Here is a 57671-nt window from a genome sequence, read left to right on the forward strand (position 1 = left end):
CGTGGTGTGGGTCGGTGCCGAGCGGCAGAGTCTGCGGGACCACCTGCCCCGGTGGTTCGGGTCGGCACGGTGACAGCCTGCCGCGCGGAGGCCCTCGACACCGTCGAGCAGGATCGCCACGGGACGGATCAGGCGGCGCGGCGTCGGCGGAACGGGAACCAGGACCACCGGGGTGCGGACGGCGGGGCGGCCAGGGGGACCGCTGGGTCGGCGGCGGCGCGACGCGCGGCCCGCCACGTCGACACCACGGTGTCGGCGTCGACCGGGCGCACCACGACGCGAGGGCCGGACGGGTTGCGCAGCCAGGCCATCACCTCGGCGTTCAGGTCGGCGACGCAGGAGCGTACGGCCTGCTCGGTGGGGAGGTCGCGGACCTCGTCGGGCAGGCGCTCGATGCGGCGGCGCAGCAGCAGCGGGGTGGGTAGCAGCAGGTCGGTGGGGAGCTTCTCGCGTTCCATGAAGCTCTTGATCCACCAGGACTCGTCGTAGGGCATCCCCCGGCCCGGGACCGGGCGGCCCGCGCCGGGCAGGTCGTCGAACTCCCCGCGTTCCTGCGCCGAGCGGATCTGCGCCTCGACCGACGCCTCCCACATCCTGTCCACGCGTTCCACCTCCCCGTTCCCCCAGGGTACCGGGGCGGTGGAAGCGTTCTTCCTGCTCGACGACTTGCTTCCCGCGTCACCACCTCGGCAAGCTTCCCGGATGCCCGCAGCCCACGCGTACCACGACCAGGCCGGTGACGTCTTCGCGGCGCACGCCGCTGACAGTCCGCACAATGCCTACACGGACCGGCCGGCCATGCTCACGCTCGCCGGTGACGTGGCCGGTCTGCGGGTCCTGGACGCCGGCTGTGGTGGCGGCCACTACGCGGCCGAGTTTGTCGCCCGGGGAGCCGAGGTGGTGGCGGTCGACGGCAGCGCCACGCTGGTCGAGCACGCCCGGGCCGTGCTCGGCGATCGCGCCGACGTCCGCCAGCACGACTTGGACTCCCCGCTGGAATTCGCGGCCGACGCGTCGTTCGACGGGGCCGTCTGCGCGCTGGTCCTGCACCACCTGACCGACCGCGTCCGGTTCCTCGGCGAGGTGCGGCGAGTGCTGCGGCCGGGCGGTTGGTTCCTGCTGTCGACGACACATCCGGCGTCGGACTGGCGGTACTACGGCGGATCGTACTTCGACGAGAGCTGGGTCGAGTTCCCGATGGCGGACGGGATCACCATGCGCTTGCAGCGGATGACCCTTGAGTCCCTGATAACCGAGGTGCTCGACGCGGGGTTCGTGCTGGAGCGGCTGGTCGAGCCGAGGGCGGTCGAGACGCTGCGCACCACCGACCCGGAGCGCTACGCGCGACTGACCGAGCGCCCGAGCTTCGTGGCCCTGCGGCTGCGCCGCCCCTGACGACGCTCACCGCGACTCGTACGCAGGCCCACGACTGCCGCCAGTGCGCTCAGCACCATGAGGACTGCGGCGACGGCGTAGCTACTGCCGACCGCTCCGGCAAGCTGGGGTTCGAGCTCGGCACGGGCGGACAGGTCGAGGGCGAGCATCGCCGCGAGCCCACCGGTGTCGGTGGTGGCCAGTTCGGGCACCCGGGCGGACACCACCACGGTGAGGGTGGTGGCCACGAGGGCGACACCGACCGCGCTGGCCATCTGCTGGACAAGCGCGAGCAGCGTCGTACCGCGTGGGGTGTCCTCGTGTTCCAGGTCGCGTACGGCCACGGTCATGGTCGGCATCAGGGTGGCGCCGGATCCGACGCCGAGAACGGCCGCCGCGGCGGCGATCATCGGGTACGACGCGCCGCTCGTCGTCGTGATCAGGAGTGCGATGCTGCCGAGCAGGCCCAACGTGACGCCGGTGAACACGATGCGTGCAGGTCGCACTCGGTCGACCAGTCGGGTGGCGATCTGCAGGGTCACTCCGACGGCGAGAGCCATCGGGATGGTGATGGTGCCGGCCAGGGCGGCGGGGTCGCCACGGACACCTTGGACGTAGATCGGCAGGATCGACATCGCTCCGAAGTAGGCGGCACCGAAACACACCAGCACCGCCAGGCCGGCGGCGAGGGGGCGGTGTCGCAGCAGCCGCAGGTCCACCAGCAGGGCATCCGTCCGCAGGGCGCGGACGACGAACGCGGCCAGGAGCGACATCCCCGCGCCGAGCGCGGCGGCTACCTCGATGGTCATCTCGCCGGTCTCTCCGATGAGGGTGCACCCCAGCACGAGCAGCACGGCGCCGCCGGACACCTGCGCCAGGCCGGTCCAGTCCATCCGCGCGGGCGGGGCCGGGTCGGCGGGTTGGGGTGGCAGCAGCCGCGTGCACAGCAGCACGGCGGCGGCGCCGATCGGCACGTTGAGAAGGAAGATCCAGCGCCAGGAGGCGGCGTCGACGAGCCAGCCGGCAAGTGGTGGGCCGAGGACGGGACCGATGACGACGGGCAGGCCCAGCAGGCTCATCAATCGACCGCGGAATTCGCGGGGCACGGCGCGCAGGCCGATGGCCGTACCCACGGGGTTGAGCAGGCCGCCGCCGAGCCCTTGCAGGATCCGGAACACGGTGAGCGACCCGGCGTCCCAGGCCAGGCCGGCCAGAGCCGAGGAGACGGTGAAGATCACCAGCGCGGTCACGTACACGCGGCGGGCACCGTAGCGGTTCGCCGCCCAGCCAGCGAGCGGTGTCACCGCGACGACGCCGAGCAGGTAGCCGCTGGTGACCCACTGCACCGCAGGCAGGGTCGAATCGAGGTCCGCGACGATCGCGGGGACCGCCACCAGAGTGACGGTGGTGTCGACGGTGACCATCAGCCCACCGAGGGCGAGCACCAGGCCGATGACACGTGCGCGACGATCCATGTCGGCCATGCTCGACCTTCAACCTCAGGTGAAGTCAAGCCTCCGGGTGAGCACCGCAGTACGCCCAGATCCAGCAGGTTTGAGACCGCCTCGCCCACGGCGAAGTGTGTTACCGCTTCGGGCTGGACGCCACGCTTGCTGGGACCGATCAGGTCGTAGTCTCCGCCTGGGCAGTTCCGGTCAGCTCCTCGCGCAGCACGGCCACCCCGCCGGGCGACAGGGTCACCGCCCCGTCGACCTCGGTGTCGGTGAGCAGGTCGCGCCCGCGTGCCGGTACGCGGTGGGCGCGGTCGGTGTGGTTGAGCAGGAACAGCCAGCTCACCCCGTCACCGAGGCGACGGACCGCCTCGACCCCGGCGGGTGCGCCCGGACAGACCGGGGTGACACCGGCGGCGCGGGCGGCGGTGTCCAGCAACCGGCGGTAGGTGGCGTCGTCGGGGCGGGTGGAGACGTACCAGGCGGTGCCGGCGCCGTGCCGGTGCCGCGTGATCGCCGGTGACCCGTCGAGCACCCCGCCGACGTACGCGGTGATGGTCTCCGCGCCGGTCAGGTGGACCGTCTCGGCCCAGATCCGGCCGGTGCCGCCGTCGCCGAGTCGGACGTGGTCGCCGTCGGCGAGCGGGTGGAACTCCTCCACCCGTACGCCGAGCACGTCGCGCAGGGCGCCCGGGTAACCGCCGAGCCGGACCCGGGCGTACCCGTCGGCGGTGCCGCTGAGGTACGTGGCCAGCAGGTGACCGCCGTGGTGGACGTACTCGCCGATCCACTCGGCGGTGGTGTCGTCGGTGAGGTAGAGCGCGGGCAGGACGAGCAGCCTGTACCCGTCGAGGGGGTCGCCGGGGGCGACCGTGTCGCAGCCGTGGCCGGTGTGCCACAGGGCCCGGTGGGCGGCGGCGAGTTCCTGCCGGTGGTCGAGTCGGGTCGAGGGCATGCCCGGGTGGCGTAGCGCCCAGCCACTCGGGGCGTCGACGGCCAGCGCCACGGACGCCTCGACCCGGCCGCGTACCTCGGTGAGCCGTTCCAGCGCCGCGCCGAGCTCGACCGCCTCGCGGAACGCCCGACTGTCCGGGCCGGCGTGCGGCACCAGGGCGGAGTGGAAGCGTTCGGCGCCACCGGCGGGTGCCCGCCACTGGAAGAACATCGCACCGTGCGAGCCGCGGGCCACGTGCGCCAGACTGTGGCGCAGCATCCGTCCCGGCTCCTTGGTGTGTGACCGGCCGGTGGTGTGGATCTGCTGGGCGGCGCTCTCCATCAGCAACCAGGCCGGGTCGGCGGTGGTGTGCCGGGCCCAGCCCCGGGCCAGGTCGCCGACGAGCGCGGTCTGTTCCTCGGCGCCGCCGTCGACGGCCGACGGGTAGTGGTCGACGGCGACCAGGTCCACCTCGCGGGCCCAGCGGGCGTGGTCGACCGGCACCCAGTCGCCGAGCACGTAGTTGGTGGTGACCGGGGTCTGCGGTGCGGCGAGGCGCAGCAGGTCCCGCTGTTCGGCGTACGCGGCGAGCAGCGTGTCGGACCAGAAGCGGCGGAAGTCCAGGAGTTGGCCGGGGTTGCCGAGGTACTGCGTGGCGCGGGGGGTGCTGATCTGCGCCCAGTCGGAGTAGTGCTGGCTCCAGAAGCTGGTGACCCAGGCGTCGTTGAGGGCGGCCAGGTCGCCGTAGCGTCCGGCCAGCCACCGTCGGAAGGCGCGGGCGGTGTGCTCGCAGTGGCAGGTGGTGCCGTACTCGTTGTGCACCCGCCACAGCGCCACGGCCGGGTGGTGGGCGTACCGGTCGGCGAGGGCGGCGGTGATGCGGCGGGCGGCGGAGCGGTAGGCGGGGGCGGCGGCGCAGTAGGTGTCGCGGCTGCCGTGGTGCAGGCGGACGCCGTCGGCGGTGACCGGCAGTGCGCCCGGGTGGGCGAGGGAGAACCAGGGTGGCGGGGAGGCGGTGGGGGTGGCCAGGGCGACCCGGATGCCGCCGTCGTGCAGCAGGTCGAGGACCTGGTCGAGCCAGTCGAAGGTGTACCGGCCGGGGGCCGGTTCGAGGCGGGACCAGGCGAACACGCCGACGGTGACCAGGGTGATCCCGGCCCGACGCATCAGCGCGACGTCCTCGGCCCAGACCTCCGCCGGCCACTGCTCCGGGTTGTAGTCACCGCCGTAGCAGAGCCGACCGTCGTGCCACATCGTCCACCATCCGTCGGATTAGTTGATGATCTGTCCAAACTATGGAGGCGGTTTGCCCATGTCAACGGCGCCGATAGTTTCGGCATCGATGATCCTCGTTGACAGTTCGTTGGGTAATTAAAGAAACTATCCGCACCGCCGTACCGTCGCTGAGGAGAGCCGATGCCGTACCGACCGCCGTTGGTGCCGTACGAGACGTTCGTGGCCGACCCACCCGACCTGCCCGCCCGCTCCCCCGGTGAGGGTGGGACTGCGGTGGTGGGTCGGGCCGAGTTCGTCGGCGGCGACACGTCCGGGGCCACCTTCAAGGCGGCGCTGGCCGACGGGGTGACGGCGGTGGTCCGGGTGGAGGCGGCCGGTGACGGCGTGATCCGGGTCCGGCTCGCCGAGGACCCCCAGGCCCGGACCCGCTCCGCGCGCGCGGTGACGCTGGTCCGCCCGGAGGTGCGGCCGGCCACCGTGACCGGCGACGACCGGTGGGTACGCGTCGACGCCGGGGCGGTGGTCGCCGAGATCAGCCTCGACCCGTGGCGGATCCGGTTCCTGCGCCCCGACGGCACCGTCCTGCTGGAACAGGACCCCGGCACGGTCGACATCAGCGGCCGGCGGCGCACCCTGCCCTTCGGCCGCTCCACCGTCGACGGGGTCCGCGTCGCCTGGCACGAGAGCTTCGTCGCGCCCGGTGACGAACGGTTCGTCGGCTTCGGGGAGAAGTTCACCCCGCTGGACAAGCGCGGCCAGCGGGCGTTGATGTGGAACTTCGACGCCTTCGGCAGCGAGTCCGACCGGTCGCACAAGAACGTGCCGTTCTATCTGTCCAACCGGGGCTACGGGCTGCTGGTCGACAGCGGCCTGCCGGTGCAGTTCGACGTCTGCCAGTCCACCCACAGCACGGTCCAGATCCTGGTCCCCGACGACCTGCTGGACTACTACGTGCTGGCCGGACCGACCCCCGCCGAGGTGCTGGACCGGTTCGACCGGCTCACCGGTCGGCCGTACCTGCCGCCCCGCTGGGCGTTCGGCGCCTGGATCTCCTCCGGCTTCTATCCGGACAGTCAGGACCAGGTGCTGGAACGGGCCCGTCGCATCCGCGAGCGCGACATCCCCTGCGACGTGCTGCACCTGGACTGCTACTGGCAGGTCGCCGGGAACTGGTCGGACCTGCGGTGGGACGCCGAGGCGTTCCCCGACCCGGCCGGGATGCTGCGGACCCTCGGCGAGCAGGGCTTCCGGGTCTGCCTCTGGATGAACCCGTACCTGATGACCGGCAGCCCGCTGTACGCCGAGGCGGACCGGGCCGGCTACTTCCTGCGCCGCCCCGACGGCAGCACGTACGTCGCCGACGTGTGGCACGGCAGCTACCCGGTCAGCGCCATCGTGGACCTGACCAACCCGGCCGCCGTCGACTGGTTCACCGGCCTGCTGCGGCCCCTGCTGGAACAGGGCGTGGCCGTGTTCAAGACGGACTTCGCCGAGGGGGTGCCGGCCGACGCGGTGGCCCACAACGGGATGACCGGCGTCGAACTGCACAACGTCTACAGCCTGCTCTTCAACGACGTGGTCGCCCAGGTCACCCAGGAGGTGGCCGGTCACCGGGCGGTGTGGGCGCGCTCGTCGTACCTCGGCGGGCAGCGGCACAGCGCACAGTGGAGCGGCGACGTCAACGCCACCTGGCCGGCGCTGGCCAGCACGCTGCGCGGCGGGCTGTCGCACGGCCTGTCCGGGGTGCCGTTCTGGAGCCACGACACCGGCGGTTTCCACGGCACCCCGGAACCCGACCTGTACGTCCGCTGGTCGCAGTTCGGGGCGTTGTCGCCGCTGCTGCGGCTGCACGGCACCACCAGCCGGCTGCCCTGGGACTTCCCCGCCGAGACCGAACGACACGCGGTCGCCGCGCTGCGGCTGCGGTACCGGCTCATGCCGTACCTGTGGTCGGCGGCGGTGCAGGCGGCCCGTACCGGCGCGCCGATGATGCGTGCCCTGCTGGTCGACACCCCGCAGGACCCGACGGCCTGGACCACCGACCTGCAGTACCGCCTCGGCACCGACCTGCTGGTGGCTCCGGTGCTGGACCCGACCGGGCAGCGGGACGTCTATCTCCCCGTCGGGGACGACTGGATCGACGCGGCCACCGGCGAGCGGCACCCGGGCGGGCGGCACCTGCGGGTCACCGTGCCGCTGTCGCGCACCCCGCTGTACGTGCGTCACGGCACGCTGTTGCCGCTGGTCGCGCCGCACCCGACCGTCGGTGACCGGCCCTTCCGCGACGTCACGCTGGTCAGCTGGGGTGCCGTCGAGGGGCGCACGGTGGTGCACGACGTCGACGGCGACACCGTCATCGAGGCGTTCCGCGACGGCGACGAGTTGCGGATCAGGACGCGAGGGCCACTGCTGGTGGGGCAGTTGGCCTTCGCCGGGGTCGGCGAGTCCGACCTGCCGGCCCGGCCACTGCTCAACGGTGCGGCGGTGACCGTCGTGCCCTTCGCGGGTCTGTTCCCCGCGTAGGGCCGGCCGTCGCGCGGGGGGCCCGGCTGGACGGAGTCGGGCCCCCCGCGTGACGGGGCCGGACCCACCGAGGTGGGTCCGGCCCCTGCCGGGCGGCCGCACCGCGCCCGGTCAGCCCTTCACCGCGCCGGTGATCACACCCTTGGTGAAGTGCCGTTGCACGAACGGATAGATGATCACGGCGGGGATGACCGTCACGATCACCACGGCCATCTTGACCGCGAGCGTCGGCGGGTACGCGGTCACGCCGGGCAGGCTCACCGACGCGCCGGAGACGTTCGGTGACTGTCCGGCCAGGATGTAGCTCTGCAGCACCCGCTGGATCGGGAACTTGTCGTTGGAGTCGATGTAGAGCACCGCGTTGAAGTACGCGTTCCAGTAGCCGACCGCGTAGAAGAGGCCGACCACGGCGATCACCGCCTTGGACAGCGGCAGCACGATCCGGGTGAGGATGCGCACTTCGCCCGCGCCGTCGATGCGGGCGCTGTCGAGCAGTTCGGCCGGCACGTTCATGAAGAACGCGCGGATCACCACCAGGTTGAACACGCTGATCGCGCTGGGCAGGATCAGTGACCAGATGCTGTCCTTGAGACCCAGGCCGGTCACCACCAGATAGCTCGGCACCAGCCCCGGGAAGATCAGGAACGTCAGCAGGAAGTAGAACAGCAGTCCACGGTGGCCGACCGAACCGGGCCGGGACAGCCCGTACGCGGCCAGCACGGTGAGCAGCAGGCTGACCGTGGTGCCGAGCACGGTCACCAGGGTGCTGATCCACACCGCTCGGGTGACGTCACCGCCGCTGAAGATGGTGATGTACGCCGACGGGTCGATCTCCCGGGGGATGACGACCATGCCGCCCGCGTCGTCGATGGTGCCGCGCGAGGCGAGACTGGTGACCAGCACCGCCCAGAGCGGCACCAGCACCGCCGCGACCAGCAGGGTGAGCACGACGCCCTTGCCGATGGTCAGGGACGTCGAGGGGCGGCCCGCCCACACCGGACGACCGGGGTGGCGTCGCCGGGGCGGCGGTCCGGGTGGCCCCGCCGTCGTCGGTGCCACGGGCACCGGTCCGGCACCACTGAGCTGCGCGGTCATGATTTCGCGTACACCCCCTGCTCGCCGAGCCGGTGCGCGACCTTGTTCGCGGTGATGATCAGCGCCAGGCCGACCACCGCCTTGAACAGGCCCGCCGCGGCGCCGAGTCCCCACTGCTGGGTACTGATCGCCTGGTAGTAGACGAAGGTGTCGAGCACTTCCGCGGCCTCCCGGCCGACCGCCTCACGTTGCAGGATGAACTGCTCGAAGCCGACCGAGAGCGCGTCGCCGAGCCGCATGATGAGCAGCAGCACGATCACCGGACGCAGACCGGGCAGGGTGATGTGCCACAGTCGCCGCCACCGCCCGGCGCCGTCGGCCGCCGCCGCCTCGTACAGGTTCTGGTCGATCGCGGAGAGCGCGGCCAGGAAGACGATCGCGCCCCAGCCCAGGTCCTTCCAGACCGCCTCGGCGGTGACCAGCACGATGAACGTGTCCGGGTTGGTCATGATCTCCCAGGGCTGCATACCGGCCTGGCGCATCTCCTGGGCCAGCAGCCCGGCCCCGCCGAACATCTGCACGAAGAACGTCACCACCAGCACCCAGCTGAAGAAGTGCGGCAGGTAGACGACGCTCTGCACGAATCCGCGCAGCCGCCCGGAGACCACGCTGTTGAGGATGAGCGCCAGCAGGATCGGCAGCGGGAAGAAGAACACCAACTGGAAGGCGGTGATGCTCAGCGTGTTGCGGACCGCGTCCCAGAACAGCGGGTCGCGGAAGAGTGCCTCGAAGTTGCCGAAGCCGATCCACTCGCTGTTGAGGAACGCGTCCAGCGGGTCGTCGCCGACGAACGGGTTGTAGTCCTGGAAGGCGATGACGTTGCCCAGCGTGGGCAGGTAGTGGAAGACCAGCAGCAGCAGCGCCGCCGGGGCGGCCATCGCCAGCAGCGGCCAGTCGCGGCGCAGCCGGGCCCGCAGGCTGCGCCGCCCACCGCGCCGGGGACGCCGCGGTGGCGGCGTACGTCCGGCGGGTGGTCGCTCCTCGACGGTGCCGGGGGCGCTCACGCCGGTCCCCCGGCACCGCTCGCGCGCACGGTTGTCCGCCCGCTCATCGGCCGTTGTCGGCGAGCGCCTTCTCGTGGAACGCGCGGCCCTCCTCGCCGCCGGTGTCGAGGAACTCCTTGCGTACCTGGGCCAGGTCGCTGACCGGGCGACGGCCGCGCAGGATGTCGCGGATCTTGTCGTCGGTCGGCTGGATGATCTTCGACCAGTTCGCCGGCAGTTCCAGCTTGATCCCGGCGAACAGGTCCTTCTCGATCGAGGCGATGTTGGTGCGGTAGTAGCCGAGGTAGTCCTGCACGAAGTTGGGCGTGTCGCCACTGCGCACCTTGACCGGCACCCGGCCGCCGATGTGGGTGTACTGCGCGCCCAGCTCGGTCCGTCCCCGCTCGGTCAGCGTCGGCGTGCCGTCGGCGCCCCGGCTGAAGTGCTGTCCCTCCACGCCGTACTCGCGCAGCTCGAACTCCCGGCTGCCGAACGGGGCGGCACACCAGTTGAGCACCCGCAGCACCTCGTCGACCCGCTCGGCGGACAGGTCCTTCTTGAGGAAGGTGTAGAAGATCGGCTTCTCGCTGCCCCAGATGACCGGCTGGGCACCCTGCGCGCCGAAGACCGGCAGCGGCTGCATATTGAAGGTGGGCAGCTCCTTGGCCCGTTCGCTCTGCATGCCCTGCCAGGCGCCGAGGCCGTCGCGGTACATCAGGATCTTGCCGGAGTTGAACAGCTGCTTCTCGTCGGCGCCCTTGCTGGCCACCGTGTCCGGGTGCACCAGACCCTCGGCGAACAGTCGGGCGGTGAACGCCAGCGCCGCCTCGAAGGCCGGGTCCTCGAACTTGTGCTGCAGGCCGCCGTCGGGCTTCTTGCGCCAGGTCTGGTGGCAGCCGAAGTACTGCTGCACCATCTCGAAGACGCTGCCGAAGGCCCACACGCCCTTGGCCGGGTCGGTGGCCTTCTTGCCGAACTCGTACAGCTCGTCGGGGCTGGCGGGGGCGGCCAGGCCGGCGGCGTCGAGCAGGTCCTTGCGATAGAACATGGCCCACGCGAACGGGCCGTCGGTGGGGAACGGCACGGCGTAGAGCCGGCCGGCCCAGACCGAGTACTCCCAGGCGCCGCTGGGCAGCGCCGCCAGGTACGGGTACTTCGCCGCGTTGTCGCCCTGGAGGTGGTCGGTCAGGTCGGTGAACAACGCCTTGACCGCGTCGGAGAAGCGGGCGACCTTGTCCACCTCCCAGTTCGGCGCGGACAGCAGCTCCGGCACGTCGCGGGCGCCGAGCATCGCGTTGAGTTTGTCGGCGTAGGTCAGGCCGTCCTGCAGGCTCGGGTTGACCTCCACGCCGAGCTTGCCGTTGACCGCGGCGAGGTAGGAGTTGCGGCCCAGCGGCGGTGGCGTCGGGCCCCACCACGGGCTCATCGTCTGGATCGGCGGGCCGCCCCGGCCGGGCTGCTCGGTGACCGCGTCGACGAGCTCGCGCGGGTAGCTGAGGTAGCCGTCCGGGATCGGGCCCTCGCCGGGGATGTCCGGCTTGAGCAGCTCGGCCCGCTGGTAGGTGGGCAGCACCGCCTTGATGGCGTCGGCGCTGGTGGCGCTGCCCTGGCTCCCGGCTTCCTTGCTGCATCCGGCCAGGGCGCCGCCGCCCACGGTCGCGGCGGCACCGAGGCCGACCAACCGCAGCATGGTCCGGCGGTCGGTGGATGTGCGCGCAAGAGGCGTCACGGCGCACTCCCTTCGTCGTCGTCGATAACGGTTTGCGGAGCGAGGGACTCCGGCTAGGATTAGTTGGGGTTCTAGCCGAACAAACTAATCGACGGCTATCCCGTCCCACAAGACAGGGCGTGCCGGCGGCCCGGACGGCGTGGTCGGTCCCGCCACGGCGGTACGCGATGATGGACGCGCGCGCCACGACACCGGCGCAGGGAGCGGGCAGATCGTGATCAGCATCCAGAACGAGCCGCAGCCGACCGACCTCGGTGACGTGCGGGTCGCCAACCGCGCGGTGGTCCTGCGGCACGTCCGACTGCACGCCCCCTGCTCGCGCGCCGACATCGCCGCCCGCACCGGCCTGAACAAGGCCACCGTCTCCAGCCTCGTCACCGAACTCATCGACCAGCGGCTGGTCCGCGAGACCGGCCTCACCGAGAACCGGGTCGGTCGCCCGGCGACGATGCTGGTGCTCGACGGCGAACCGTACGCCGCCCTCGGTCTGCAACTGGGCGCCGGCGAACTGGTGGCGGTCGCCATCGACCTCGGCGGCAACCGGCTGCTCACCTGGCGACGGGCCTTCGCCGCCGACACGGTCTCCCCCGCCGAGACCCTGCGTGCCCTGACCGCCCTGGCCCGCCGCGCGATCGGCCGGGTCACCGCACAGGGCCGCACCATGCTCGGCCTCACCCTCGGGGTGCCCGGGCTGGTCGACCCCGCCGGGGCGGTCCCGCTGTCCGACGCTCTCGGCTGGCGGGACGTGCCGGTCGCCGCCGACCTGCGCGCGGCCCTCCGGGAACCGGCCTTCACCGTCACCGTGGACAGCGTCGCCAACCTCGCGGCCCTGGCCGAGCAGCGCCACGGCGCGTATGCGGGCACCGCCGACCTGGTGCACCTCAGTGGCGGCATCACCGTCGGCGCCGGGATCATCGCCGCAGGCCGGCTGTTGCGCGGCGGACGCGGCTTCGCCGGCGGCATCGGCCACCTGCCCGTGGACCCGGCCGGGCCGCCCTGCGACTGCGGCGGCCGGGGCTGCCTGACCGCGCTGGTCGGCCTGCCCGCCGTGGTACGCCGGCTGCTGCCCGACGCGGAGGCCGACGGCCCGGTCACCGACTACCTGCCCGAGCTGACCCGGATCGTGGCGCTGGCCCGCCAGGACGACCCGACCGTGTGCAGCGGCCTGGCCGAGACCGGCCGGCACCTCGGTCGTGGCGTGGCCGTCCTGGCCGACCTGCTCAACCCGGAGGCGGTGGTCCTCGGCGACCACTTCGCGACGCTGGCGCCCTGGCTGCTGCCGGCGGCCCGCTCCGAACTCGCCGCGCGGGCCCACGCCCCCGGCGCCGGGGGCGTCCGACTCGACGCCTCCACCCTGGACACCGCCGCGGCGCTCGGCGGCGCCACCGCGGCCCTGGCCGTCATCGAGGCGGGACGCCTGCCGACCCGCTGACCTGGGCGCCGCGTCCCGAGTCTTGACCGGACCGGTCGATGGTGCCAACCTCGAAGCGAGCCGCTCCGCTCGGGCACCCGGGGCGGCTTGCTTTCCGCGGTTCGTCGAAGCGCTTCACCTGCGTCCGGGACGGCGACCGTCACCCCACCGTCACCTGCGATGCCGCTCGGCCATCCGCCGTCGAAGCGCTTCGACCTCCGGCGCGCCGGGCACTGGAAGGCGATCCACCATGACCGACCGCACCCTGCCCGCACCCCGGGACCGGATCGATGACCTGCTGGCCCGGCTCACCATGCCCGAGAAGATCGGCCTGCTGCACCAGTGGCAGGCCCCGGTCCCCCGGCTCGGCCTGCGCCCCTTCAAGACCGGCACCGAAGCGCTGCACGGCGTCGCCTGGCTCGGCCAGGCCACCGTGTTCCCCCAGGTCATCGGCCTGGCCAGCAGTTGGAACCCCGACCTGATCCGGGCCGTCGGCGCGGCCACCGGCACCGAGGTACGCGCCAAGAACCACGCCGACCCCGACCTCGTCGGCCTCAACGTGTGGGCCCCCGTGGTCAACCCGCTGCGCGACCCCCGCTGGGGCCGCAACGAGGAAGGCTGGTCGGAGGACCCGTGGCTGACCGGGCGGCTCGCCACCGCGTACGCGCGAGGACTGAGCGGCGACCATCCCGACCGGCTGCGGACCGCCCCCACGGTCAAGCACTTCCTCGCCTACAACAACGAGACCGACCGGGCCACCACCTCCAGCGACCTGCCGCCCCGGGTGCTGCACGAATACGAGCTGCCCGCCTTCCGCGCCCCGATCGCCGCCGGTGCCGCCCTCGGCGCGATGGCGTCGTACAACCTGGTCGACGGCGTGCCCGCGCACCTGAGCCCGCTGATCGACGACGAGTTGCGCAGCTGGTCACCGGACGAACTGCTGGTGGTCGGCGACGCCGGCGCGATCGGCAACCTCACCGACCTGCAGGGCCAGACACCCGACCACGTGCACGGGTTCGCCGCCGCGCTGCGCGCCGGCATCGACAGCTTCACCGAGAACCACACCGACAGCGCCCCCACCCGGCGGCGGCTGACCGAGGCACTCGACCGGGGCCTGATCACCGCCTCCGACGTGGACCGGGCGGTACGGCGCATCCTGTCCGTACGGCTGCGCCTGGGTGACCTGGATCCCCCGCACGACGACCCGTACGCCGCGACACCCGCCGACGTCGTCGACTGCCCGGCGCACCGCGACCTGGCCCGGCAGGCCGCCCGCGACTCCGTGGTGCTGCTGCACAACACGGGTCTGCTGCCCCTGCACGCCGGTACGCGGGTCGCCGTGCTCGGTCCGCTGGCCGACACCGTCCACGAGGACTGGTACAGCGGCACCCTGCCGTACGCGGTCACCACCTACCAGGGTCTGGCCGGGCGGCTGCCGCAGGTCACCACGCACCCGGGCACCGACCGGGTGGCGCTGCGGGTCGGCGACCGGTACGTGGGCTGCCCGGACACCGCCGACGGCGGCCCGTTGACCCTCGGCGCCGACGCCGCCCGGTTCGACGTGTTCGACTGGGGACGCGACACGGTGGCGCTGCGGGCCGTCGGCAACGGCCGGCACGTCGGCGTCGACGACGACGGCGCCCTGCGCAACGACCGGCCCGGCCCGGGCGGCTGGGTGGTACGCGAGACGTTCCAGTTCGACCCGCTGCCCGCCGGCACCGTGCTGCTGCGGCACCTGGCCTCCGACCGGTACGTCACCGTCGACGACCAGGGGCGGCTGCGGGTCGACGGCGACGACCGGCAGACCGCCACCGCCTTCGGCATCGACCTGGTGATCGACGGCGCCGCCGAGGCCGCCGCGTTGGCCGCCGACGCCGACGTCGCGGTGGTGACGGTGGGCAACCACCCGATGGTCAACGGCCGTGAGACCGAGGACCGGGTGGACCTGGCCCTGCCCGCCCGGCAGGAGGCCATGCTGCGTGCCGTACACGCCGCCAACCCGCGCACGGTGCTGGTGCTGACCAGCAGTTACCCGTACGCCATCGGGTGGGCGCAGCAGCACCTGCCGGCGGTGCTCTGGTCCGCCCACGGCGGGCAGGAACACGGTCGGGCTCTGGCCGACGTGCTGCTCGGCGACGCCGACCCGGCCGGCCGGCTCACCCAGACCTGGTACGCCGACACCGCCGACCTGCCCGACCTGCTCGACTACGACGTGATCGGCGCCGACTCCACCTACCTGTACTTCCGGGGTGATCCGCTGTACCCGTTCGGGCACGGCCTGTCCTACGCCCACTTCGACTATGCCGACCTGCGGTTGAGCGTCGACACCGCGACGGTCGGTGAGACGGTCGAGGTGAGCGTGGACGTCACCAACAGCGGCTCCCGGCCCGGCGTGGAGGTGGTGCAGCTCTACACCCGGCAACGCCGCTCCCGGGTCAAGCAGCCGCTGCGGCAACTGCGCGACTTCGACCGGATCACCCTGGCCCCCGGGGAACACCGCACCGTCACGCTGCGGCTGCACACCGCCGAGCTGGGCTGGTGGGACGCCGACCGGGGCGCGCTCGTGGTGGAGGACGCCACGCACAGCGTGCTGGTCGGACGCTCCGCCACCGACGTGCGGCTGGTCGGCGCGCTGGCGGTACGCGGCGACGCGGCGCCCCGGTCGACGCGGCTGCACAGCGCGAGCGGGGCCCGGTGAGCCGGCGCGCGTCGGGTCAACCCACCATCGCCGACGTGGCCCGGCACGCGGGTGTCGCGGTGAGCACCGTGTCGTACGTGCTCAGCGGTAAACGGGCCATCTCGGAGCTGACCCGCAACCGGGTCCTGGCCAGCATCCGGGTGCTCGGCTACCACCCGAACGCCGGGGCACGGGCGTTGGCCAGCCGTCGCTCCAACGTGATCGCCCTGGTGCTGCCGCTGCGCTCGGGCATCCAGGTGCCGGTGGTGATGCAGTTCGCCACGGCGGTGGTGACCTCGGCCCGCCGCCACGACCACGACGTGCTGCTGGTGACCTCCGACGAGGGCCCGGAGGGGCTGCGTCGGGTCGCCGCCGGGGCGCTGGTCGACGGGGTGCTGGTGATGGACGTGGAGCTGCACGACGCGCGGGTGCCGCTGCTGCGGGGCCTGGGCCGACCCAGTGTCCTGATCGGTGTACCCGCCGACACCGTCGGCCTGACCTGCGTGGACCTGGACTTCCACCGGGCCGGTCAGGTGTGCGTGGAGCACCTGGCCGGTCTCGGGCACCGGCGGGTGGCGCTGCTGGGCGCGCCGGCCGCCGTCTACGACCGGGGCACCGGGTTCGCCCACCGGACCCGCGCCGGGGTGGTGGAGGCGGCGGCCCGGCACGGCGTCGAGGCGGTGACGATGCCGTGCGAGGAGAACGCGACCGACGTCCGCCGCCGGGTGGTGGAGCTGTTCGCCCGGCACCCCGACCTGTCCGGCCTGGTGGTGCAGAACGAGGCGGCCGTCTCTGCGGTGCAGGCGGCGCTGGCCGGATTGGGGCGGCGGGTGCCGCACGACGTGTCGATTGTGGCGGTCTGCCCGGACCAGTTCGCCGAGCACGCCGGTCCCCGGCTCACGTCGGTGCCGGTGCCCGCCGAGGAGATCGGCCGGCAGGCGGTGGCGTTGCTGATGCGCAAGCTGGCCGAGGAACCGGTGCCGGAGACGACGCTGCTGGCTCCCCGCCTGACGGTGCGGGACAGCACGGCCCCTCCGGTGGTCGACACGGCGTCGTACGGCGGTCCGGCGCCGGTGCGGTGACGGGCCGGCGGGGCGGCCCCGGGCGGCTCACTAGACTGCCCGTTCGATGGACGTCCAGCCCGCCCCCACCGCCGACACCCGCCCCTGCGCCCACTGCGGCCGCGACGTGCCGCAGCGCGTCGGCGCGGGCCGTCCGTTCCGGTACTGCCGCGACAACGACGGTGCCTGCCAGCGGGCCTCCCGCAACAACCGGATGCGCCACCGCAACGCCCCCGGTCTGCCCGGCCAGGTGGCCCGCACGTGGGAGGCGGTGGACCGTCTCGACCAGATCGTCGAGACGCTGACCGAGTCCCTGCACGCCGAACTGTCCCCGTCCGGGGTGCAGCGTCAGGTGGCGCAGGTCCGCGCCGAGACCGCCGGTGAGGTCGCGGCGGCGCAGGCCGAGCGGGACGAGGCGCTGCGGGCCGCCGAGGACGCCGCCGCCCGCGCCGAACGGGAGCGCCGGGCGGCCGAGTCCGCCGCCGTCGACCGGGACGCCGCCCGCGCCGAGTCCGCCGAGTCCACCGCCCGGGCCGCCGCCGCCGACCAGCGGGCCGAGTCCGCCGAGTCGGCCCGCGACGAGGCACGGCGCGCGGCGGTGGCCGCCGAGGCGCTGCGAGCGCAGGCCGAGGCCGACCGGGACGCGGCCCGCGCGCAGGCCACCACCCTGCGGGCCGACCTGGACGCCGCCGCGCGGCGGGTCGCCGACCTCACCGCCGAGCGGGACACCGCCCGCGCCGAGGCCGAGCGGAGCACCCGTGCTCTCGTCGAGGCCGGCGTCGAGGCCGAGCGGCTGCGGACCGAGGCGGATCGGGCACGGGCCGCCGCCGACCAGGCCCAGACCCACCTGGCCCAGGCCCGGTCCGACGTGGAGCAGGCCCGCGCGGACCTGGAACAGGCCCGGTCCGAGGCCGCGCAGGCGCGGGCCGCCGCCGACGCCGACCGCGCCCAGGTCGCGGCGGCCCAGGCGGAGGTGGCGGCGGTGCGGGCCGAGATCGAGCGGACCCGTACCCAGGCCACCGCCGACCGGGACCGCGCCCAGGCGGTGGCCCGGCAGGCCGCCGGGGACCTGGCCGCCGCGCTCGCCGACGTCAGCACGCTGCGCGCCGACCTGGCCGCCGCCCGCGCCGCCGCGAGCACCGCCGAGCGGGGGCTCGACGACGTGACGGTACGCCTGCGCGCCACCGAGGCCGACCGGGACGACGCCCGCCAGCGGGTGGCCCAGTTGGCCGCCCAGGTGGCAGACCTGGCCACCGCCCTGACCCGCCGCACCCCCTTCTGACCCTCGCCCCGCCCCGTCCCCGACCTCCCGCCCCCTGTCCCCCGCCCCCCTGTCCCTGTCCCCCGCCCTCCTGCGCTCGCCGGACGACCTCGACGCCCGCACACCCTTGTTGATCAAGAGGTTTCGGCGGAATCTGGCCACCATTCGCGCGCAAACTTCTTGATCAACGCGGCGGTCCCGGGGTCGGTGGGGACCGGTGGGAGGGGTAGGTCGGTGGGGGGTGGGGCTTCTGGGGGTGGGGCCTGTCGAGCTGAGTCGTTCGTGCTGTCGCGCGTCGGGGGGTGTCGAGGGCTGGGATGGGGGCAGCGGGGTGGGTGGGAGCTCGCCGATGATGGGCGGATGGGGAAGACGTACGCGCGCATCGAGGGTCGACTGCGGGACTTCATCGAGGCCCAGCCGATGTTCTTCACCGCGACCGCGCCGCTGGCCGGCGACGGCACGGTCAACCTGTCGCCGAAGGGGCTGCGCGGGTGCCTGGCGGTGCTCGACGAGCAGACGGTGGCCTACCTGGACTTCGCCGGCAGCAACGCCGAGACCATCGCCCACCTGCGGGAGAACGGCCGGATCACGCTGATGTGGTGCGCCTTCTCCGGTCCGCCGACGATCGTGCGGGTGCACGGGCGGGGTGAGCCGGTGTTCCGCGACGATCCGCGTTTCCCGGAGTTGCTGGCCCGTTTCCCGGACATCGACAGCGCCGACCACGGGCTGCGGGCGATCATCGTGGTGCACGCCGGGCTGATCCGCGACACCTGCGGCTACGCGGTGCCGCTGATGACCTACGACGCCGACCGGGACCTGCACGGCCGCCGGTTCGCCCGAGAGGACGACGCGTCGCTGGACGCCTACTTCGCCGGCAAGGACGACGTCGCCACCAGCATCGACGGCCTGCCCGGCCTGCCGCTTCCCCTGCCGCCGACGCCCCGGGCCGGTTGATCACGACGCGCCGCCGCCAGCCGGTCGCCCAGGCTGATCACGGCGCGACCGCCCGCACAGGTACCCGCGAAGGCTAGGTTGATCACGGCGCGCCGCCGCCCACCCGGCCCGCCCGGGTGCGCGCGACGGCTACGATTCCCGCTGGCGGCGACGGTCCGCCGAGACGACCCGGCGGGCGGACCCGACCGGGTACGCGCTACGGCCCGCTACCCTTGACCCCGTACCCGCCGTGCTGCGGGACGCCGAGACGCGGCCACGGGGAATGGCGCGGCGCCGGCGGACCGTTACACCGATAGGACCAGCACCACCACAGAGGGGAAGTCGATCATGGGCGAGCGCATGCTGCGCGGTAGCCGACTGGGCGCGGTCAGCTACGAATCCGATCGCAACACGGAGCTCGCGCCGCGGCAGACCCGCGAGTACCTGTGCGCCAAGGGTCACCAGTTCGAGGTGCCGTTCGCCGTCGACGCCGAGGTGCCCACCACCTGGGAGTGCAAGTTCGACGGCAGCGTGGCCCGGCTGGTCGACGGCAACGAGCCGGAGCAGAAGAAGGCCAAGCCGCCGCGTACGCACTGGGACATGCTGCTGGAGCGGCGCTCCATCGCCGAGCTGGAGGACATCCTCGCCGAGCGGCTCCAGGAGGTCCGGACCCGCCGCGGTCGCGCCTGACCAGTCACCACCGGCGCCCCGGGAGATCATCTCCCGGGGCGCCGTCGTGCGTGCGGTGGCGTGCTCTCAGCGCGGCTCCACGATCTCGCCCTCGATGGCGCGGCCGTCATCCACCAGCGGCGGCGGCGTCACCGGCTGCTGCTGCGCGGGCTGCGGTGCGGGGGCGGGCTGCTCGCCGGCGGGCTGCTGCGGCGCACCCCGGTACACGTGTACCCGACGCGGCCCGAACAGGTCACCGGCGGCCATCGACGACACCCGCCGCTCGGCGGACCGCTGCACCCCGCCCCGGGCGATGCGGCGCACCGGCGGCACCAGCAGCACCAACCCCACCACGCCGCTGACCAGCCCCGGGGTGGCCAGCAGCAGCGCGCCGAGCAGTCCGATCAGCCCGTCGGTGACCTGACCTCCGGGCGGCCGGCCGGACTGTGCGGCGTCCCGGAAGCCTCGCCAGGCCCGAATCCCCTCGCGGCGTAGCAGGACCAGTCCCAGCAGCGAGGCCGCGAACACCAGCAGGGTCGCCGCGCCGAAGCCGATCGCCCGGCCCACCACCACGAACACGGCCAGTTCCGCTGCCAGGGACAGCAGCAGGGCCAACGGTACGAACTTCACTGTCCGGCGCATCTCACCCCATCCGCCTCACGGCGCTCGTCATCGGACGGCGCACCCGGCGGGGCGCAGCCGTCCCGTCCGTCCAGCATGACACGCTCCGGCTCACGGCCAGCGGGCCCGCCCCACCGTCGCCGCCTGCCAACCCTGCCGCACCGCCGTCCGTCGGTCGCGTACCGCCCAGCCGGTGATGCGCCACAGCGCCTCGGCCACGATCAGCGGACTCATCTTGCTGTCGCCGCGTTCCCGCTCGGCGAACGTGATCGGCACCTCGACGATCCGCGCCCCGGCGCGGTGCGCCAACCGGGACAGCTCCACCTGGAACGAGTACCCCTGCGAGCACACCGACTCCAGGTCCAGGGCGTCGAGCACACCGGCCCGGTACACGCGGTAGCCGCCGGTGGCGTCGGCCACCGGCATGCCCAGCGCCAGGCGCGCGTACAGGTTGCCGCACCGCGACAGCAGCAGCCGCCGCAGCGGCCAGTTCAGCACCCGGGCACCCCGGGTCCACCGCGACCCGATCACCACGTCGGCGTGCCGGGCGGCGTTCAACAGCGCCGGCAGGTCCTCCGGGGCGTGTGAACCGTCGGCGTCCATCTCCACCACCGCGTCGTAGCCGCGTTGCCGCGCCCACGCGAACCCCGCCAGGTACGCCGCGCCGAGTCCCTGCTTGCCCTCCCGGTGCAACACGTGCACGTGGGTGTCGCCGCGCGCCAGCCCGTCGGCGATGCGGCCGGTGCCGTCGGGACTGTTGTCGTCGGCGACGAGGATCTCCACCTGCGGCGCGGCGGCACGGACCCGCCGCACGATCGCGCTGACGTTGTCGGCCTCGTTGTAGGTCGGGATGACCACCAGCACCCGACCCACGCCGGGCACCCCGGTCGCGGCCGGGCGGATCTCGGTCCTGCGCATCACCGCTGCCCCTCTCCGGGCAGCCGCCGGTCATCCGGCTCGGCCGCCCCACCGGCGCCGCACCAGGGCCGCCCCGACCAACGCGGCCACGGCCAGCCCGGCCAGCACCACCTCGGGCAGCACCCCGACCCGGGTGGCGAGGGTGCGCCCCTCGGTCAGTCGCAGCTCACGCACCACGACCGCCTGGGTGTTGAACCCGGTGGCGTCGCTTACCCGCCCGTCCGGGGAGACGAACCCGGACACTCCGACCGTGGAGGCCATCAACGCGGGCCGACCGTGCTCGACGGCCCGCAACCGGACCATGGCCAACTGCTGGCGGGCCTCGGCCACGTCGAAGGTGGCGTTGTTGGTCTGCACCACCAGCAGCTGCGCCCCACCGACGACGGTGTCGCGGACCAGCCCGTCGTAGGCCACCTCGAAGCAGATCACGTCGCCGAGCACCGCCGCCGGGGTCCGCACCACCCCCGGTGCGGTGCCGGCCACGAAGTCGGCCCGGACCCGGTCGACCTGGTCGCTGACCATCCGGGCGATCCGCCGCAACGGCACGTACTCGGCGAACGGCACCGGATGCCGCTTGATGTAGAGCTGCTCCAGGTCGGGGCCGCTGCCCGGCCGCCACAGCAGCCCCGCGTTGCGCACCTGGCCCTGCTCGGGGCCGGTCAGCACCGCACCGACCAGGATCGGGACGCCGATCGCGTCGGCGGCCTCGGAGATGCGGATGTTGGCCGACTGGTTGCGCAGCGGGTCGATGTCGCTGGAGTTCTCCGGCCACACCACCAGGTCCGGTCGGGCCCGGGTGCCGGCGGCCACCTCACCGGCCAGGGCGATGGTGGCGTCCACGTGGTTGTTCAGCACCGCCTGCCGTTGGGCGTTGAAGTCCAACCCGAGACGCGGCACGTTGCCCTGCACGATCGCGACGGTCACCGTGTCACCGGTGGCCGTGGTGCTCACCGGCACCAGCAGCCCCCCGCCGACCAGCAGCACCAGCGCCGCCGCGCATCCGGCGGCCGGGGTCCACCAGCGCACACCGGCGGCCCGGCGGACCCGCAGCGTCCACCACACGCCGGTCAGCAGCAGCCCGCCGGCGGTGGCGACGGCGAACGTGACCAGTGGGGCACCGCCGACGGCGGCCAGCCCCAGCAGCGGCGAGCCGTCCTGACCGAAGGCCAACCGCCCCCACGGGAACCCCCCGAACGGGGTCCGGTCCCGCAGCGCCTCCTGCCCCACCCACAGCACACCGGTCAGCGCCGGCCACACCGTCGGGTACCGGTCGGCCAGCGGCGACACCCACGCGGTGGCCAGACCCAGCAGCGCCAGGTAGCCCGCCTGCAACAGCGACAGCAGCACCCACGGCAGGTAGCCGGTGTGCAGGTTCGTCCAGGACAGCAGCGGCGCGAACAGCGCCAACCCGGTGAGGAAACCCAGACCCGCGCCGGCCCGCAGTCGCCGCCGGTGCGTCGCGGCGGCCAGCAGCGCCACCCCGACCGGTGCCAGCGGCCACCACCCGTACGGCGGGAACGCCAGCAGCAGCGCCAGCCCGGCGGTGACCGCCATCGCCACCGCCACCGGCAGGGGCAACGGCCGGGGTGCGCCGTCGGGCCGGCGGACGTCGGCGGGCGCGTCGGCGCGGTCCGTGGTCGTCACGGGGGCGTCAGGCGGGGTCACGCGCCGAAGGCTACCCGCCCGCCGTCCCCGGACGCCGACGCGGTCACCGGCGGTGGGCGATCCTCCCGCCCGGCCGCCGACCGCGTCGGCGTGTCCGTTTCGCGGCGGGTGTCTCAGCGGCGGCGGGCCACCAGCACCGCGTCGTGGATGACCACCTCCCGGCCGTCGTGCACCGCCGAGCGGGGCCGGCTCTGCGTCACCAGCACCTCGAAGCGCTGCGGGTCCAGGTCCGCGGCGACCTGCTCGGCGGTGAACATCATCTCCGGGTAGTGGGCGCGGTGACCACCGACGTGCGTGTCCCCCGGGTCGTGCCCGACGATCAGCAGCCGCCCGCCGGGCGCCACCGCCTCGGCCAGCCGCGCGAACATCTCCCGCCGAGGCTCCGGCGGAAGCTGCATGAACTGCGCCGACACCAGGTCGTACGCGCCCACCGGCGGCGACCAGCTCAGCAGGTCCGCGTGCGTGAACTCGATGCGGTCGGCGACCTGCGCACCGGCGGCCCGGGCGTGCGCGGCGGCCCGCTCCAGGGCGGTGGCGGAGATGTCCACACCGGTGACCTGCCAGCCCTGTTCGGCCAGCCACACCGCGTCGGCGCCCTCACCGCTGCCCACGTCCAGCGCCCGGCCCGGCGTGGTGCCCGCCACCTCGGCGACGAGCTGCGGGTTGGGTCGGCCGCTCCACATCGACGCCCTCGACCGGTACCGCTCCTCCCAGGCCGCCTCGGTGAACATCTCCTCGCGCTGCCGCCGACGCGCGGCCACCGCGCGCCGGGTGTCCTCCTCGACCAGGTCGGCGTTGATCGCCGCCCCGGCCGTCAGGCCCGCCCCGGCGGCCCGGATCACCTGCGCGGACACATCGGTGACGTTGCCGGCCACCCACACCCCCGCCACGTCGGTGGCGCCGGTCGCGTCGGCCGCGATGCGCCGACCGATCACGTGCCCGGACATCTCCACGTCCTGCGGGACCAGCCCGAGCGACTCCAGCAGCGCCGACCGGGCGGTCATCGCCGTCGCCACCACCAGCGCGTCCAGCGGCACCTCCGCACCGGAGGCCAGCGTCACACCGGTCAGCCGGTCCTCGGCCACCGTCACACCGCTCACCGCACCCGGCACCACGCCGATGCCGCGCGCGGCCAACCGCTCGGCCTGCTCGGCGTCGGGTGCCGGCCCCTCATGGGCCAGGAACACCACGTGCGGGCTCCACTGCCGCCACAACAGCGCCTGATGCACCGCCAGGGGCCCGGTCGCCAGCACCCCGACGCGCCGGTCGCGCACCTCCCACCCGTGGCAGTACGGGCAGTGCAGCACGTCCCGGCCCCACCGCGGCGCCAACCCCGGCACCTGCGGCAGCTCGTCGACCAGGCCGGTGGTGACCAGCAGCCGCCGGGCCCGTACCCGCCGGTCGCCGTCGACGTCCACCACGAAGTCGTCCCCGTCGCGGGTCACCGCCTCGACCCGCCCGTCCACGACGTGCCCGCCGTGCCCGGTGACCTCGGCGCGACCCGTCGCCGTCAACTCCGCCGGCGGCGTACCCTCCCGCCCCAGGTAGTTGTGCACCCGGTCGGCGGGGGCGTTGCGGGGCGCTCCCGCGTCCACCACCAGCACCGAGCGGCGGGCCCGCGCCAGGGCCAGCGCCCCGGCCAGCCCGGCCGCGCCACCGCCGACCACCACCACGTCGTATTCGTCGTCCATGCGTACCCCCTCGTGACCTTCGCTGGCACCCACGCTGCACCCGACCGGCCAGAACGACAAGTAATGTTGCTGTTATGGCAAACGACGAGGCGGCGGTGCTCGCGGAGGTCGGCCCCCGGCTCCGCGCGCTCCGCAAACGACGCGGCACCACCCTGAACGAACTCGCCGACACCACCGGAATCTCCGTCAGCACCCTGTCCCGACTCGAATCCGGCCACCGCCGCCCCACCCTGGAACTGCTCCTGCCGCTGGCCCGCGCCCACCAGGTGCCCCTGGACGAACTCGTCGGCGCGCCCACCGTCGGCGACCCCCGCGTCCGCCCCCGACCGATCGTCCGCCACGGCATGACGTTCCTGCCGCTGACCCGCCGCCCCGGCGGCGTCCAGGCGTTCAAACAGATCCTGCCGCCGCACACCCCCACCGACCCGCAACCCTCCTCGCACGAGGGCTACGAATGGCTGTACGTGCTCTCCGGCCGCATCCGGCTACGCCTGGGCGAGCACGACCTGATCCTCAACCCCGGCGAGGTCGCCGAATTCGACACCCGCGTGCCGCACTCCGTCGCCAACCCCGACCCGACCCCCGCCGAAGTCCTCAACCTCTTCGGCCCCCAGGGCGAACGTCTGCACGTGCGGGCCCGACCCGCCGCCGACTGAGCACACGAAATCGGGGCGCGGCGTATGCCGCGCCCCGATGCTCCCAGGCCCTTCCCAGCCGGTGCGGCGGGAATGAGGCACGCCGACCTTCGGACCGACCGGACGGTGACTGGCTGTCCCCGTCGGGCCGTTGTCTACTGGCCGTGCACCCCACCCTGCCCGTACACCGGTAACCGCGGCCGGTTCGCGCCGCCCCGCCGACCCCCGCCCGCTGGACCTGGCCGCCGCGACAACCGTCGCTCGGCCAGCGGACGAAGGGACGAAGCGAACAACAGCCGCTTCCCGTGGTAGGACTCAAAGACGGTACGTGGCGCACCCCCGGCCTTGTCAACCCACCCCCGACGAGTCGCCACACCGGCACGGCGTGTCGCGCTCACCGTCACCGTCCGCAGTCGACCCGACACCGGTCACGCCGACACCAACGGCCCCAGCAACGCCCGCGCCGCCCCCGGATGCTCCGCCGCCAACAACCCCGCCGCCGCCAACACGTAGTCGGAGTCGACCACCGCCCGCGCCGCCCTCGGCACCGCCCACCCACCCGCGTGATCACCCAACACCGCCTGCCACACCGGCGTCACCTCGCCGGCACGGGCATGCCGCAACACCCCACCCGAGCCCACCAGCAACCGCACGTCCCGCAGATCCCGACCGGCCCGCTCACCCGCACCCACCCCCCGGGCGTGCCGGCGCACCGCCACCGTCGCCGCCAACGCCGCCAACCGGCCGTCGGACGCCCGCGCCGCCGCATCCGACGGCAGGAAACCCGGATCGGCGGCCCGCGCCGCCGCCGCGCCCGCCAGGGCGTCCCGCTCGCCGTCACCGACCAGCCGCTCCTCCACGGCGGCCCGCACCACCCCCGGCGCGCTCCACCGCATCCCCAGATCCCCCTCCACCGTCCGCGCCCGCCACAACGCCCCGGCCACCTCCCGGCCCGGCCCGTCGGCCCGCTCGTCCGGCGTCAACACCGAGTACACGTCCGTGGTGGCGCCCCCCACGTCCACCACCACCAGGTCACCACCGGCCGCGTCCGCCAACACCTCCACCCCGGTCAGCACCGCGTCCGGCGTCGCCGCCCGCACCAACCGCGCGAACCGCGACCCCCGCGACAACCGCTTACCGCCGATCACGTGCCGCAGGAACACCTGCCGGATGGCCGCCCGCGCCGACAGCGGCGCCAACACCCCGATACGCGGCAACACGTTGTCGGCCACCGTCACCGGCACCCCCGCACCGGCCAACACCGCCGCCAACTCCCCGCGCACGTCCACGTTGCCCGCCAACACCACCGGCACCCGCCACCGCGCCCGCGCCAACCGCGTCGCGTTGTGCGACAACGTCTCGGCATCCCCACCATCGGTGCCACCCACCAGCAACACCACGTCCGGCCGCGCCGCCCGCAATGCGGCCAGCTCCGCCCGCCCCAGCCGCCCGGCGGCCACATGCACCACATCGGCCCCCGCCGACAACCCCACCCGCCGACCCGCCTGCGCGGTCACCAACGGCTCGTACCCCACCACCGCCAACCGCAGCCCACCGCCCGCCGACGAACACACGAACCACGGCACGTCCCGACCACCCACCCCGGCCGCCGCCACCGCCGCGTCCAGACCGTGCAGCACGTCCGTACCCACCGTCGTCGGCACCGACGCCGCACCGACCAACCCGCCACCGGCCAGGTCGACCACCGCCACCTTCGTGAACGTCGACCCGACGTCGGCGCAGACCGCGACACTCATACCGGCGCGGGCACGACCACCGTGCCGGTCGCCGACACCGCCACCACCGGTACCTCCAACACCTCCGCCGCCGACTCACCCCGATCCGGGCGCCCCCGACACACCACCCGCGCCTCGAAGTCCAGCGTGCGGCTGCGGGTGCCCACCCGCGTCACCGTCGCCACCACCTCCAGCACGTCACCGGCCCGCAACGGCGCCCGGAACTGCACATCCGAGTACGACGCGAACAACCCCTCGTCCCCGTCCGTACGGATACACACCTCCGTGGCCACGTCTCCGAAGAGACCCAACGCGTACGCCCCGTCGACCAGGTTCCCCGCGTAGTGCGCATGCGCGTACGGCACATACCGCCGATGCGTCACCGTCAGGCCCACCCGAGGATCCGTCATGCCGCCCCCACCTTCCGACCCGTCACCAACGCGTGCACCAGATACGACGCCACCTCACCCGGCGTGGTGCCCCGACCGAAGATCCGATCCACCCCCAACTCGGCCGCCTGCGACTCGTCGAACCGCGGCCCACCCACGATCAACAACGGCCGCCGGCCCACCGGCAACGCCTCCCGGAACGCCGCCGACATCTCCCGCGTGTTGTGCAGATGCGCGTCCCGCTGCGTCACCACCTGCGACACCAACACCGCATCCGCCCGCGCCACCCGCGCCGCCTCCACCAACTCCGGCACACTCACCTGCGCACCCAGGTTCGTCACCGACAACTCCCGGTAGTACTCCAGACCCTTCTCCCCCGCGATCCCCTTCACGTTCAGGATCGCGTCGATGCCCACCGTGTGCGCGTCCGTGCCGATACACGCCCCCACCACCGACAACTTGCGCCGTAACCGCCGCTTCACCACCGCGTTGACCTCCTTGGCCGACAGCAGCGGAAAGTCCCGCTCCACCACCTGCACCGCCGACAGGTCCACCAGATGACTCACCCGCCCGTACACCACGAAGAACGTGAACCCGTCACCCATCTGCTTCGCGTGCACCAACAACGCCGGATCCATCCCCATCCGGTTCGCCAACTGGACCGCCGCACCCTCGGCCCGCTTGTCATGCGGCACCGGCAACGTGAACGACACCTGCACCATGCCGTCACCCGTGGTGTCCCCGTACGGCCGCACCACCGGACCCTGCGACACCGTCACGCCACCGCCTCCAGGATCTCCGTCGCCGGGTTGTAGTAGTCGGCCTCGTGCGCCGCCACCCCGTCCAACCCCTTACCCCGATCCGCCGGCCGCTTCATGATCCCGAACGTGCCCTCGGCGATCGCCGTCAACAACGACCGCTCACCGATCCGCTCCAACAACTCCACCGCCTCACCCAGCACCCGATGCGCCCGCTGCTGGATGAACCCACCCGGCGCCGGCACGAAGTCCTCGTGCAACCCACCGGCGGCACCCAACACGTACCGCACGTTCTGCAGAGCGATGTCCCGATCCGACAACCACGGCGTCACCACCGCCTCCGTCATCATCCCCACCAGCAGGATCCCCTGCCCCGTCATGGCACCCACCAGGTTGAAGAACCCGTCCAGCAGATTGCCCCGGAACACGTCACCGGTCATGTGCTTCGTCGGCGGCATCCACTTCAACGGCGCATCCGGGAACAACTCCCGCGCCAACAACGCATGCGCCAACTCCAACCGGAACGACTCCGGCACCTCCGGATTGATCTCGAACGCGTGCCCCAGCCCCAACTGCCAGTCCGCCAACCCCGCCTCGTGCGCGAAGTACTCGTTCAACAACTGCGACACCGTCACCGTGTGCGCCTCGTCCACCGCATCCGCAGTGGTCAGATAGTTGTCCTCACCGGTGTTGATGATGATCCCCGCCCGCGCGTGCACCTGCCGCGAGAACCGCTGGTCCACGAACGTCCGGACCGGATTGATGTCCCGGAACAGAATCCCGTACATCGAGTCGTTGAGCATCATGTCCAGCCGCTCCAGACCCGCGAGCGTCGCCATCTCCGGCATGCACAACCCCGACGCGTAATTCGTCAACCGCACATACCGACCCAACTCCCGCGACGACTCGTCCAACGCCGCCCGCATCAACCGGAAGTTCTCCTGCGTCGCGTACGTCCCCGCGAACCCCTCCCTCGTCGCCCCCTCCGGCACGTAGTCCAACAACGACTGACCCGTCGACCGGATCACCGCGATCACGTCCGCACCCGCCCGCGCCGCCGCCTGCGCCTGCGGAATGTCCTCGTAGATGTCCCCCGTCGCCACGATCAGATACACCCACGGCCGCCGCACCGGATCCCCGAACCGCCGCACCAACCGATCCCGCTCCGCCCGCCGCCGATCGATGCGCCGCACCCCCGCCGCCACCGCCCGCCGCGCCGCCCGCCGCGCCACCGACGCCGACCTGCCCGACGGCACCACGAACCGCACCGACCCCGCCGCCGCCTGCTGCGCCAGCAACGTCACATCCGAGACCCGCTCCCGCGCCAACGCCTCGAACACCGGCACCGCCACCCCGTGCCCCAACCCCACATCCGCCACCACCGCGTCCACCAACCGGTTCACCCACGGAATACCGTCCGGATCAGCCCCCGTCACCCCGGCCAACCGCAACACCGCACGCTCCACCGACACCGTGGTGTGCCCCCGCGCCAACTCCACCACCGGCTGCCCGACCCGCCGCGCCAACTCCCGCGCCCGCGCCACCACCACCGGGTCCAGATCCAACTTGCCGGCCGCGAAGCCACCCACCTCAGTCACGACAACCCTTCCTCATAGATCACCTCACCGCGCAACACCGTCGCCCGGCACACCGGCAACGGCAGCGGATCCTGCTGCGGATCCTCAGCCACCAACACCGGCAACCCCCGCTGCACCCCCGCCGACGACGACCACACCGCGAACGTCGCCGGCGCCCCCAACGCCAACACCCCCTCGCTGTCCCGATGCACCGCCCGCCAACCACCCCGCGAATGCGCCGCGAACGCCGCCCGCACACTCATCCGCTGCACCGGGTTGTGATGCGCCACCGCCGCCCGCACCGACCCCCACGGATCCAACGGCGTCACCGGCGAATCCGACCCGAACGCCAACGCCACCCCCACCCCGTGCATCGCCCCCATCGGATTCGACGCCAACGACCGCGCCAACCCCAACCGCGCCTCGTACATCCGACCCGCACCACCCCACAACCGGTCGAACGCCGGCTGCATCGACGCCACCACCCCGAACTCCACGAACCCCGCGATCAACCGCCGATCCACGATCTCCGCATGCTCGATCCGATGCCGCGCCGCACGCACCCGCTCCGTACCCAGCTTCTCCGCCGCCCCCGCGAACCCCGCCAACACCGTCGAGATCGCCGCATCCCCGATCGCATGGAACCCGCCCTGCATCCCGTGCGCCGCACAGTCCAACAAATGATCACGAACCTGCTCCGCCGTCAGATACCCGTGACCACACCCCTCCCCGTCCACGTACGCCGCCGACACATGCGCCGTCCGCGACCCCAACGCCCCATCCGCGAACAGATCCCCACCCGCACCCACCGCACCCAACTCACGCGCCCGCGCCGCACCACCCAACTCACCCCAGTACCCGTACACCTCCGGCACCCCCGCACCCGACAGCGCCAACAGGCCCGTGAAGTCCTCCTCGTCCGAGATCTCCGGCCCACCGCACTCGTGCACCGCCGCGATCCCCAACGACGCCGCATGCCGCAACGCCACCCGCTGCGCCGCCACCCGCTGCGCCCGCGACACCGAGGCCCGCGCCACCGCCCGCACCACGTGATGCGCGTCCCGCCGCAACCACCCCGAGGCGTCGTACCCCGGTGCCGTCACCGCCTCCGGACACGCCGCCAACAACGCCGACGACACCAGCGCCGAATGGATCGACGCCTGCGACAGGTACACCCGCCGACCACCGGCCGCCCGATCCACCTCCGCCGCCACCGGCGGCACCGGCACCGACCACGTCGACTCGTCCCACCCGTGCCCCAGCACCACGGCGTCCGCGGGCAAACCCGCCGCGAACGCCGCCACCGCCGCCAGCAACTCCCCCGCCGACCGCACCCCGGACAGATCCAGCCCCGACAACGCCAACCCCGTGTCACTCACGTGCACGTGCGCGTCCACGAACGCCGGCGTCACCAACGCCCCACCCAGATCCACCACCCGGTCCGCCGCCGGAGCATCCGCCCCGGCACCCAACCAGACGATCCGCCCGTCCCGCACCAACAGCGCCGTCGCGGACGGATCCGCCGGGCAGTGCAACACGCCGGCCCGGTACAACGTCGAGGGGTTCTTCGTCATGGCCTCAGTCTGCCGCCAACCGGGCCTCGAAGAGCCCACGCACGCCCGGCACCTCACGCAGCAGACCCAACGCCAGCTCCGCGTGACCCGGCACATACCCGTTGCCCACCAGCATCGTCACGTCCGCCGCCAGGCCCTCCGCACCCAACGCCGCCGCCGCGAAACTCGTCGCCATCGAGAAGAACACCACCGTGCCGCCGTCCGCGGTCGCCAACACCGCGCCGTGCTCACACCCCGGCACGTCCACGCAGACCACCGTCACGTCCGCCGGCACTCCCAACGCCGAGGTCACCGCCACCGACAACCCCACCGGATCCCGCGCGTCGGCCACCACCACCTCGTCGGCCAGGCCCGCCGCCACCAACGCGTCACGCTCCGCGACCACCGGCACCACCCCGACCGTACGACCCGCACCCGCCCGCCGCGCCGCCGCCAGCGACAACGAACCGCTCTTGCCCGCACCGCCGATCACCGCCACCGAGACCGGCCCCAACCCCGCCGGCCGCTCCGCCACATACCGCCGCACCACCCGCTCGGTCAACGCCGGCGCCCCGCACACGTCCAGCACCGCCAGCGACAACTGCGGATCCAGATCCTCCGGCAGCACCGCCGCGATCGACCGGGCGAACAGGATCGCCCACCCCTCACACGGCACCTGCTCGCTGAGCCCGTCCCACCGCGCCAACCCGTCGGTGATCACCAGCGGCGTCAACGTCAACGACACCAGCGTCGCCACCCGCTCACCGGCCTTGAACCCCAACGGCGACCGACGCCCCGCCTGCGCCACCGTGCCGATCAGCATCCCGCCCGACCCGGTCACCGGGTTCTGCATCTTGCCCCGCGTCGCGATGATGTCGAGCACCTCCGCGCGCACCGCGTCCCCGTCACCACCGTGCTTGTCCCGCAACTGGCGGAAACTCGCCGCGTCCAGGTTCAGCCGCTCGACCGAGATCCGCACCTCGTTCGGGCCGATCTCCGACCGCGCGTCCAACCGCCAGGCCGCCTGCGGCAGCACACCCGCCGGTTCCACGACCCGGTGCAGACCTACTGGTGACGTCACGCCAACCTCCCTGTCCGACCGCCCGAAGCCCCGACATCAACTCGCATGACGGGAAAACTTCCGGCAGAATAATTCCTGTACCGAATATTTTCCAGTAACCTTCGGTCCGCTGACGAACCCGGACCGACCTGCACCCAGGTCGGACGACCATCGACACACCCGCAGGAGGGGCCGTGACCCAGACCCAACCGCCGGTGCAGGCCACCCCGGCGACACCCGAGCCGGCCCCCACCACCGCACCCACCGGCCAGCCCTACGAATACCGCCGCCACCGCCTCGTCGAACCCGACTGGACCCGCTTCCCCGGCTGGCGCGACGTCACCCGCGACCAGTGGGAAAGCGCCCAGTGGCAGCGCGTCAACTGCGTCAAGAACATCAAGCAGCTCCGCGCCCTGCTCGGCGACACCGTCGACGAGAGCTTCTACGCCGACCTCGACGCCGACCAACGCGCCCTGGCCACCATGTCCATGCTCGTACCACCCCAAATGATCAACACCATGGTGCCGGACGCCCCACCCACCACCGAGACGCTGCTGGCCGACCCGATCCGGCGATACATGATCCCCGTCGCCTCGGACCGACGCACCGACTGGCCCTCCCACCCGTACGCCACCCGCGACTCCCTGCACGAACACGACATGTGGGTCGCCGAGGGCCTCACCCACCGCTACCCCACCAAGGTCCTCGCCGAGCTGCTCTCCACCTGTCCGCAGTACTGCGGACACTGCACCCGCATGGACCTGGTCGGCAACTCCACCCCCGCCGTCGACAAACTCAAACTCACCCTCAAACCCGTCGACCGGTACGACGCCCACATCACCTACCTCAAGGCCCACCCCGGCGTACGCGACGTCGTGGTCTCCGGCGGCGACGTGGCCAACGTCCCGTGGCGCAACCTCGAGTCGTACCTGATGCGCCTGCTGGAGATCGAGACCATCCGCGACATCCGGCTCGCCACCAAGGCACTCATGGGCCTGCCCCAGCACTGGCTCCAGCCCGACGTCGTGGAGGGGCTGGAGCGGGTCGCCCGCACCGCCGCCCGACGGGGCGTCAACCTGGCCATCCACACCCACGTCAACCACGCCCAGTCGCTCACCCCACTGGTCGCCAAGGCCGCGCAGACCGCCCTCGACGTCGGCGTACGCGACGTCCGCAACCAGGGCGTGCTGATGCGCGGCGTCAACGCCAGCACCACCGAACTGCTCGACCTCTGCTTCGCGCTCCAGGGCGAGACGGGCATCCTGCCGTACTACTTCTACATGTGCGACATGATCCCCAACGCCGAACACTGGCGGGTCCCGGTCTGGCACGCCCAACAGCTCCAGCACGACATCATGGGCTACCTGCCCGGCTACGCCACGCCCCGGATCGTCTGCGACGTGCCCTTCGTCGGCAAGCGCTGGGTACACATGATCACCGAGTACGACCGCGAACGCGGCATCTCCTACTGGACGAAGAACTACCGCACCTCCATCGAGTCCGCCGACCTGGAGGCCCTCAACAAGCGGTACGCGTACTACGACCCGATCGACACCCTGCCGGACACCGGCCAACAGTGGTGGCGGACCCACCGCGACGACTGACCGGACCCGGCGTAGCCCGGTCGGTACCTCCTCCACCGACTGACGCCACGCCGCGAAGCGGGCCACCGGAACGTTCCGGTGGCCCGCTTCGGCGTACGTACGGTCACTTCTTGGTGAAGGCGTCCTTGGCGTCGCGGCCGGCGTCCTTGACCTTCTCACCGGCCTGACGGGCACGGGCCTCGGACTGCTCACTGGCGCCCTCGGCACGCATGCGCTCGTTGTCGGTCATGTCGCCGACGCGCTCCTTGGCGGCGCCGCTCAGTTCCTCGACCTTGTTCTTCGCCTTGTCGGTGAAGCTCATGTCGCCTCCCTGCCTCGGCGGCGCAGCGATCCGCTGCGCTCCTCACGGTCGTGTCCCCGCCCCCGATGATCTGAAACTGTTCTCGGAGCGGTGGTGCCGCGCACATCCGCTAGGGCATCCTAGGAAGCTAGGTGTACTGATCGTCGCGAGCTGCCGCCGCCCTCAGCGGGCTGTTGACCTGCCTTATGGCCGCTGTCGAGCTGAACCGTCCCTGCTACCGGAAGTCCCTGCCCTGGTCAGCGACGACTGGTAGCGCAGTTGGTCTGCCGGTTCCCGCCAGCCAGCTGAGACGTCATGCGCCCGGCCGTCGTCGCCGGCGGGCCCGCGTTCCCACTTCCCCACCCCTCGTTCTGGAGTGGAGCCCGATCCCCGTCCGCCTCCGACACGCCCACTCCGTCGGCCGCCGGGTCTGCCGACCACCTCCGTTCGTGCGTCACATCGCGCCGCCTCTGGCACGGACGCCACCAACCGCCCCCAACGGGATCCCACCACCGCCCCTCGAATGTGAACCTTGGACAGTTTCCGTTAGCTCGAAACGGAAACTGTCCAAGATCTTGAACCGATTCGTCCAGGCGCAGACCCTCCTGCTCTGCTTCAACCACCGCAACGGTCCGCGCCCAGAAGCAGTGCGGTGGTTGAAGCAGAGCAAAGGCGGCCGAGAGGTCACCCTCGCCGGGCCGAGCGACGCGGCAGATCGCCTGATCCGTCCGTGCCATCAGCTCGACAGTGCCCCTACCCCGAAGCCCTACCCCGAAGGATGGGCGGGTCAGGTCATGGGCCCAGCGTCCTTCGGGGTAGGGGGCGGTGGTGGCCAGACCACGACCTGGCCACCACTCACCACCGCACCGTCGAGCAGCCGGACAGGGAGCGTCCGTCAGGGCGACTCCTCGGCGGCTCCCAGCGACAGGATCTGCCAGTCCGCCAGGTCGGCGAGCATCTGGCGGTCGTGGGTGGCGACCACCACCGCCGCCGGGGTCTCCCGCAACGCGGCGGTCAACTCGTCCACCAGCAGCGCCGAGAGGTGGTTGGTGGGCTCGTCGAGGATCAACAGGTCGGGCAGCTCGGCCAGGCGCAGGGCCAGGTTCAGCCGCCGCTGCTGCCCCTGCGACATGCGGCCCACCGGAGTACGCAGCGCCTCCCGGTCCAGCAGGTGCGTCGCGCCCAGCGGCAGGCGGTCGGCCTCCCGGAGCCGACCTGCGGACTGGAGCCGACCCACGTGCTGGTCGTACAGGTCGCGGGCGAGCGCGGTCGACGGCCATGCCGGCACCTCCTGTCCCAGGTACGCCACCCGGGCCCGCCCCAGGTGCCGGACGGCGCCGGTGGAGGGTTCGAGGTTCTGGGCGAGCACCTCGAGCAGGGTCGACTTGCCGGCACCGTTGGGCCCGGTCACCAGCAGCCGCTCCCCACCGTCCAGGGTGAGCGTGACCGGCTGGTGCAGCCGCCCGGCCACCGTCACGTCGTCGCAGCGCAGCAACGGCGCCCCGGGCCGGGTCCGCAGCTCGGGCCAGCGCAGGCGCAGCGGCGGCTCGGGCACGGTGAGCCGGTGGGCGTCCAGGTCCTCCTGCCGGCGACGCAACGCCTGCACCACCCCGGGCGCCCGGGACTGGCGCTGATGCTTGCCGTGCCCCTTCTCCGGCCGCCAGCCGGTGCTGAGCCGCTGCCGTGCCTCGTTCACCGCCTCGGCCAGCCGCTGGTGTTCGGCCTGCTGGGCCTCGTAGTCGTGCAACCAGCGTTCCCGCTCGCGGCGACGGCCCTCCTGCCAGCCGGCGTACCCACCGGCGAAGACCCGTGGGCGGCCGTCCTCGCTGGGGTCGAGGTCGAGGAACTCCTCGGCCACGTCACCGAGCAGGGCCCGGTCGTGGCTGACCAGCACCACCCCGCCCGCGTGCTGACGCAGGCGCAGGGTCAGGAACGCCAGGCTGTCGGCGTCGAGATGGTTGGTCGGCTCGTCGAGCATCAGCAGGTCGTGCCGTGCCCCGAGCAGGCAGGCCAGGCGGACCCGGTAGCGCTGGCCGACCGACAACGTCGACAGCGGGCGCTGCCGGTCCGGGCAGGCGTCCAGCCCGGCCAGTGCCACGTCCACGCGGCGTTCCGCGTCCCAGGCGTCCAGTCGGGTGGCGGCGTCCAGCGCGACGGCGTACGCGGTGTCCGCGCCGGGCCGGCCCTCGGCCAGTCCCGTCGCCGCGTCGTCCAGCGCCCGCACCGCCTCCTGGGACTCCCGGATCGCTGCGGCGACCAGGGTGCCCACCGTCTCGCCGCTGCGGGCCTCCAGTGCCTGCCGGGCCACGCCGAGCGTGCCGACACGCTCCACCGTGCCCTGGTCCGGGGTGATTTCCCCGATCAGCACCCGGAGCAGGGTCGTCTTGCCCCGGCCGTTCTCGCCGACGACCGCCAGCCGCGAACGGGCGGAGACGGTCACGCTGACGTCGGACAGCACCACCCGTCCGCCCAGCACCACGCGTACGCCCTCGGCCCGGACATGCGCCCGGTCGCCGGCCGGCAGGCCGGGGGTCGAGTCCTGGGTGGGGTTCAGTTCAAGATTGTTCACTCTGCGCTCTTCGGCTCGTCGTGGAGCCGGGCAGCGTGATCAGGCCGCCCGGCGGGAACACCAGGACGGCGACACAGAGTGGAGCTAGAAGAAGCCGGTCAACCCTGCCGCCGTCAGCGGCCGGACCAGGGCTTCATCGAGAAGGCACAGGAGTACATGGCCACGATCCTATCCGACTCCTGGTTGACTGAGAACATGAGCGAGATCCTGCTCGTCCGACACGGCGAGACCACCTGGAGCGCCAGTCGCCGGCACACCTCGTACACGGATCTGGAGCTGACGCCCGACGGTGAGCGACAGGCCCGCGCGCTCGGTCCGGCGCTCGCCGGCCGGCGGTTCGCCGCGGTGCTGAGCAGCCCGCGCCGCCGGGCGCTGCTCACCGCGCAACTGGCCGGGCTGACCGTCACCAGCACCGACGAGGATCTGGCCGAGTGGCACTACGGCGACTACGAGGGCCGGACCACCGCCGAGATCCACGACGAACGGTCCAGTTGGAACGTGTGGACCGACGGGTGCCCCAACGGGGAGTCGCCCAGCGAGGTCGGCGAACGCCTCGACCGGCTGCTCGCCACGGTGCATCCGCTGCTCGACCGGGGTTCCGTCGCGGTGGTCGGGCACGCGCACTCGCTGCGCGTGCTGGGTGCCCGGTGGATCGGCCTGCCGCCGTCGGCCGGCGGGCTGCTCCGGCTGGACACCGCCACCATGAGCGTGCTCGGCCACGAGCACGGCCGGCGGGTCATCCTCCGGTGGAACCAGCCGCCTCCCCCGCCGACCGCGACCGTGAGCGACTCGACGGCTCGCCACTGATCTTCGGCGGGCGGCCTTCGTAGGGCGTGGAGAGCACCACCGTCGTCCGGGTGGTGACGTTCGCCGCGGTCCGGATCTCCTGGAGTACGCGTTCCAGGTCGACCGGACCGGCCACCCGCACCAGCAACAGGTAGAAGTCCTCCCCCGCCACCGAGTAGCACGAGTCGATCTCGGGCAGGTGCGCGAGGCGTACCGGGGCGTCGTCCGGCTGCGACGGGTCGAACGGCCGGATCGCCACGAACGCGGTCAACGGCAGGTCGAGCGCCTCGAACGAGACCCGCGCGGTGTAGCCCTTGACCACACCGCGCTGTTCCAGCCGGCGTACCCGCTGGTGCACGGCCGAGACGGACAGACCCACCTTCTCCGCGAGATCCGTGTACGACTGCCGGCCGTCCGTGGTCAGCGCGGCGACGATGGCCCGGTCGATCTCCTCCACGGCGTGCAACCTACCGGGAAAGGCCCGTCCGCGCGACGACGAACCCACCCGAGGGCAGGCGCGGTCACTCCTTGGCCAGGGCCCGGGAGATCACCAGACGCTGGATCTGGTTGGTGCCCTCCACGATCTGGAGCACCTTGGCCTCCCGCATGTAGCGCTCCACCGGGTGGTCGGCCACGTACCCGGCGCCGCCGAGCACCTGCACCGCGTCGGTGGTCACCCGCATCGCCACGTCGGTGGCGAAGAGTTTCGCCTTGGCCGCCTCGATCGAGTACGGCCGTCCGGCGTCGCGCAGCCGGGCGGCGGCGAGCGTCAACGCCCGGGCGGCGGAGATCTGCGTGGCCAGGTCGGCGAGGGTGAAGCCGAGGCCCTGGAAGTCGATGACGGCACGGCCGAACTGGCGACGTTCCCGGGCGTAGCCGACCGCGTAGTCCAGCGCCGCCTGGGCCAACCCCACCGCGCAGGCGGCGATGCCGAGGCGGCCGGAGTCCAGGGCGGACATGGCGATGGTGAAGCCGGCGCCCTCGCCGCCGATCAGCCGCTCCGCCGGCACCCGCGCGTCGTCGAAGACGAGCTGCGCCACCGGTGACGACCGCAGTCCCATGGTGCGCTCGGCGGCCTGCGGGTGGAGACCGGGAGTGGCCCGGTCGAGCAGCAGGCAGGAGATGCCCCGCGGACCGGGTACGCCGGTGCGGCAGAAGACGTTGTAGAAGTCGGCCACCTGGGCGTGGGTGATCCATGCCTTGGTGCCGGTGACCACGTACGCGTCGCCGTCGCGGACCGCCTTGGTGGTCAGCGCGGCGGCGTCCGAGCCACCCTGCGGTTCGGAGAGGCAGTACGCGCCGAGGAGTTCGCCGCCGATCATGTCGGGCAGCAGCTTGCGCTGGGCGTCGTCGCCGAACGTGGCGACCGGGTGGCAGGAGAGCGTGTGCACGCTGACCGCCTCGGCGACCGCCAACCAGCGGCTCGCCAGGATCTCCAGCACCTGGAGGTAGACCTCGTACGGCTGGGCGGCGCCGCCGTACTCCTCCGGATAGGGCAGGCCGAGCAGACCGGCCCGGCCCAGGGTGCGCAGCAGCTCGCGGGGGAACTCGGCGCGCTGCTCGAACTCGACGGCCTTCGGGGCCAGCTCGCGGTCGGCGAGTTCGGTGGCCAGCTCCAGCAGGTCGTGGGCCTCTTCGGTGGGCAGGATCCGGTCGACGGTCATAGCGTGGTGAGCTCCGTGGGATGGTGGTGAGCTGTCGTACGCCGTGGCAGCTTCTGGCTCCCACCCGCTCAGCTTAACGTTCGTTCGGGTGACGGGCACGGACGGTGCGGGTCGTGTCGACCACCGACCGACCGGCCTCGCGGTCAGTCCATCAGCCAGAGACAGAACGGGTGGCCGTGCGGGTCCAGGCAGACCCGCACGTCGTCCTGCGGCTGGAACTCGGCCAGCGTGGCACCACAGGCCAGCGCGTGCTCCAGGGCGGCGGCCAGGTCTTCGACCCCGATCTCCAGATGCATCATCATCTGCTGCCGGTCCGCCTCGGCCGGCCAGGTCGGCCGCACGTACGCCCGCTCGCGCTGGAAGGACAGGCCCACCCCGCCCTCGGGCCCGCGCAGGATGACGTCGTCGGCCTCCTCGACCTCCACCGTCCAACCGAGCAGTCGCGCGTAGAAGCGGGACAGCGCCGCCGGGTCGGGTGTGTCCAGGTTGACCGTGGTCAGCGCGAGTCGGGGCCTCGTGGTCATCGCGTCCTCCTGGATCGCGCCGTCGACGTGCCGTCGACCGCGAACGTCGGTGGGATGTGCCAGGCTGTCGGGCGTGGCACAGCAGACCCCGATCATGCTCGTCGACGCGCCCAGTCTCTACTTCCGGGCCTACTTCGGCATCCCCGAGTCGGCCGCGCGGACCGCCGACGGCCAGCCGGTCAACGCCGTACGCGGTTTCCTCGACATGCTCGCCCAACTGGTCCGCACCCGGCGGCCGGGCCGGATGGTGTGCGCGATGGACCACGACTGGCGGCCGGACTGGCGGGTCGCGCTGCTGCCGTCGTACAAGGCGCACCGGGTGGCCCCCGAGGGCGGCGAGGTCGTGCCGGACACCCTCAGCCCGCAGGTGCCGATGATCCTGGACGTGCTCGACGCCCTCGGCATCACCGTGGTCGGCGCGACCGGATACGAGGCCGACGACGTGCTGGGCACGCTCTCGGTCACCCAACCCGGCCCGGTCGAGGTGGTCTCCGGCGACCGTGACCTGTTCCAGCTCGTCGACGACGCCCGTGGGGTGCGGCTGCTCTACATCGGGCGGGGCGTGGCCAAGCTGGACGACTGCGACGACACCGCCGTCCGGGCCCGCTACGGGGTGGCCGCCGACCGGTACGCCGACTTCGCCGCGCTGCGGGGCGACCCCAGTGACGGGCTGCCGGGCGTGGCCGGCGTCGGCGAGAAGACCGCCGCCCGACTGATCGAGCGGTACGGCGACATCGCCGGCATCCTGGCCGCGCTGGACGATCCGGCCTCCGGTTTCGCGCCCGGCCTGCGCACCAAGCTCGACGCCGCCCGCGACTACCTGGCAGTGGCACCGAAGGTGGTGCGGGTCGCCCTGGACGTGCCGCTGCCGTCGCTGCCCACCGAGTTGCCGACCGCACCGGCCGACCCGGAACGCCTGGTCGAGCTGGCCGAGCGGTGGAACCTGGCCGGCTCCACCCGCCGCCTGGTCGACGCCCTCGCCAACCGCACCACGACGGGCTGACGGACAACCCGTTCCACGAGAACTCACATACGGGGTTTATCGCGCGCACCTATGGACGGGGCATCGCATCGACAGACGACAATTGATGTGTCGTCGACTCGATCGGGGGATCCCGCCATGGTCAGATTCCGCGCCCTGTGGCCGGCGCTGCTGGTCGCCGTCTGCGTGACCGTGCTGGCGCCGACGACGCTCGCCCGCGCCTCCACGGCGAACCCCTCATCGACCGCCGACCCGGCCACCGTCATCTGCCCGGTCTCCGTGGTCATGCACGGATCCGCCTACATGACCACCATCGTGGTGGTGAACACGGGCTCGGCGCCCCTCGTCGACTGGGCCGTCCGCTTCACCGCACCGCTCCCCGCATACGTCCATCCCTACGCGGAGAACGGCACCCTGACTCTCGTGGGCACCACCGGCACACTCACTCCGGCGTGGCCTCCGTACACCAACACCCTCGCGCCCGGCGCGGCTGCCATCATGCGCTTCAGCGGCGTCGCCTTCATCGCGACTCAGCGACCGACCGCCTTCGAGGTCGGCGGCACGCCCTGTCAGGTCGCCTACTACACCTGACAGGGCGACGAGCCCGGATCATCTGCGCGCGCGAGCTGCGATCAGGCCACCTCGCGCAGGTAGCCGTCGATCGAGGCGGCCAGCACCTCCGCACCGGGACGCGCCCACACCTGCGCGTTGAAGACCTCCACCTCGATCGGGCCGGTGTAGCCGGCCGCGTCGACCGCCTCGCGCATCCGGCGCAGCTCGATGCAGCCGTCGCCGGGCAGCGCCCGCCCCAGCAGCACGCCCTCGGGCAGCGGGGTGATCCAGTCGCAGACCTGGAACGAGGCGATCCACTCCCCCGCGCGGGCGATCTGGTCGTGGACGGTGTCGTCCCACCACACGTGGTAGGCGTCCACCACCACGCCGACCACGCCCGGGTCGAACCGTTCGGCGATGTCGAGGGCCTGGCCGAGGGTGGCGATGACGCAGCGGTCGGCGCTGAACATCGGGTGCAACGGCTCGATGGCGAGCGTCACCCCGGCGGAGTCGGCGTACGGGGCCAGTTCGGCGACGGCGTCGGCCACCCGGGCCCGGGCCCCGTCGATGTCCTTGCTGCCCGGGGGCAGTCCGCCGGAGACCAGCACCAGCACGGGCGCGCCGAGCGCGGCGGCCTCGTCGACGGCGCGCCGGTTCTCGTCCCACCAGTCGTCGGCGGTGAAGAACCCGCCCCGGCACAGCGTGGTGACCGCCAGCCCGGCGTCGCGGACCAGCTTGGCGGCACGGTCCACGCCGTACTCGGCGACCGGCTCGCGCCACAGGCCGATGCCGGGCACCCCGGCGTCGACGCACCCGGCCACGACGTCGGGCAGCGCCCAGTGCGTGGCGGTGGCCTGGTTGAACGAGAAGCGGGCCAGCTCCGGGCGACCGGCGCTCACTGGGCCACCCCCGCCACCTGGAAGAAGGCCCGGGCGCGGGCGGCGGCCTGCTCGGCGTCGGGCAGCAGGCCGGCGGCGTCGGCCAGGGTGAGCAGGGTGGCCAGGTGCGCCGGCGACCGGCCGGACTGGAGGCCGCCGACCATGGTGAAGTGGTCCTGGTGACCGGCCAACCAGGCGAGGAAGACGATGCCGGTCTTGTAATACCAGGTCGGGGCCGCGAACAGGTGCCGGGCCAGTGGCACGGTGGGCGCGAAGATCTCGTCGTACGCGGTCAGGTCGCCCCGGTCGAGGGCGGCGAACGCGGCCGAGGCGGCCGGGGCGATGGCCGCGAAGACCCCCAGCAGCGCGTCGGAGTATCCGTCCGCGTCGCCCCGGATCAGCTCCGGGTAGTGGAAGTCGTCGCCGGTGTAGAGGCGTACGCCGGCCGGCAGTCGGCGGCGCAACGCCACCTCGCGTCCGGCGTCGAGCAGCGACACCTTGATCCCGTCCACCCGGGCGGCGTGTGACTTGAGCAGCTCCACCACGGTGTCGGCGGCCAGGTCCAGGTCGGTCGAGCCCCAGTAGCCGCTCAACGCCGGGTCGAACATCGGGCCGAGCCAGTGCAGCACCACCGGCCGGTCGGCGGCGGACAGCAGGTCGTCGTACACCCGCAGGTAGTCCTCGGGGCCACGGGCGGCGGCGGCCAGGTGGCGGCTGCACATCAGCACCGGCACCGCACCGGCGGCCTGCACGTCGTCGATCTGCTCGCGGTAGGCGGCGGTGACCTCGGCGAGGGTGACCGGGCCGGCCGGGAGCTGGTCGGTGGCGGCACCGGCGACGATCCGGCCGTCGGCCGCCCGGGCCTCGGCCGCGCTGCGCCGGATCAGTTCGCGGGTGGCCGGGTAGTCCAGGCCCATGCCGCGCTGCGCGGTGTCCATCGCCTCGGCCACCCCCAGCCCGTACGACCAGAGGTGGCGACGGAAGGCGAGCGTGCTCTCCCAGTCGACGACGGCGGGCGTACCCGGGGTGTTGTCGGCCTGCGGGTCGGCCACGACGTGCGCGGCGGCATAGGCGATCCGGCTGCGCGGCGGGCCGTCGGGGCGGGGGTGCCCGGCGCCACCGGCCAGCCGCAGTCGCCCGCCACCGGGCAGGTTGACCTCGGTGGCGCTCACAGCGACAGCTCCGGGATCTCGACGCGGCGCCCCTCGCGGGCCGATACCAGACCCAGCTCGGCCAGTTGCACGCCGCGCGCCCCGGCCAGGAAGTCCCACGGGAACGGCTCGCCGACGGCGACGTGCCGCAGGAACGCCTCCCACTGCACCTTGAAGCCGTTGTCGAACTCCTCGTTGTCCGGCACTTCGGTCCACTGCGACCGGAAGTCCTCGGTGGCCGGCAGGTCCGGGTTCCACACCGGCTTCGGGGTGACCGCGCGGTGCTGCACCCGGCAGCGACGCAGTCCGGCCACCGCGCTGCCCTGCGTGCCGTCGACCTGGAACTCGACCAGTTCGTCCCGGTGCACCCGGACGCACCAGGAGGAGTTGAGCTGGGCGATCACGCCGCCGGCCAGCTCGAACACGGCGTACGCGGCGTCGTCGGCGGTGGCCGCGTACGGGCGACCCCGCTCGTCGACGCGCTGCGGGATGTGCGTGGCGACGGTGGCCGAGACGCTGCGGACCTCGCCGAAGAGTTCCGCCAGCACGTAGTGCCAGTGCGGGAACATGTCGACCACGATGCCGCCGCCGTCGGAGGCCCGGTAGTTCCACGAGGGACGCTGGGCGGGCTGCCAGTCGCCCTCGAAGACCCAGTAGCCGAAGTCGCCGCGCACCGACAGCACCTGACCGAAGAAGCCGCCGTCGAGCAGCCGCTTGAGTTTGCGCAGCCCGGGCAGGAAGAGTTTGTCCTGCACCACGCCGGTGCGGATGCCGGCGGCGTTCGCGGCACGGGCCAGGTCCAGTGCGGCGGCGGTGTCCTCGGCCAGCGGCTTCTCGGTGTAGATGTGCTTGCCGGCCTCGATGGCCTGCCGGATCGCCTTCTCCCGCTGCTGGGTGACCTGCGCGTCGAAGTAGATCTCGACGTCGTCGCGGGCCAGCGCAGCGCTCAGGTCGGTGGTCCAGTCGGTCAGGCCGTGCCGGTCGGCGATCTCCCGCAGCTTGGCCTCACTGCGGCCGACCAGCACGAGGTGCGGCCAGAGGGTGGTGCCGTCGGGCAGCCGTACGCCGCCGGCGTCGCGGATGGCCAGCAGGGAGCGCACCAGATGCTGCCGGTATCCCATCCGGCCGGTGACGCCGTTCACGATGATGCCGATCGACCTGCGGGTCATGGGGGTCCTTCCGTCGTACACGCTCAGGTAAGCGCTTTCCCCGCGTAGCCTAGGCCGGACGGTCACGCCTGGGCAAGCGCTCTCCCGGCAGCGATATTTCCGGCACCCACCACCCACCGACCGGTGCCGGCCACCGTCTCGACACCGTGCGAAGCGCGCTGAGCTGGGCCGCGACCAGCGGTGTGAGCTGCCGGAACCGGCCCCCGAGCGGGAGACCCCGACTGCGGTACGGTGACGCTGGCCGCAGGCGCGCGGCGTGAGCGCAAGGGGGCGGTACGTGGCGACTCTGTCCGATGTGGCCCGGCGGGCCGGCGTCTCCCCCGCCACCGCCTCTCGGGTGATCAACGGCAGCAGCAAGCCGGTCACCGTCGAGTTGCGGGAGCGGGTGCTCCAGGCCGTCGCCGAGTTGCAGTACGTGCCCAACGCCCACGCCCAACTGCTCGCCCGCTCGCACCGGGGCGCGGTCGGCGTGATCGTGCACGACGTCTCCGACCCGTACTTCTCCGAGATCACCCGGGGCCTGCAACGGGTCGCCACCGACCAGGGTCGGCTGCTGATGATCTGCAACAGTTACCGCGACCCGGAACGCGAGTTGGAGTATGTCGAGCTGCTGCGCGGGCACCAGGTGGCCGCCATCATCCTGGCCGGCTCCGGCTACCACGACACGGAGTTCACCCGCCTGCTCAACGGCAAGCTGACCGCGTACGAGGCGACCGGCGGGCGGGTCGCGGTGATCGGCCGGCACGAACACTCCGGCGACGCGGTGATGCCCGACAACCGCAGCGGCGCCCGGCTGCTCGGGCAGGAGCTGTGCCGGCTGGGCCACGACCGGATCGGGGTGGTGGCCGGCCCCCAGGTGTTGACCACCACCACCGACCGGTTGACCGGGCTGCGCGAGGAACTCACCGCCCACGGCCGCGAACTGCCGGAACACCGCATCCGGTACGCCGAGTTCGACCGCGACAGCGGTGCCGCCGCCACCGCCGCCCTGCTCGACGCGGAACCGGAGCTGACCGCCATCGCGGCGCTCAACGACTCGATGGCGATCGGCGCGCTGGCGCTGCTGCGCTCGCGCGGGCTGGCGGTGCCCGACCGGGTCAGCGTCGTCGGCTTCGACGACATGCCGATGGCCCGGGACGTCACCCCGACGCTGACCACGATCCGGCTGCCGCTGGTGGAGATGGGCGCGCGGGCGATGGCGCTGGCCCTGGACCCGGGTGCGGACCGCCCCCGGGTGGAGTCGCTCGCCGCCGAGCTGGTCCGCCGGGACAGTTCCGCCCCGCCAACCGGCTGACCGCCGGGCCGCCGCGATCGGGTTGCGCGGCTGAGATAGACGTAGTGCCATGCGTAGATTACTGATCTCCGCCGCGCTCGCCGTGGCGATGGTGGCCGGTGCCACCGGGCCGGCGGTGGCGGCCCCTCCGGACAGCCCCGCGCCCCGGCCCGCCGCCACCGGCTGGTCCATGGCCGGCGGCGAGCTGACCTGGCGTTCGAGCACCCGGGTGCCGGTCGGTGGTGCCGCGGTCGAGTTCTGGTCCGGTGACCGGCGGCTCGGCCAGGCCCGCCCGCACCCGGACGGACGCACGTTCAGCCTGCCGCTGACCGGGCCGGTCGAACCCGACCAGCTCAGCGTGCGGGCCGGCGGCCGACGGCTCGACGGGGCGGCTCCACCGGCCGCCCGTCGGTCGGGGCCGGTCCCCGCCGCACCCGCTCCGCAGCCCGCCGCCGCCGTCGATCCCGGCGTCCCCGGACCCCACGCACCGATCACCGGCGAGTACGACCTGCCCGCCGTCACGCTGCCGGACTTCCCGGAGAAGGTGGAGATGCGCGCCGTCGTGGTCGCGCCGCAGCGGGCCGCCGGTGCCCGACCGCTCGCGGTGTTCCTGCACGGCCGCCACACGAACTGCTACCAGAGCGGTTCCGACGATCTGTTCCTCCAGTGGCCCTGCCCGGACGGCACCGATCCGATCCCCAGCCACCGGGGCTACCTCCAGGCGCAGCGGCTGCTCGCCTCGCAGGGTTACCTGACGGTCTCCATCTCGGCCAACGGGATCAACGGCCAGGACTGGGCCCTCGAGGACGGCGGCGCCCAGGCCCGCTCCTCGCTGGTCCGGCTGCACCTGGCGAAGTGGGCCGACTGGGCCGGTGCCGGCCGCGCCGCCGCGCCGGACATCGTGCGCGCGGCACCCCGCGCCGACCTGTCCCGGGTGCTCCTGGTGGGTCACTCCCGGGGCGGCGAGGGCGTCAACCGCGCCGCGATGGACTCGCTCACCCCGCCGCCGGCCGCCGTCGACGGCTACTCGGGCCGGGTCCGCTGGACCGTACGCGGTCTGCTGCTGATCGGTCCGACCATCTTCGGCCACAACCCGGTGCCGGACGTCCCGTCGGTAACGATCCTGCCCGGCTGCGACGGTGACGTCCTCGACCAGCAGGGCCAGATCTTCGTGGACGGCACGCGCGGGGTCAGCTCCGGCCGCGCGTTGCACAGTGCGCTCTACGTCATCGGCGCCAACCACAACTTCTTCAACACCGAATGGACGCCCGGACAGGCGGTGGCCCCGTCGTGGGACGACTTCTTCACCGACGACGGCGGCCCGGATGCCGTCTGTGATCCCGGCACCCCGACCCGGCTCACCGCCGCGCAGCAGCAGACCGTCGGCGCCACCTACATCGCCGCCGCCGCACGGCTCTTCGTCGCGGGCGACGACCGGGTCCGACCACTGCTCGACGGCAGCGGTCGACGCGCCCCCTCGGCCGACCCGGCCCGGGTGCGCAGTCACGCGCTCGGCGGCAACCGCACGCCGGTCCTGACGCCGGATGCGTCGACCAGGCTCTCCGGCGGGGCTCGCCTCTGCGAACAGGTCACCTTCGACCCGCAGCGGTCCTGCCTCGACCCGGACGACCGCAACGCGCAGTTCGCGCACTTCGTGCCGTTCTACTGGAACGTGCCCGACGCCGACCGATACGCGGCCGAGCTGACCTGGTCCCGCGCCGGCACCCCGATCCGGCTGGCGCCACCCCGGCCGGTATCCGCCGCCGGTGCCCGGGAGCTGGCACTCCGCGTCATCGTCCCGCCCAACACCACCGACAACCGGTGGGACGTCACCGTCGTCGGCACCGACGGACGGCGCACCCGGCTCGGCGAGGTCCGGGTCGACGGCCTGCCCGGGACCGGGTACACGACCTCGTACTGGGCACAGGAGGTGCGGGTGCCGCTGAAGGGCGCCCCCACCCGGCTCGCCGCAATCGAGATCACCCCGCGCAGCGCGACCGGCCGCGCCTGGCTGCTCGACGCGTGGGGATGGGCGCCGGGTACGCCCGACCCACGCCCGGCCCCCCTGCCCCGCCTCGACGTCGGCACCCTCCAGGTGTCCGAGGGCGACTCCGGCACCCGGACGCACGAGATCCCGGTGTCGTTGACCGGACGCGGCAGCGGCGCGGTACGGCTGTACCTGCTCGACCCGGTGACCCTCGAGACGCGCACCTGGACGGCCACCGTGCGGCCCGGTCAGCGCCGCATCCCGGTGCCGGTCGAGGTGGTCGGGGACACGCTGTGGAACTACACCGAGCAGTACACCTTGTCCGTCAAGACGGACCGGGGCGTGGTGGTCGGCGACTACGTCGGTGGACTCGACGTCCGCAACGACGACCCGGTGCCGGTGCTCACCGTCGAGTCCCGTGAGGTGCGCGTCGCCGAGGGCGAACTGTTGAGCTGGCGCCTGTCCGCGTCGGCGCCGACCGAGCAGGGGCTGTTCCTGTCCACCTGGCCACAGGCGCCCAGCGCCGGGCCGGAGTTGTCCACCCTGGACGTGGACCCGGAGTGGTTCACCAACTACGCGAACGAGTCGGTGCAGCCGGAACGGCCGTTGTCGCAGACCTGGCTGATCCCGTACGTGGTGATTCCGGCCGAGACCGGCGTCGGTGAGGTCATCGTGCCGACGATCGCCGACTCGGTTACCGAGCCGGACGAGTGGATCGAGCTGGCCTTCACCGGGCGCGAGAACGGGCCGATCGTGGACGTGGTGCTGACCGGAGTGGTGACCGGCGGCTGACCGGTGACCGGCGGCACCGGACGCATACCCTGGTCCGGTGCCGCCGCTCAGCCCCACCCAACAGGTCCTCACCGCCGACGACGTGGCCGACTACGTCCGGGCCTCGTTCGGCCCCGACCGCAAGGTCCGCGACTGTGCGCCGCTGACCGGCGGCGGCTTCGCCACCGTGTGGTGGGTCCACCTCGACGACGACCGCGAGGTCGTGCTCAAGGTGGGCCCGCCGCCCCGCGCCCGGCTGCTGCGGTACGAGACCGGGCTGCTCGCCGCCGAGGCCCGCTACTTCCGGCTGGTCGCCGACGGCGCACCGACGGTGCCGGTGCCGGCCGTGCTGCACCACGGCGTGCACCCGCGCCTCGGCGAGTGGCTGGTCACCAGCCGACTGCCCGGCCGCGCCCTGCCCGACCTGGACGTCGACGACGCACCGGCCCGCGCCGACCTGGGCGCGGCGACGGCGGCCGTGCACCGGATCACCGGCGACCGGTTCGGTTACGACGCGGGCCGCAGCGGCGGGACGACCTGGCGGGCGGCGTTCACGGCGATCATCGATGACCTGCTCGCCGACGCCGCCGACTGGGACATCGCACTGCCCGCCCCGCCGCAGCGGTTCCGCGCGCTGGTGGCCCGGCACGGTGACCTGCTCGACCAGGTACGCCGCCCGGCGCTGCTGCACTTCGACTGCTGGGACGGCAACGTGCTGGCCGCGCCGGACGCCACCGGCGCGTACCGGATGTGCGGGCTGGTCGACGGCGAACGGTTCCTCTACGGCGACCCGCTGCTGGACCTGGTCTCGCCGCTGCTGTTCCGGCGGGCCGAGGACGAGCCGACCCATCCGTTCCTGCGCGGGTACGCCGAGGCCACCGGCACGCCGCTCGTCTTCGACGACGGGGTGCGCCGCCGGTTGGCGCTGTACCGGATGCACCTGCACCTGCTGATGACCGTGGAGATGCCGAGTCGGGGCATCACGCCCGACAACGACCCGGGGCGGCACACGCTGCTGGCCGACCTGGTGGCGCGCGACCTCGCCGACCTGTCCGACGACTAACCTGCGGTGGCCTCGACGGCGAAGGCCAGCACGACCAGGGTGCCGTTGCTGACCGCGTGGGCCAGGATCGGCACCCAGAGGTTGCGGTACCGGTGCAGCAGCCAGGCGAAGATGAGCCCGGCGACGAGCGCACTGATGGTGTTGAAGAACCGGGGCAGGTGCGCCACGGCGAAGAAGGCCGAGGAGAGGACGATGGCGGCGACGGCAGGCATCCGGGCCGCCAGTCCGCGGAAGAAGACGCCCCGGTAGAGGACCTCCTCGTAGACGGGTGAGGCGACGGCACCGAAGGCGAACGCGAAGGTGAACTGCGCCAGGAGGCTCCCGGCGGGGTAGCCGCCCTCTCCACCGCCGCCCTCGGTGAGCGCGGTGGGCAGCACCAGCAGCAGGCCGAGGGTCAGCGCGGCCTTGGCCAGGCCCCATCCGGCGGCGGCGCCGACCTGGGCCCGGTCGGGGCGCTCCAGCAGCAGCGGTCGGCGGATCGCGCCGAAGCGGTGCCAGGTGACCAGCAGGCCGACGGCCAACTGGGTGCCGTTGATCAGGACCCAGGCGATGCTCGTGGCCGCCATCTCGGACATGCCCAGCCGGGCCGGTCCCTGTGCCAGGAAGTCCGCCACGGCCGAGTTGGCCAGGCCGATGCCGACGAGGAACACCAGGGCCATGTCGAGGTAGGTGAATCGAGGGGCGTGGGTGATCGGGGTGGTCCGGCCCGGTGCGGAACTGCTCATGAGAGCTAGATTAGGTCGCTGACCTATATCGGTCAAATGACCGATCATCTATGATCGCTGGCGTGCCGAAGGTTGTGGATCATGAGGAGCGGCGGCGGCATCTCGGTGCCGCCGCCTGCACAGTGCTCGCCCGCTCGGGCTCGGTCGGGATGACCGTCCGGGCGGTCGCCACCGAGGCCGGCATGGCGCTGGCGACCGCTCAGCACTACCTGCCGACCAGGGAACGCATGGTGCAGGCGGCCATCGCGCACCTCGCCGAACGGGTGACGCGCCGGGCGCAGACGATCCCGGCGGACGCCATCACCGTGGACGTCCTCCGGCAGGCGGCGTGCGAAATCGTCCCGCTGGACGACGAGCGGACCTTCGAGGCCCGGGTCTGGCTCGTCCTGACCGCCGAGGCGCTGGTCGACGCGCAGATAGCGGAGATCCTCGCCGAGAGCGAGGCGGCCCTGCGGGCCAACCTCGAACGGTTGCTCACCCGGGGTCGGGCCGACGGCGACCTCGGGGCGCACGTCGAACCGCGCGCCGAGGCCGCCGCGCTGACCACCCTGACCGACGGCATCACGGTCCGGATCCTGACCACCGGCCTGAGTCCCGCCGACGCCCGCACGGAGATCGACACGCACCTCGCCCGACTCGCGCCGGCAGCCGGTTGACGGCGGCACCCGGTCCCGCCGTGCCCACGCTCGACGGCGGGACGCCCGGCCTCGCCACCACACCGCGAACGCCACCCGCCCGGCCGCCGTCAGGCAGGGCGGGTCGGCGGCTCACCGCGCGGGCGCGAAGGGGGCCAGCGGGTTGGTCAGGGCGCCGACGAGTTGCAGGGCGGCCGACGGGTCGGAGAGGTCGACCATCTGCTGGTTGTCGCGCAGTTGCAGCCGGTTGAGGCAGGAGAGCGCGAACTCCGGGGCGAACAGGTCGTAGCGGGCCAGCCGGTCGGCCAGGTGCGGCACCTGGTCGGCGTACGCGGTGGCGCAGTCGGCGACCGCCCGCCAGAACGTCTCCTCGTCCATCACGCCCTGCGCGACCAGGGTGGCGCTGAGGAAGCGGAAGAAGCAGTCGAAGACGTCGGTGAAGATGGAGAGCAGCTTCATGTCCTCCGGGATGTCGGCCCGGATGCGCTCCACGGCCGCCGGCAGCTCCGCCTCGGCGCTCATCACCACGATCTCCTCGGCGATGTCCTTGAAGATCACCCGCTCGACCGCGCCGTCCCGCAGCACCATGATGACGTTCTCGCCGTGCGGCATGAAGGCCAGGTCGTAGGCGTAGAAGGCGTGCAGCAGCGGGGTCAGGTAGGCATTCAGGTAGCGGCGCAGCCACTCGGTCGGCGCCAGTTTCGAGGCGGCGACGAGTTCGGCGGCGAACGAGCGCCCGTCGGCGTCCACGTGCAGCAACGACGCCATGGTGGCCAGCCGTTCGCCGGGGGCGAGGCCGGGCACCGGGCTCTCCCGCCAGAGTGCGGCCAGCATCTTGCGGTACGGCGAGTAGCGGTCGGTCGCCGCCTCGTACTGCCGGTGCCGGTAACCGACGGCGGCCCGCTCCCGCAGGATGGTCAGGCCGGTGGCGCCGAAGACCGCGTCGCCGGCGACCAGCTCCGCGAGCCAGTCGTTGATCGCCGGGGTGGCCTCCATGTACGCGGCCGACAGTCCCCGCATGAAGCCCATGTTCAGCACCGACAGGGCGGTCTTGACGTAGTGCTGCTGCGGCGCGCTGACGTTGAAGAAGGTCCGGATGGACTGCTGGGCCAGGTATTCGTCCGGCCCCTCGCCGAGGTGCACCAGACGGCGGCGGGCCACCTCACCGGCGAACGTCACCGACATCTTGTTCCACCACTGCCACGGGTGCACCGGCATGAGCAGGTAGTCGTCCAGGTCCAGACCGAGGTCACGCATCGTGTCGGCGAACCGGGACAGGGTCGCCTCGCCCAGTTCCGCCCGCAGGAAGCTCGCGTATTCCAGGTCGGCGGCGCTGGTGAAGGTGGCGTGGTCGCGGTGCGCGGCCACCCAGACGAGCCGGACCGGATGGGCGGCCTCCGGGGCGTAGCGGTGGTACTCGTCGACGCCGAAGCCGAGGCGGCCGTTGTTGGCCACGAAGCACGGGTGGCCTTCCGTCATCGACGTCTCGATCACCTGGAAGTCGGCCTCGACCAGCTCGGCGGCGCTGGGCAGCGCGCGGTCCAGCTTGTACGCGGCACCGGCCAGCGTGGAGGTGATCTCCTCCAGGTAGACGGGCAGGATCCGGTCGGCGAGCCCGAGCGCGTCGCGCAGCTCCAGGCAGAGGTCGACGGCGTCCAGCGGCAGCGACTCGTCCCCCCGGTGCCGGGTGATGCTCTCCGGGTCGATGTCCCAGTGCTCCAGCGCCAGCACCCGCGCGGCGAAGCGGTACCGCACCGCGCCGGAGTCGCCGCTCACCGCGTACCACCGGCGGCCGTGCGCGTCGGCGGGCCCGGCGGCCGGGTCGACCGGCTCGGGGGTCAGCAGCCGCTCGTGGGTGAACTCGGCGAGGGCCTTGCGCACCAGCAGCCGGTTGACCCGCTCCCAGGTCTGCGGACGCAGGTGTGCGACCGGTGCGGACGAGGCGGGGGTGGTCACGATGATGCTCCTTCGCTACGGGTCGCGGCGACGAACCGTTCCCGGGTGCAGATGCTCAACAGCGCCGTCTTCTCCGGCTTGTCGATCGGGCCGGTCACCTCGAACCCGACCGCCGCGTTGAGCGCGTGCACGGCGGTGTTGCGCACGTCCGGCTCGACCACGACCCGACGGGTGGCGGGGTCGGTGAAGAGCCAGGCCATCACGGTGGTGATCACGGCGGTGGTGAAGCCGTGCACGGGGGTGTCGGTGGGCGCGCAGAGGAAGTGCATGCCGACGTCGCCGGGCTGCGCGTCGTAGAGGCCGACCAGCTCCACCCGGGCCGGGTCGTAGCGTTCGGCGAGGAACGCCGGCTCGCCGCGCCACAGGCCGAGGAAGGCGTCGTGGTGCGGGTGGGCGGCGATCGCGCCGTACTCGGCCGCGACCCGGTCCAGGTCGGCGTCCTGCATCATCCAGAACGCCGCCTTGGGGTGGGTGACCCAGCGGTGCAGCAGCGGCGCGTCGGTGGCCACGTCGAGCGTACGCAGGGCGAACTCGCCCAGCCCCGGATCGTGGCGGGTGAACACGAGCTCGGTCACGCGGGCACCCCGAACTCCTGGAACGTGATCGACTTCTCGATCGGGTACGCCTCCCGGCCGAGCATCTCGCGGATGATCCAGGCGTTGCGGTACGGGCCCATCCCGAGGTCGGGCGAGGTGATGCTGTGCGTGTGCGTACCACCGTTCTGGAGGAAGACGCCGCGCCCGGTGCTGTCGATGCTGTAGTTGCGGGCGACGTCGAGCCGGCCGTGCCCGTCGAAACGCAGCCGGTCGCGGATCGGGTCCAGGTACGCCGGCACCCGGTAGTGGTAGCCGGTGGCCAGCACCAGCCCCTCGGTCTCCATCGTGAAGTCGCGTTCCTGCTCGACGTGGCGCAGCGCGAGCGTGTGCACCCCGGCGGCCTCGTCGTAGGTGACCTCGGTCAGCTCGGTGTTGGTCAGCAGGCGGGTGTCCACCGGGCCGTGCACGCTGGTGGCGTAGAGCAGGTCGAAGATGCCGTCGACCAGGTCGGCGGAGATCCCCTTGAACAGGCCCTTCTGCTCGGACTCCAACCGGTAGCGGGTCGCCTCGGGCAGCGCGTGGAAGTAGTCCACGTAGTCCGGTGAGGTCATCTCCAGGGTGAGCTTGGTGTACTCCAGCGGGAAGAACCGGGGTGAGCGGGTCACCCAGTTCAGCCGGTAGCCGTACGTGTGGATGTCGCCGAGCAGGTCGTGGTAGATCTCGGCGGCGCTCTGGCCACTGCCGACCACGGTGATGCTCCGTTTGGCCCGCAACGCGTCCCGGTTCTCCAGGTAGCGCGAGTTGTGCACCGCGTCGGAGGTCAGTCCGGCGCACGCGGGCGGCAGGTGCGGCGGGGTGCCGGTGCCGAGCACCACGTGCCGGGCCCGGTGCGTCACGGTCTCGCCGGCCACGGTGGCGGTCACCACGTACCGGTCGTCGGCCGGGTCGTACTCGACGGCGGTCACCTGGTGGCCGAAGCGCAGGTTGGACAGCTTCCCGGCGGCCCACCGGCAGTACGCGTCGTACTCCACCCGCAGCGGATAGAAGTTCTCCCGGATATAGAAGGGGTAGAGCCGGCCGATCTCCTTGAGATAGCTGAGGAAGGAGTACGGCGAGGTGGGGTCGGCCAGGGTCACCAGGTCGGCCATGAACGGGGTCTGTAGGCGGGAGGACTCCAGCAGCATCCCGGGGTGCCAGGACACGTCGTCGCGGGCCTCCAGGAACAGCCCGTCGATCTCGGCGATCGGCGCGGTAAGGCAGGCCAGGCCGAGGTTGTACGGGCCGAGACCGATCCCGATGAAGTCGTAGCTGGACATCCGGCCCTCCAGGCTCGGGTTCTCCGGCGGCATGTCAGCCGACCGGGCAGGTCAGGTCAACGGCGGGCGTGCCGGCGTGGGCGTGCACGTACCGGCCGGCGTGCTCGGCGATCAGGTCCAGCACGTACCCGACATCCTCGCGTGTGGTGTGCGGATTGAGAACGGTGAACTTGAGGTACTGCCGACCGTCCACCTTGGTCCCGGCGACGACGGCCAGGCCGGAGGCGGCGAGCGCCTCCCGGGCCCGCAGGTTGGCCGCGTCGGCCAGGTCCCGCCCCCGGCCCGTGGGCAACCAGCGGAACACCACCGTGCTCAGCGGCGAACGGGTCAGCACCTCGAAGCGGGGATCGGCGGCGACCAGATCGAAGGCGTCGTCGGCCCGGTCGCAGACCTCGTCGAAGAGTTCGCCGACCGCGTCCGGGCCCATCACCCGCAGGGTCAGCCAGAGCTTGAGGGCGTCGAAGCGCCGGGTCGTCTGCATGCTCTTGTCGACCTGGTTGGGGATACGTTGGGCGACCATCCGGGCCGGGTTGAGGTAGTCGGCGTGCCAGGTGACGTGCCGCAACGTCCGCCCGTCACGGACCAGCACCGCGCTGGAGCTGACCGGCTGGAAGAAGGACTTGTGGTAGTCGACGGTCACCGAGTCGGCCCGCTCGATGCCGTCGAGCAGGTGCCGGCGGGTGGGCGAGACCAGCAGCCCGCAGCCGTACGCGGCGTCGACGTGCAGCCACACCCCGGCGGTGGCGCACACCTCGGCGATCCCGTCGAGCGGGTCGATGGTGCCGAAGTCGGTGGTGCCGGCGGTGGCGACGACCGCCATCACCGGCAGGCCGTCACGGCGGCAGCGGGCGATCTCGTGGCGGACCGCGCCGGACCGCATCCGACGGTCCGGGCCGGTCTCCACCAGCACGATCGCGTCCGGGGCGAGGCCGAGCAGCTTGGCCGCCTTCTGGACGCTGAAGTGGCCGGCCGCCGAGGCGATGATCCGCAGCCGGGGCAGCAGGATGCGCCGGTCGGCGGGGGTGGCCCCGGCCAGGGCCTCCTCCCGGGCCAGCAGCAGGGCGTGCAGGTTGGACTGGGTGCCGCCGCTGGTGAACACCCCGTCGGCGGTCGGGCCGAACCCGATCCGGCCGGCCGTCCAGTCGACCAGCCGTCGTTCGATGAGGGTGCCGCCGGCGCTCTGGTCCCAGGTGTCCATCGAGGAGTTGACCGCGCTGAGCACCGCCTCGCCGAGCAGTGCCGGGAGCACCACCGGGCAGTTCAGGTGGGCCAGGTAGCGGGGGTGGTGGAAGTAGACCGCGTCGCGCAGGTAGACCTCCTCCAACTCGTCCAGGGCGGCCGTGGCGTCACCCAGCGGGCGGTCCAGGTCGACGGCGTCGACCAGCGGCGCCAACTCGTCCGGGCGTACGCCGGTGCAGGGTCCGGTCGCCTCGGCCACCCGCCGGGCCACCCGCTCGGTGCCGGCCGCCACGACGCGCCGGTACTCCTCGACTGTGCCGGCGTGGAACAGGTGGGCCCGGGCTGTTGTGGGCCCGTTCGGCGGCCGGGTCGGCGTTGCCTCGGCGGTGTGCACCGGCAGGGTCATGGACGTCCTCCACGCTCGGCGGATCAGGTGTCGGGCAGCCGGAACCCGCCGCTCGTACGTCGAGCGGCGGAGTGCTGCGGTCTCGGCGGGTGGTGGCAGGGGCGGCCGGCGGGATGAGGCGCGGGTCACCCGGAGGCGTCAGGCGAGCAGTCGCGCACCCGGGGGCGGGGTGGCGGTCGGCACGAGGCCGCTAATGGCAGGTGCGAAGCGAGGTCGACCGATGTGACCGTCACGCGGAGGACCGAAAGTGATCGGCGAGTCGTCTCCGTCACGGCCGGCGGCCACGCCGACTGCGTCAGCAGTGCCGGCGGCGAGTGAGCCCCTGTACGGGGAACGGCGGACGGAGACGGGATGAGGCATCGCGTCGTCTTTCGATCAGGGTCGAGAGGACCTTGGACAACCGCGGTTAGGTTAACCTAACCTAACCGACTGTCAAGTCCCGCTCGGCGTTTCGCACCACACAGGAGCTCACACTGTCCGTCATCGAGCCACCACCCGTTTCCCCCACCGCCGGTCCCCGCCACTCCCCTGCGCACCGGTACGGTTACGCCGTGGACGAGCGGCGGACGACCGGACCCTCCGCGCACAGTGGACGCCGCTACCGGGACCGCTACGGCATCCCGCACCTGCGCGCCGACGACCCCGGCTCGCTGGCGTACGCACAGGGTCGGGTCACCGCCCTGGACCGGGCCTGGCAGATCGAGGTGGAACGACACCGCTCCCAGGGCAGCAGCGCCGCCTTCCTCGGCCCGGACGCGCTCGCCTGGGACCGGTTCGCGCGGCAGGTCCGGCTCGCCGACACCGCGCGACGCTGCCACGCGGCGCTCGACCCGGCGACCGCCGAGTGGGTCGGCCGGTACGTCGACGGCGTCAACAGCGGCCTCGCCGAGGGCGCGGCGCGGACCCCCGAGTTCGCCGCCACCGGCCTGTCCCCCGGCACCTGGCAGCCATGGACACCGCTGGCCGTCTGGCTCGGTCACCACGTGCTCTTCGCCGGGCTGCCCACCAAGCTCTGGCGCGAACACGTGGCGCGCAAGCTCGGTGCGTCGGCGGCCCGCCTGTTCGCCGTCGACGGGCAGGTGACCTCCGGCAGCAACGGCTGGCTGGTCACCGGGGACCGCACCGCCACCGGCGCGCCCCTGATCGCCGGGGACCCGCACCGGTTCATCGAGGCGCCCGGCATCTATCAGCAGATCCGCCTGGCCTGCCCGGAGTACGACGTGCTCGGGTTCGCCGTGCCCGGCGTGCCGGGCCTGCCGCATTTCGGGCACGCCGGTGCGGTGGCCTGGGCCATCACCAACGCGATGTCCGACTACCAGGACCTCTACGCCGAGCGGCTGCGCCGGGTCGGTGACGCGGTCGAGGCGTACGGGCCGGACGGGTGGCGGCCGGCGTACCGGCAGGTCGAGACAATCGAGGTGGCGGGCGCCGACCCGGTCGAGGTCGAGGTGATCGAGACCGAGCGGGGGCCGGTGGTCTCCGGCGGCCCCGACGACGATCCCGAGCTGACCGTCAGCCTGCGTCACCCGCCCCGGGTCACCGCCGACCTCGGCTTCGCCGTGCTGCCCGCGCTGCTGCGCGCCCGCACCGTCGGCGACCTGGACGCCGCCCTGGACGGCTGGGTCGAGCCGGTCAACGTGGTGCTCGCCGCCGACACCGACGGTGGCCTGCTGCACCGGGTCGCCGGGCGGGTGCCGCGACGGCACCCGGACAACGGCCTGCGGG

48 protein-coding genes (2 of these 48 cut by a window edge) are annotated in these 57671 nt (G+C 72.7%); 19 read left to right on the forward strand and 29 right to left on the reverse strand.

Annotation, left to right across the window (positions count from 1 at the left end):
* Window positions 1–73, forward strand: partial view of a rifampin monooxygenase gene (gene rox / locus ABZ738_RS15010; protein WP_357213549.1) — the final stretch only. 1352 nt of this gene lie to the left of the window's left edge; the window shows 73 of its 1425 coding nt (coding positions 1353–1425); its start codon lies beyond the left edge, outside the window; the stop codon is at window positions 71–73.
* A gap of 55 nt (window positions 74–128) precedes the next feature.
* Here the strand turns inward: rox and ABZ738_RS15015 are convergent, their stop codons facing one another.
* Window positions 129–593 (reverse strand): DUF1992 domain-containing protein, encoded by a 465-nt coding sequence (locus ABZ738_RS15015; RefSeq protein WP_357213863.1) that lies wholly within the window; start codon window positions 591–593, stop codon window positions 129–131.
* 109 nt (window positions 594–702) lie between these two features.
* Between ABZ738_RS15015 and ABZ738_RS15020 the strand changes: the two genes are divergently transcribed.
* Window positions 703–1395, forward strand: a complete 693-nt coding sequence (locus ABZ738_RS15020) for a class I SAM-dependent methyltransferase (RefSeq protein ID WP_176094122.1) — start codon at window positions 703–705, stop codon at window positions 1393–1395.
* Here the strand turns inward: ABZ738_RS15020 and ABZ738_RS15025 are convergent.
* Both ABZ738_RS15025 and ABZ738_RS15030 read right to left on the reverse strand, forming a co-directional pair.
* Window positions 1338–2849, reverse strand: a complete 1512-nt coding sequence (locus ABZ738_RS15025) for a DHA2 family efflux MFS transporter permease subunit (RefSeq protein ID WP_357213552.1) — start codon at window positions 2847–2849, stop codon at window positions 1338–1340. The two genes, ABZ738_RS15020 and ABZ738_RS15025, sit on opposite strands and share 58 nt — an antisense overlap.
* A 148-nt stretch (window positions 2850–2997) precedes the next feature.
* Window positions 2998–5013: a beta-galactosidase gene (locus ABZ738_RS15030; protein WP_357213555.1), complete on the reverse strand. Its 2016-nt coding sequence runs from the start codon at window positions 5011–5013 to the stop codon at window positions 2998–3000.
* A gap of 162 nt (window positions 5014–5175) precedes the next feature.
* Here ABZ738_RS15030 and ABZ738_RS15035 point away from each other — a divergent pair, with 162 nt between their 5' ends.
* Window positions 5176–7518: a TIM-barrel domain-containing protein gene (locus ABZ738_RS15035; RefSeq protein WP_131055865.1), complete on the forward strand. Its 2343-nt coding sequence runs from the start codon at window positions 5176–5178 to the stop codon at window positions 7516–7518.
* Between the two features lie 111 nt (window positions 7519–7629).
* Here ABZ738_RS15035 and ABZ738_RS15040 read toward each other — a convergent pair whose 3' ends face one another.
* From ABZ738_RS15040 to ABZ738_RS15050, 3 genes are read right to left on the reverse strand one after another with little or no spacing between them, the layout of a single operon-like run.
* Window positions 7630–8613, reverse strand: coding sequence for a carbohydrate ABC transporter permease (locus ABZ738_RS15040; RefSeq protein WP_176094118.1), 984 nt, complete (start codon window positions 8611–8613; stop codon window positions 7630–7632).
* Complete coding sequence (locus ABZ738_RS15045) at window positions 8610–9617, reverse strand: ABC transporter permease subunit (protein WP_176094117.1); 1008 nt, start codon at window positions 9615–9617, stop codon at window positions 8610–8612. Before ABZ738_RS15045 ends, ABZ738_RS15040 begins: the two co-directional genes overlap by 4 nt.
* A gap of 43 nt (window positions 9618–9660) precedes the next feature.
* The gene (locus ABZ738_RS15050; protein WP_236146043.1) at window positions 9661–11325 is read right to left on the reverse strand and encodes an extracellular solute-binding protein; all 1665 of its coding nucleotides are present in this window, start codon (window positions 11323–11325) and stop codon (window positions 9661–9663) included.
* Between the two features lie 214 nt (window positions 11326–11539).
* Here ABZ738_RS15050 and ABZ738_RS15055 point away from each other — a divergent pair, with 214 nt between their 5' ends.
* The 6 genes from ABZ738_RS15055 (at window position 11540) to ABZ738_RS15080 (ending at window position 19358) form a co-directional block, all read left to right on the forward strand.
* Window positions 11540–12757, forward strand: a complete 1218-nt coding sequence (locus ABZ738_RS15055) for an ROK family transcriptional regulator (protein WP_357213561.1) — start codon at window positions 11540–11542, stop codon at window positions 12755–12757.
* Between the two features lie 229 nt (window positions 12758–12986).
* Window positions 12987–15434 carry a glycoside hydrolase family 3 C-terminal domain-containing protein gene (locus ABZ738_RS15060; RefSeq protein WP_357213564.1) on the forward strand — a complete coding sequence of 816 codons (2448 nt, stop codon included), beginning with the start codon at window positions 12987–12989 and terminating at the stop codon, window positions 15432–15434.
* Complete coding sequence (locus tag ABZ738_RS15065) at window positions 15431–16495, forward strand: LacI family DNA-binding transcriptional regulator (RefSeq protein WP_357213567.1); 1065 nt, start codon at window positions 15431–15433, stop codon at window positions 16493–16495. The genes ABZ738_RS15060 and ABZ738_RS15065 overlap by 4 nt, the downstream gene beginning before the upstream one ends.
* A gap of 46 nt (window positions 16496–16541) precedes the next feature.
* The gene (locus tag ABZ738_RS15070) at window positions 16542–17756 is read left to right on the forward strand and encodes a hypothetical protein (protein WP_357213570.1); all 1215 of its coding nucleotides are present in this window, start codon (window positions 16542–16544) and stop codon (window positions 17754–17756) included.
* 339 nt (window positions 17757–18095) lie between these two features.
* Window positions 18096–18689, forward strand: coding sequence for a pyridoxamine 5'-phosphate oxidase family protein (locus ABZ738_RS15075; protein WP_131057836.1), 594 nt, complete (start codon window positions 18096–18098; stop codon window positions 18687–18689).
* 327 nt (window positions 18690–19016) lie between these two features.
* Window positions 19017–19358: an RNA polymerase-binding protein RbpA gene (locus tag ABZ738_RS15080; RefSeq protein ID WP_007460094.1), complete on the forward strand. Its 342-nt coding sequence runs from the start codon at window positions 19017–19019 to the stop codon at window positions 19356–19358.
* 66 nt (window positions 19359–19424) lie between these two features.
* Here the strand turns inward: ABZ738_RS15080 and ABZ738_RS15085 are convergent, their stop codons facing one another.
* From ABZ738_RS15085 to ABZ738_RS15100, 4 genes are all read right to left on the reverse strand, one after another.
* The gene (locus ABZ738_RS15085; RefSeq protein ID WP_357213574.1) at window positions 19425–19979 is read right to left on the reverse strand and encodes an FxsA family protein; all 555 of its coding nucleotides are present in this window, start codon (window positions 19977–19979) and stop codon (window positions 19425–19427) included.
* Between the two features lie 90 nt (window positions 19980–20069).
* On the reverse strand, window positions 20070–20876 hold the full coding sequence (locus ABZ738_RS15090; protein WP_357213866.1) for a polyprenol monophosphomannose synthase: 807 nt from the start codon (window positions 20874–20876) through the stop codon (window positions 20070–20072).
* A gap of 30 nt (window positions 20877–20906) precedes the next feature.
* Window positions 20907–22520 (reverse strand): apolipoprotein N-acyltransferase, encoded by a 1614-nt coding sequence (gene lnt / locus ABZ738_RS15095; RefSeq protein ID WP_357213869.1) that lies wholly within the window; start codon window positions 22518–22520, stop codon window positions 20907–20909.
* Between the two features lie 134 nt (window positions 22521–22654).
* Entirely contained in the window at window positions 22655–24232 is a 1578-nt protein-coding gene (locus ABZ738_RS15100; RefSeq protein WP_357213577.1) for a bifunctional NAD(P)/FAD-dependent oxidoreductase/class I SAM-dependent methyltransferase, read from the reverse strand.
* Between the two features lie 74 nt (window positions 24233–24306).
* Here ABZ738_RS15100 and ABZ738_RS15105 point away from each other — a divergent pair, with 74 nt between their 5' ends.
* Complete coding sequence (locus tag ABZ738_RS15105) at window positions 24307–24888, forward strand: XRE family transcriptional regulator (protein ID WP_131057847.1); 582 nt, start codon at window positions 24307–24309, stop codon at window positions 24886–24888.
* A 407-nt stretch (window positions 24889–25295) separates the two neighbouring features.
* On the opposite strand, the gene ABZ738_RS15110 is transcribed toward ABZ738_RS15105, so the two are convergent.
* From ABZ738_RS15110 to ABZ738_RS15135, 6 genes are read right to left on the reverse strand one after another with little or no spacing between them, the layout of a single operon-like run.
* Complete coding sequence (locus ABZ738_RS15110; RefSeq protein WP_357213580.1) at window positions 25296–26624, reverse strand: glutamate mutase L; 1329 nt, start codon at window positions 26622–26624, stop codon at window positions 25296–25298.
* Window positions 26621–27013 (reverse strand): hotdog domain-containing protein, encoded by a 393-nt coding sequence (locus tag ABZ738_RS15115; protein ID WP_176094108.1) that lies wholly within the window; start codon window positions 27011–27013, stop codon window positions 26621–26623. The genes ABZ738_RS15110 and ABZ738_RS15115 overlap by 4 nt, the downstream gene beginning before the upstream one ends.
* Window positions 27010–27765: an OAM dimerization domain-containing protein gene (locus ABZ738_RS15120; RefSeq protein ID WP_357213872.1), complete on the reverse strand. Its 756-nt coding sequence runs from the start codon at window positions 27763–27765 to the stop codon at window positions 27010–27012. Before ABZ738_RS15120 ends, ABZ738_RS15115 begins: the two co-directional genes overlap by 4 nt.
* A gap of 2 nt (window positions 27766–27767) precedes the next feature.
* Complete coding sequence (locus ABZ738_RS15125; protein WP_357213875.1) at window positions 27768–29339, reverse strand: lysine 5,6-aminomutase subunit alpha; 1572 nt, start codon at window positions 29337–29339, stop codon at window positions 27768–27770.
* Window positions 29340–29344: 5 nt separating this feature from the next.
* Window positions 29345–30901 carry an amidohydrolase family protein gene (locus tag ABZ738_RS15130; protein WP_357213583.1) on the reverse strand — a complete coding sequence of 519 codons (1557 nt, stop codon included), beginning with the start codon at window positions 30899–30901 and terminating at the stop codon, window positions 29345–29347.
* Window positions 30902–30905: 4 nt separating this feature from the next.
* Entirely contained in the window at window positions 30906–31961 is a 1056-nt protein-coding gene (locus ABZ738_RS15135) for a zinc-binding alcohol dehydrogenase (protein ID WP_357213586.1), read from the reverse strand.
* A gap of 194 nt (window positions 31962–32155) precedes the next feature.
* On the opposite strand from ABZ738_RS15135, the gene ABZ738_RS15140 reads away from it, so the two are divergent.
* On the forward strand, window positions 32156–33544 hold the full coding sequence (locus ABZ738_RS15140; protein WP_236145770.1) for a lysine 2,3-aminomutase: 1389 nt from the start codon (window positions 32156–32158) through the stop codon (window positions 33542–33544).
* A gap of 103 nt (window positions 33545–33647) precedes the next feature.
* On the opposite strand, the gene ABZ738_RS15145 is transcribed toward ABZ738_RS15140, so the two are convergent.
* A complete protein-coding gene (locus ABZ738_RS15145) occupies window positions 33648–33845 on the reverse strand; it encodes a CsbD family protein (protein ID WP_131053649.1) in 198 nt (65 codons plus the stop codon).
* A gap of 874 nt (window positions 33846–34719) precedes the next feature.
* Window positions 34720–36393, reverse strand: coding sequence for an ATP-binding cassette domain-containing protein (locus tag ABZ738_RS15150; RefSeq protein ID WP_357213590.1), 1674 nt, complete (start codon window positions 36391–36393; stop codon window positions 34720–34722).
* A 195-nt stretch (window positions 36394–36588) separates the two neighbouring features.
* Between ABZ738_RS15150 and ABZ738_RS15155 the strand changes: the two genes are divergently transcribed.
* Window positions 36589–37200 carry a histidine phosphatase family protein gene (locus ABZ738_RS15155; protein ID WP_176094105.1) on the forward strand — a complete coding sequence of 204 codons (612 nt, stop codon included), beginning with the start codon at window positions 36589–36591 and terminating at the stop codon, window positions 37198–37200.
* Here ABZ738_RS15155 and ABZ738_RS15160 read toward each other — a convergent pair.
* From ABZ738_RS15160 to ABZ738_RS15170, 3 genes are all read right to left on the reverse strand, one after another.
* Window positions 37130–37636, reverse strand: a complete 507-nt coding sequence (locus tag ABZ738_RS15160) for an AsnC family transcriptional regulator (protein ID WP_176094104.1) — start codon at window positions 37634–37636, stop codon at window positions 37130–37132. The genes ABZ738_RS15155 and ABZ738_RS15160 overlap by 71 nt on opposite strands.
* 64 nt (window positions 37637–37700) lie before the next feature.
* Complete coding sequence (locus ABZ738_RS15165; protein WP_176094103.1) at window positions 37701–38843, reverse strand: acyl-CoA dehydrogenase family protein; 1143 nt, start codon at window positions 38841–38843, stop codon at window positions 37701–37703.
* 143 nt (window positions 38844–38986) lie between these two features.
* Window positions 38987–39367: a VOC family protein gene (locus ABZ738_RS15170; protein WP_357213595.1), complete on the reverse strand. Its 381-nt coding sequence runs from the start codon at window positions 39365–39367 to the stop codon at window positions 38987–38989.
* Between the two features lie 94 nt (window positions 39368–39461).
* On the opposite strand from ABZ738_RS15170, the gene ABZ738_RS15175 reads away from it, so the two are divergent.
* On the forward strand, window positions 39462–40370 hold the full coding sequence (locus ABZ738_RS15175; protein WP_357213878.1) for a 5'-3' exonuclease: 909 nt from the start codon (window positions 39462–39464) through the stop codon (window positions 40368–40370).
* A 117-nt stretch (window positions 40371–40487) separates the two neighbouring features.
* The gene (locus ABZ738_RS15180) at window positions 40488–40940 is read left to right on the forward strand and encodes a cellulose binding domain-containing protein (RefSeq protein ID WP_176094101.1); all 453 of its coding nucleotides are present in this window, start codon (window positions 40488–40490) and stop codon (window positions 40938–40940) included.
* Between the two features lie 41 nt (window positions 40941–40981).
* Here the strand turns inward: ABZ738_RS15180 and ABZ738_RS15185 are convergent, their stop codons facing one another.
* The 3 genes from ABZ738_RS15185 to ABZ738_RS15195 are packed head-to-tail and all read right to left on the reverse strand — an operon-like array spanning window position 40982 to window position 44099.
* A complete protein-coding gene (locus ABZ738_RS15185; RefSeq protein WP_357213598.1) occupies window positions 40982–41800 on the reverse strand; it encodes a sugar phosphate isomerase/epimerase family protein in 819 nt (272 codons plus the stop codon).
* On the reverse strand, window positions 41797–42951 hold the full coding sequence (locus ABZ738_RS15190; protein ID WP_357213601.1) for a dihydrodipicolinate synthase family protein: 1155 nt from the start codon (window positions 42949–42951) through the stop codon (window positions 41797–41799). Before ABZ738_RS15190 ends, ABZ738_RS15185 begins: the two co-directional genes overlap by 4 nt.
* Entirely contained in the window at window positions 42948–44099 is a 1152-nt protein-coding gene (locus ABZ738_RS15195; RefSeq protein WP_176094099.1) for a Gfo/Idh/MocA family oxidoreductase, read from the reverse strand. The genes ABZ738_RS15190 and ABZ738_RS15195 overlap by 4 nt, the downstream gene beginning before the upstream one ends.
* 277 nt (window positions 44100–44376) lie before the next feature.
* On the opposite strand from ABZ738_RS15195, the gene ABZ738_RS15200 reads away from it, so the two are divergent.
* From ABZ738_RS15200 to ABZ738_RS15210, 3 genes are read left to right on the forward strand one after another with little or no spacing between them, the layout of a single operon-like run.
* Complete coding sequence (locus ABZ738_RS15200) at window positions 44377–45393, forward strand: LacI family DNA-binding transcriptional regulator (RefSeq protein WP_357213604.1); 1017 nt, start codon at window positions 44377–44379, stop codon at window positions 45391–45393.
* 49 nt (window positions 45394–45442) lie between these two features.
* Complete coding sequence (locus ABZ738_RS15205; protein WP_357213607.1) at window positions 45443–48151, forward strand: hypothetical protein; 2709 nt, start codon at window positions 45443–45445, stop codon at window positions 48149–48151.
* Between the two features lie 37 nt (window positions 48152–48188).
* A complete protein-coding gene (locus ABZ738_RS15210; RefSeq protein WP_357213610.1) occupies window positions 48189–49193 on the forward strand; it encodes an aminoglycoside phosphotransferase family protein in 1005 nt (334 codons plus the stop codon).
* Here the strand turns inward: ABZ738_RS15210 and ABZ738_RS15215 are convergent.
* Entirely contained in the window at window positions 49190–49918 is a 729-nt protein-coding gene (locus tag ABZ738_RS15215; protein ID WP_357213613.1) for a CPBP family intramembrane glutamic endopeptidase, read from the reverse strand. The genes ABZ738_RS15210 and ABZ738_RS15215 overlap by 4 nt on opposite strands.
* A gap of 62 nt (window positions 49919–49980) precedes the next feature.
* Between ABZ738_RS15215 and ABZ738_RS15220 the strand changes: the two genes are divergently transcribed.
* The gene (locus ABZ738_RS15220) at window positions 49981–50574 is read left to right on the forward strand and encodes a TetR/AcrR family transcriptional regulator (protein WP_357213616.1); all 594 of its coding nucleotides are present in this window, start codon (window positions 49981–49983) and stop codon (window positions 50572–50574) included.
* 111 nt (window positions 50575–50685) lie between these two features.
* On the opposite strand, the gene ABZ738_RS15225 is transcribed toward ABZ738_RS15220, so the two are convergent.
* From ABZ738_RS15225 to ABZ738_RS15240, 4 genes are read right to left on the reverse strand one after another with little or no spacing between them, the layout of a single operon-like run.
* Window positions 50686–52509, reverse strand: coding sequence for an IucA/IucC family siderophore biosynthesis protein (locus ABZ738_RS15225; protein ID WP_357213619.1), 1824 nt, complete (start codon window positions 52507–52509; stop codon window positions 50686–50688).
* Window positions 52506–53084, reverse strand: a complete 579-nt coding sequence (locus tag ABZ738_RS15230; RefSeq protein WP_176094092.1) for a GNAT family N-acetyltransferase — start codon at window positions 53082–53084, stop codon at window positions 52506–52508. Before ABZ738_RS15230 ends, ABZ738_RS15225 begins: the two co-directional genes overlap by 4 nt.
* Window positions 53081–54361 carry a SidA/IucD/PvdA family monooxygenase gene (locus tag ABZ738_RS15235; RefSeq protein WP_176094091.1) on the reverse strand — a complete coding sequence of 427 codons (1281 nt, stop codon included), beginning with the start codon at window positions 54359–54361 and terminating at the stop codon, window positions 53081–53083. The genes ABZ738_RS15230 and ABZ738_RS15235 overlap by 4 nt, the downstream gene beginning before the upstream one ends.
* A 34-nt stretch (window positions 54362–54395) precedes the next feature.
* Entirely contained in the window at window positions 54396–55946 is a 1551-nt protein-coding gene (locus ABZ738_RS15240) for an aspartate aminotransferase family protein (protein WP_131052907.1), read from the reverse strand.
* Window positions 55947–56497: 551 nt separating this feature from the next.
* Here ABZ738_RS15240 and ABZ738_RS15245 point away from each other — a divergent pair.
* Window positions 56498–57671, forward strand: partial view of a penicillin acylase family protein gene (locus ABZ738_RS15245; RefSeq protein WP_176094089.1) — the 5' portion only. Its footprint extends 902 nt past the window's final position; only the first 1174 of its 2076 coding nucleotides appear in the window; its start codon is at window positions 56498–56500; its stop codon lies off the right edge, out of view.

Source organism: Micromonospora sp. NPDC047793 (assembly GCF_040642635.1).
GTDB lineage: Bacteria > Actinomycetota > Actinomycetes > Mycobacteriales > Micromonosporaceae > Micromonospora.

What these genes read in the sequence shown, in the direction of transcription:
- ABZ738_RS15030 (WP_357213555.1), bottom strand. Translation starts at nt 5,013, where the DNA reads ATGTGGCACGACGGTCGGCTCTGCTACGGCGGTGACTACAACCCGGAG.
- ABZ738_RS15155 (WP_176094105.1), top strand. Translation starts at nt 36,589, where the DNA reads ATGAGCGAGATCCTGCTCGTCCGACACGGCGAGACCACCTGGAGCGCC.
- ABZ738_RS15105 (WP_131057847.1), top strand. Translation starts at nt 24,307, where the DNA reads ATGGCAAACGACGAGGCGGCGGTGCTCGCGGAGGTCGGCCCCCGGCTC.
- ABZ738_RS15145 (WP_131053649.1), bottom strand. Translation starts at nt 33,845, where the DNA reads ATGAGCTTCACCGACAAGGCGAAGAACAAGGTCGAGGAACTGAGCGGC.
- ABZ738_RS15175 (WP_357213878.1), top strand. Translation starts at nt 39,462, where the DNA reads ATGCTCGTCGACGCGCCCAGTCTCTACTTCCGGGCCTACTTCGGCATC.
- ABZ738_RS15205 (WP_357213607.1), top strand. Translation starts at nt 45,443, where the DNA reads ATGCGTAGATTACTGATCTCCGCCGCGCTCGCCGTGGCGATGGTGGCC.
- ABZ738_RS15170 (WP_357213595.1), bottom strand. Translation starts at nt 39,367, where the DNA reads ATGACCACGAGGCCCCGACTCGCGCTGACCACGGTCAACCTGGACACA.
- ABZ738_RS15100 (WP_357213577.1), bottom strand. Translation starts at nt 24,232, where the DNA reads ATGGACGACGAATACGACGTGGTGGTGGTCGGCGGTGGCGCGGCCGGG.
- ABZ738_RS15240 (WP_131052907.1), bottom strand. Translation starts at nt 55,946, where the DNA reads ATGACCCTGCCGGTGCACACCGCCGAGGCAACGCCGACCCGGCCGCCG.
- ABZ738_RS15025 (WP_357213552.1), bottom strand. Translation starts at nt 2,849, where the DNA reads ATGGATCGTCGCGCACGTGTCATCGGCCTGGTGCTCGCCCTCGGTGGG.
- ABZ738_RS15015 (WP_357213863.1), bottom strand. Translation starts at nt 593, where the DNA reads ATGTGGGAGGCGTCGGTCGAGGCGCAGATCCGCTCGGCGCAGGAACGC.
- ABZ738_RS15110 (WP_357213580.1), bottom strand. Translation starts at nt 26,624, where the DNA reads ATGAGTGTCGCGGTCTGCGCCGACGTCGGGTCGACGTTCACGAAGGTG.
- ABZ738_RS15115 (WP_176094108.1), bottom strand. Translation starts at nt 27,013, where the DNA reads ATGACGGATCCTCGGGTGGGCCTGACGGTGACGCATCGGCGGTATGTG.
- ABZ738_RS15215 (WP_357213613.1), bottom strand. Translation starts at nt 49,918, where the DNA reads ATGAGCAGTTCCGCACCGGGCCGGACCACCCCGATCACCCACGCCCCT.
- ABZ738_RS15130 (WP_357213583.1), bottom strand. Translation starts at nt 30,901, where the DNA reads ATGACGAAGAACCCCTCGACGTTGTACCGGGCCGGCGTGTTGCACTGC.
- ABZ738_RS15060 (WP_357213564.1), top strand. Translation starts at nt 12,987, where the DNA reads ATGACCGACCGCACCCTGCCCGCACCCCGGGACCGGATCGATGACCTG.
- ABZ738_RS15195 (WP_176094099.1), bottom strand. Translation starts at nt 44,099, where the DNA reads ATGACCCGCAGGTCGATCGGCATCATCGTGAACGGCGTCACCGGCCGG.
- ABZ738_RS15180 (WP_176094101.1), top strand. Translation starts at nt 40,488, where the DNA reads ATGGTCAGATTCCGCGCCCTGTGGCCGGCGCTGCTGGTCGCCGTCTGC.
- ABZ738_RS15035 (WP_131055865.1), top strand. Translation starts at nt 5,176, where the DNA reads ATGCCGTACCGACCGCCGTTGGTGCCGTACGAGACGTTCGTGGCCGAC.
- ABZ738_RS15075 (WP_131057836.1), top strand. Translation starts at nt 18,096, where the DNA reads ATGGGGAAGACGTACGCGCGCATCGAGGGTCGACTGCGGGACTTCATC.
- ABZ738_RS15165 (WP_176094103.1), bottom strand. Translation starts at nt 38,843, where the DNA reads ATGACCGTCGACCGGATCCTGCCCACCGAAGAGGCCCACGACCTGCTG.
- ABZ738_RS15085 (WP_357213574.1), bottom strand. Translation starts at nt 19,979, where the DNA reads ATGCGCCGGACAGTGAAGTTCGTACCGTTGGCCCTGCTGCTGTCCCTG.
- ABZ738_RS15090 (WP_357213866.1), bottom strand. Translation starts at nt 20,876, where the DNA reads ATGCGCAGGACCGAGATCCGCCCGGCCGCGACCGGGGTGCCCGGCGTG.
- ABZ738_RS15235 (WP_176094091.1), bottom strand. Translation starts at nt 54,361, where the DNA reads ATGTCCAGCTACGACTTCATCGGGATCGGTCTCGGCCCGTACAACCTC.
- ABZ738_RS15040 (WP_176094118.1), bottom strand. Translation starts at nt 8,613, where the DNA reads ATGACCGCGCAGCTCAGTGGTGCCGGACCGGTGCCCGTGGCACCGACG.
- ABZ738_RS15080 (WP_007460094.1), top strand. Translation starts at nt 19,017, where the DNA reads ATGGGCGAGCGCATGCTGCGCGGTAGCCGACTGGGCGCGGTCAGCTAC.
- ABZ738_RS15070 (WP_357213570.1), top strand. Translation starts at nt 16,542, where the DNA reads ATGGACGTCCAGCCCGCCCCCACCGCCGACACCCGCCCCTGCGCCCAC.
- ABZ738_RS15020 (WP_176094122.1), top strand. Translation starts at nt 703, where the DNA reads ATGCCCGCAGCCCACGCGTACCACGACCAGGCCGGTGACGTCTTCGCG.